The organism is Bradyrhizobium sp. UFLA05-108 (assembly GCF_059803455.1).
This window is the reverse complement of sequence record NZ_JBANAZ010000011.1, coordinates 1-57671: the sequence shown is the minus strand read 5'-3', so window position 1 is coordinate 57671 and position 57671 is coordinate 1. Positions and strand designations below refer to the sequence as shown.

The window sequence follows — 57671 nt, the reverse complement described above, 5'->3', positions numbered from 1 at the left end:
GCTGCTGCGCGCAGGCCATGCCGGCCGGACCCGAGCCGATCACGGCGACCTTCTTGCCGGTCTTCTCGGTGTTGATCTCGGGCCTCAGCCAGCCGTTCTCCCAGGCGCGGTCGACGATCGCGCATTCGATGGTCTTGATGGTGACCGGGTTGTCGTCGATGTTGAGCGTGCAGGAGGCTTCACACGGCGCAGGACAGATGCGGCCCGTGAACTCCGGGAAGTTGTTGGTCGAGTGCAGGTTGCGCGAAGCCTCTTCCCAATTGCCCTGATAGACGAGGTCATTGAAATCGGGAATCTGGTTGTTGACCGGGCAGCCGGGCGTGCCCGGCGCGACCGAGCCGGTGCCGTGGCAGTAGGGAATGCCGCAATTCATGCAGCGCGCGGCCTGGTCGCGCGTTTCCTTCTCCGAGAGCGGAACGACGAATTCGTTGAAATGCTTCAAGCGCTCGGCGACCGGGGTGTACTTGCGATCATACCGTTCGATTTCGAGAAAGCCCGTGATCTTGCCCATAAAACCCGAAGTCCCTGCCGCTTAATTCGTTTGTTTCTTCCTCATCGTCATTGCGAGGAGCGAAGCGACGAAGCAATCCAGGCTGTTTCCCGAGGAGAGATCTGGATTGCTTCGCTTCGCTCGCAATGACGAGCGTTGATACTTACGCCCCGATCGCGATTTTCGGCTCGGCGTCCGCGTTGGCCTGCATTTCGCGCAGTGCGCGCCGGTACTCGACCGGCATCACCTTGCGGAATTTGGGCAGCCATTCCTTCCAATTCGCGAGGATCTCGATCGCGCGCCTGGAGCCGGTCGCCTTTTCATGGCGCGAGATCAGGACGTGCAAGCGCTCGACGTCGGAATCGAGCAGGTTCTTGAACACGTCGACCCGGCCATGCGCCTCGAGATCACCGGAGTGGTTGTAGGTGCCGGCGTTGATCAGCTCTTCCGACAGCACCGGCTCGAGCTCGACCATGCTGAGGTTGCAGAGCTTGTCGAAGTCGCCAGCCTCGTCGAGTACATAGGCGATGCCGCCGGACATGCCGGCCGCAAAGTTGCGCCCAGTCTTGCCGAGCACGACCACGATGCCGCCGGTCATGTATTCGCAGCAATGATCGCCCGCGCCTTCGACGACCGCCACAGCACCGGAATTGCGCACCGCAAAACGTTCGCCGGCGATACCGCGGAAGTAGCACTCGCCCTCGATCGCGCCGTACATCACGGTGTTGCCGACGATGATGCTCTCTTCCGGCACGATGCCGCCGTTGCGCGGCGGCTTGACGATGATCTTGCCGCCCGACAGGCCCTTGCCGACGTAGTCGTTGCCTTCACCCTCGAGCTCGAAGGTGACGCCGTGGGCGAGCCACGCGCCAAAGGCCTGGCCGGCGGTGCCCTTGAGGCTGACATGGATCGTGTCATGCGGCAGCCCCGCGTGGCCGTAGATCTTGGCCACCGCGCCCGACAGCATCGCGCCGGCGGAACGATCGGTGTTGTTGATCTCGGCCTCGATCTTCACCGGCGCGCCGCGGTCGAGAGCTGGCGTCGCGTTCTCGATCAGCTTGCGGTCGAGGACGGCCTCCAGATGATGGTTCTGGCGCTCCGAGTGATAGATCTTCTGGCCCTTCTCTTCCTTCTGCTTGACGAACAGCTTCGAGAAATCGAGGCCCTTGGCCTTCCAGTGCGCGACCAGACGGGTCTGGTCGAGCATCTGGGTCTGGCCGACCATCTCGTTGAAGCTGCGGAAGCCGAGGTTCGCCATGATCTCGCGAACCTCTTCGGCGACGAAGAAGAAGTAGTTGATCACGTGCTCGGGCTGGCCGGTGAAGCGCTTGCGCAGGACGGGGTCCTGCGTGGCGACGCCGACCGGGCAGGTGTTGAGATGGCATTTGCGCATCATGATGCAGCCAGCCGCGATCAGCGGTGCAGTCGCAAAACCGAACTCGTCGGCCCCGAGCAGTGCACCGATCACGACGTCGCGCCCGGTGCGGAAGCCGCCGTCGACCTGGACCGCGATGCGGCTGCGCAGCCGTTCGCGCACCAGCGTCTGATGGGTTTCAGCGAGGCCGATCTCCCAGGGCGAGCCGGCGTGCTTGATCGAGGTCAGCGGCGATGCACCAGTGCCGCCCTCGAAGCCGGCGATGGTGACATGGTCGGCGCGCGCCTTGGCAACGCCGGCGGCCACCGTGCCGACGCCGATTTCGGAGACGAGCTTGACCGAGACGTCGCCCGTCGGATTGACGTTCTTGAGGTCGTAGATGAGCTGCGCCAAATCCTCGATCGAGTAGATGTCATGGTGCGGCGGCGGCGAGATCAGGCCGACGCCCGGCGTCGAATGCCGGACCTTGGCGATCGTCGCGTCGACCTTGTGGCCGGGCAACTGTCCGCCTTCGCCGGGCTTGGCGCCCTGCGCCATCTTGATCTGCATCATGTCGGAGTTGACGAGATATTCCGTCGTCACGCCGAAACGCCCCGAGGCGACCTGCTTGATCGCCGAGCGCATGCTGTCGCCGTTCGGCAGCGGCTTGAAGCGGTCGGCTTCCTCGCCGCCTTCGCCGGTGTTCGACTTGCCGCCGATCCGGTTCATGGCGATCGCGAGCGTCGTGTGCGCCTCACGTGAGATCGAGCCGAACGACATTGCACCGGTGGCGAAACGCCTGACGATGTCCTTGGCCGGCTCGACCTGGTCGAGCGGCACGGGCTTGCGCTTCTCTTCCTCCGCGCTCTTGATCCGGAACAGGCCGCGCAGCGTCAACAGACGCTCGGACTGCTCGTTGAGGATCTTCGCGAAGGCGCGATAGCGCTCCTGCGAATTGCCGCGAGCGGCGTGCTGGAGCAGCGACACCGACTCGGCCGTCCACGCATGGTCCTCGCCGCGGGTGCGATAGGCATATTCGCCGCCGACATCGAGCGCCGTCTTGTAGACCAGTGCTTCACCGAACGCGTCGGCGTGACGGCGCACGGCCTCTTCGGCGATCTCGGCGAGACCCACGCCCTCGATGCGCGTGTGGGTGCCGGCGAAGAACTTGGACACGAAGTCCGCCTTGAGGCCGACCGCATCGAAGATCTGCGCGCCGCAATAGGACTGGTAGGTCGAGATGCCCATCTTGGACATCACCTTGAGAAGGCCCTTGCCGATCGACTTGATGTAGCGCTTGACGATCTCGTAGTCGTCGAGCGAGCCGGGGAGGCGCTCCTTCATCGCGATGATCGTCTCGAACGCGAGGTAGGGATTGATCGCTTCCGCGCCGTAGCCGGCAAGGCAGGCGAAGTGATGCACTTCGCGCGGCTCGCCCGACTCGACGACGAGGCCCACCGAGGTACGCAGACCGGTGCGGATCAGATGATGATGCACGGCGGCGCAGGCCAGCAGCGAGGGGATCGGTACGCGATCGGTGCCGACCATGCGGTCGGACAGGATGATGATGTTGACGCCTTCGCGCACCGCGGCTTCCGCACGCGCGCAGAGTTCGTCGAGCACCTGGTCCATGCCGGCCGCGCCGAGGCCGGCGTGGAAGGTGGTGTCGAGCGTGCGCGACCTGAAGTGGGAATCGCCGAGATCGGCGATGGAGCGGATCTTTTCGAGATCCGCATCGGTCAGGATCGGTTGGCGCACTTCGAGGCGCTTGGTGGTGGCGAGGCCTTGCAGGTCGAACAGGTTCGGCCGCGGTCCGATGATCGAGACCAGGCTCATCACCAGCTCCTCGCGAATCGGGTCGATCGGCGGGTTGGTGACCTGCGCAAAATTCTGCTTGAAGTAGGTGAACAGCGGCTTGGGCTTGGCCGACAACGCCGAGACCGGCGTATCGTTGCCCATCGAGCCCGTGGCTTCCTCGCCGGTCGAGGCCATCGGCGTCATCAGGATGCTGATGTCTTCCTGGCTGTAGCCGAACGCCTGCTGCCGATCGAGCAGCGACAGGTTCGAGCGCACGCCGGTGGTCGGTGCCTTCGGCAGTTCCTCCAGCACGATCTGTGTGCGGTCGAGCCACTCCTTGTAGGGATGGCTCTTGGCAAGCTCGGCCTTGATCTCGTCGTCGGGAATGAGGCGGCCCTGCTCGAGGTCGACGAGCAGCATCTTGCCCGGCTGGAGGCGCCACTTGGTGACGATCTGGTCCTCCGGAATCTTGAGCACGCCCATTTCGGACGCCATCACGATGCGGTCGTCCTTGGTCACGAGATAGCGCGCGGGCCGCAGGCCGTTGCGGTCGAGCGTGGCGCCGATCTGGCGGCCGTCGGTGAAGGCGATCGCGGCCGGACCGTCCCACGGCTCCATCAGGGCGGCGTGATATTCGTAGAACGCGCGGCGCTTCTCATCCATCAGGGGATTGCCGGCCCATGCCTCCGGAATCATCATCATGACCGCGTGCGGCAGCGAGTAGCCGCCCTGCACCAGGAATTCGAGCGCGTTGTCGAAGCAGGCGGTGTCGCTCTGCCCTTCATAGGAGATCGGCCAGAGTCGGCTGATGTCCTTGCCGTAGAGCTCGGAACTCACGGACGCCTGACGCGCCGCCATCCAGTTGACGTTGCCGCGCAGCGTGTTGATCTCGCCGTTATGCGCGATCATCCGGTAGGGATGCGCCAGCGACCAGGTCGGGAAGGTGTTGGTCGAGAAGCGCTGATGCACGAGCGCGAGCGCGCTCTCGAAGTCCTTCTCGTGCAGGTCGGGATAGTACTTGCCGAGCTGGTCGGCGAGGAACATGCCCTTGTAGATCACGGTGCGGCAGGACATCGAGCAGGGGTAATAGCCTGCTAGTCCCCGCTCACGGCGCTGGTAGATCGCCTGCGAGATCGACTTGCGCAGGATGTAGAGCTTCCGCTCGAACTCCTCGTCGGTCTTGGCGGCGCCGTTGCGGCCGATGAACACCTGCATGTGGTTCGGCTCGGTCGGCTTCACGGTGACGCCGAGTGAGGAGTTGTCGGTCGGCACGTCGCGCCAGCCGAGCAGCTTGAGGCCTTCGGCCTTGATCTGATCGGCGATGATGCTCTTGATGACGTTGCGCCAGGCGGTGTCGCGCGGCATGAACAGGGCGCCGATGGCGTACTCGCCGGGCTTGGGCAGCGAGAAGCCGAGCTCCTTGGTCTTGCGTGCGAAGAAGGCGTGCGGGATCTGCACCAGGATGCCGGCGCCGTCACCGGCGCGCGGGTCGGCGCCGACCGCGCCGCGATGTTCGAGGTTGCAGAGGATGTTGAGCGCGTCCGAAACGATCTCGTGCGACTTCTTGCCCTTGATGTTGGCGATAAAGCCGACGCCGCAGGAATCCTTTTCCATGCCGAGATCGTACAGACCTTCGGCGGGCGGGCGGAACGTGTGCTCGCGATCGGCGGTTTTCGAGGCGACCGTCGCCGACAGTTCTTCTGCCACGATGTTTGCGCGCTCGAATTGCGACCCGTTCATTGTTCCTGTCCTCTCCATGCGGCAAGCTGCCTCACCGCCATCTTCGGCGCACCTTGGGCGTTCCGCGGCACCCGCTCTTTGGGCCACCGCTCGTCCGTTGCGAGCCGCATTTTCTTAAATTCAGGCCTGGGCGTTCCACGTCCCCGAGAACGGCTTTAGCCTGCAGCTTCCTGGCGCTCGAGAGCGCCGTTTTTCGTTGCAATCCCTGTGCCGGGATTACAAGAAAATTGAGACAGGTTTCCTGTCCTAACCATCACCTTGCCAAAATTTTGTCTAGCACACAAGCACGCAAAAGTCCCGATTCCCAAGGTGTCAATCACGCGCTTTCCCGCATCGGGTCCGCCCCGGATTTGAGGCAAACGCGCCGCGATCCGGCCCTGAGTCGGTCGGAATCCCGGGGGAAGCTTCGGATCAGCCCTTCGAAAGGCGCGCCATGGCCTACAGCCGAAAGAGCGCATGCCGTCCGGGGGGCCCGACAGGAGCGTATCGACCATGAAGTTGTTCACAGGATGGGTGGCTGCCGCCGCATGTGTGCTGGCGGTATCTGCTGCCGACGCGCAGGGGCTGGCGAATGGAGGGCTGCGCGGGCCCACCACGGCGGTCTCGGATTTCGACGGCCCCTATGGTCCGCCGGAGGCACCGCCGCCGCGTCCCTATGGATACGGCTACGAGTATGAGCGCGCGCCTGCGCCTGCGCTGCTGCCCGCAACCGAGGTCTATGCCGTGCTGCGCGAAAACGGCTTTTCGCCGCTCGGCATCCCGCGTCTGCGTGGGGTCGTCTACACCATCGCGGTGGTCGACCGCCGCGGCGACGACGGCCGGCTCGTGATCGACGCCCGTGACGGGCGGATTTTGCGCTTCGTGCCGGCCTTCGGTCCTGGCTTCGGCATGGGGCCGGCCTATGAGGAAGGTGCGGTAATCCCTTACGGCCCACATGGCGCTCTGCCGCCGCCGACCGTGATCCGCAGCGCCGCGCCGAGGCCGCCGGCTCCGATCCCGCATGTCGCAAGCCGCACCGTCCCGATTCCAAAGTCGGCCCCGTCGCGCGGCGAGGCGCCCGTGGCCGCCGCCAGGCCGGCAGCATCCGAGGCCGCGCCACAGCAGGCTCGGGCCGAAGCCTCGCAGCAGGCTGCAGCCGCGCAGGCCAAGCCCAGCGAGGCCGCGCCGCAAGCAAGCGCGCCGACCGTCGGCCAGACCAAGCCCGCCCCGACCATCCTGCCGACGCAGGGCATGCCGGCCGCGCAGGGGCTCGAATAACGGCGTGAGGCGCGTTGGTAGCGACGGCGCGCATCCCACCAACGGTGTCGTCCTGGCGAAAGCCAGAACCCATACCGCGAGGTCTATCGATTGCGCGCGCCGGACGACGAGTATTCGCCGAACTCCCCCTGGGGAAACCGCGACGAGCGCAAGCGCTCGCGCGGGGGGTTGGCGTTCGCCACGACGACTGCAGGAGAGGCGGTGCGAAACAAAAACGCTCCGGTTGTCCGGAGCATTTTTCGCGTTGAAGTCAGGCAGCCTCAACTCGGTCCATAGCCTGCCGCCTGCAGGATCAGCTTCGCCACGTCCTTCGGATGCGACACCAGTGACAAGTGGCCCGCATCGAGTTCGACCGTCGTTGCGTTCATCCGCTTGGCGAGGAAGCGCTCGAGGTCGGGATTGATGGTGTCGTCGTTGTTCGACACCGCATACCAGCTCGGCTTCGCATGCCAGGCCGCCTCCGTCGTGCGGCCGGCGAAGATCGAGGCCGCGGTCGGCCACTGCACGGCGTAGAGCTCCTTGGCCTTCTCCGGCGCGACGCCGTTGGCGAAATACTTCAAGAATGCGTCCTCTGAGAGCTTCGTGAAGCCGTCGCGCTCGACGATGCCGGCGCGCACCGGGCCGGTCGGGAATTGCTTTGACAGCGCCACGAAATCCTCGTTCGCATCTGGCGCTCGCGCGGCGATGTAGACGAGACCGGTAACCTTCGGATCGGTGCCGACCTGGCTGATGACGGTGCCGCCCCAGGAATGCGCAACCAGCACGGTCGGGCCGTCCTGTTCGGCCAGCGCGCGCTTGGTGGCCTCGACGGATTCGGAGAGCGACGTAAGCGGGTTTTGCACGGCCGTGACATGCAATCCTGCCGCCTGCAGGATCGGGATGACCTCGGACCAGCTCGAACCATCAGCCCAGGCGCCATGCACCAGCACGACATTCTTCGCCTTCACCGGGGCCGTCGATTGCGCGTGGGCAAGGGTGATGGGCGCGGCCAGCAGGCTCGCTGCGACGAACAGGGTGCGCCAGACTTTCATGTCCATTCTCCGTCTGTCTTGGTCCGATGCCGGGAAGGACGGATCGCGCTGCAGCCTCGTTACGTCTCTTCACCGCTCTGTGATGCAGTGCAGAAAAGACAAACAAAAACGCCCCGGGGCACCGGGGCGTTTTCGCAACTTGAAAGTCGAATGTGATGAACGCCTCAGGCGGCGGCCTTCTCGCCCTCGATCACCTGCGTGGCCTGCGCATTGGTGTTGATGGCGATCTGGCGCGGCTTCTTGGCCTCGGGGATTTCGCGCACGAGGTCGACATGGAGCAGGCCGTTCTCGAGCGAGGCGTTCTTCACCTGCACGAAATCGGCAAGCTGGAATGCGCGCTCGAAGGCGCGTGCGGCAATGCCGCGATAGAGCACTTCGGACTTGCTGTTCTCATTGGCGACTTTCTCGCCCTTGATCGTCAGCGTGTTTTCCTTCGCGACGATGGAAAGTTCGTCCTTGGAGAAGCCGGAGACCGCAACGGTGATGCGGTAGGCGTTCTCGCCGGTGCGCTCGATGTTGTAGGGGGGATAGCCGGGGCTGCCGTCCGAGGTCGTCTGGTCGAGCAGGTTGAAGAGACGGTCGAAACCGACGGTGGAACGGTAAAAGGGAGTAAGGTCGTAGGTACGCATGGTTAGTCCTCCATTGAGCGACTGATCTGGTAACCCGCCCGCCAATCGGGCCGGGCTTTAGTCTGTGTGCAGCCTGATGCTCGGGTTCCCGAAGCACTGGTAGCGGCCTGCACGAAAATGATATGGGTGGGATGAAACAGCGTTCAAGAGGGCGATAGCAACGCCTTTTCGGCGCTGCCGTCCCTTGAATTTCAGCATTTCCTGTCCATGACGCTGGTCTCGATTCCCGCCAATCCCGTTCCCGAAAACGTCGTCAGCGGCACCCTCAAGACGCCCGACGGTGCCGAGCTGCGCTTTGCGCGCTGGGCGCCGCCGGCAGGCCGCAAGGGCACGGTCTGCGTCTTCACGGGCCGCAGCGAATCCATCGAGAAATACTTTGAGACGGTGCGCGACCTGCGGGACCGCGGCTTTGCGGTGGCGATGATCGATTGGCGCGGGCAGGGTCATTCCGCGCGCCGGCTGCGCGATCCGCGCAAGGGCCACGTGCGCGCTTTTTCCGACTACGAGATCGACGTCGAGACGTTCGTGCAGCAGGTCGTGCTGCCGGATTGCCCGCCGCCTTTCTTCGCGCTCGCCCATTCCATGGGCGGCGCGGTGATGTTGCGGATCGCGCATGCCGGCAAACGCTGGTTCGATCGCATGGTGCTGTCGGCGCCGATGATCGATTTGCCGGGCCGCTCCACGTCATTTCCGGCGCGCGCGCTGCTCATGACGTCGCGGCTGTTGGGCCAGGGTGGCCGCTACGTTCCCGGCGGAAGCGATCGTCTCACCGGCATGGATCCCTTCATCAACAATCCGCTGACCAGCGATCCCGTGCGCTATGCGCGCAATGTCGCCATCCTCGAGGAGGATCCGACGCTCGGCCTCGCCTCGCCGACGGTCGCGTGGGCCGACACCGCGTTCCGCGCCATGCACACCTTCAAGGGCATGTCCTATCCGTCCGAAATCCGCCAGCCGATCCTGATGCTGGCGGCCTCCAACGACACCATCGTCTCGACCGCTGCAATCGAGGAGTTCGCGTATCACTTGCGTGCCGGCTCACACCTCGTGATCGCCGGCGCCAAGCACGAGATCCTCCAGGAGCAGGACCGCTACCGCGCCCAGTTCTGGGCAGCTTTTGATGCCTTTGTGCCCGGCACGCCGTTGTTTGGGTGACCAGCGGGCACTTCTGACATTATTGTGTCATCCCTCGAGACGCCCCTTCCGGCGGGCTCCTCAAGGTAAGGGCGGAACGCCTGTGAGAGAGCGAACTACAGCGTCTTCAGATATTCGATCAAATCGAAGCGCTCTTCGTCGTTCTTGAATATACGGCCGATCACGCCGGGGCGCTTCGGTTCGCCTTCCTTGAGCTCGAAGGAATGGCCGAGCACGCTGTTGCCCTGGATAGGATCCTTCTCCGACCCCGCCGAGAATTGCGTTTCGCCCGTCTCGCAGCGCTCGTCGGCGGTGACCGCAAAACCGACGGTCACGGGATCATAGTCGCGGCGGCCCATGCAGAACTTCGTCGGGCGCTCGCCTTGCGGCTTCAGCAGCCAATACAGCGAAGGCACCGAACCGTTATGCAGATAAGGCGCCGTCGCCCAGATGCCGTTGAGCGGCCGCGCGCGATAGCGTGGCCCGGGCGCCGGATTGAGACAATTCTTGCGCGCGAGATTCCACAATTTCGCCCGCTCGGCTTCCGGGGTCTTGTCGTCGTCCATCCACTTGCGGGCGACGAGGTCGACCACCGTCATGAGGCCGAGCGCATACACCATCTCGGTCGGCGAGCTCGCGGTCGGGATGTCGCATTGCCACCACGTCTTGAGGTCGGCCGTATTGACCTTCAGGAAGCCGGGCACATCGACAATCCTGTTGGTGAGCACGAGGGACTGTTCGGGATCCGTCTTGATTTCGTCGAGGGGAATCGTCACCGCGTTCAGCACCTTGCTGTCGCCGCTTGCCTCCCAATGCCCCGAGGACCAGAAGGCCGGGGTGTCGGCGGCTGGCAGGTGGCATCCGGAGCACATCTCGGCGTAGATCTTGCGGCCATTGTCGATCTTCTTCTGATCGAGCCGCCATGCATCGCCGAGAATCTGCGAGGGCCATTTCGGTGCCAGAAGGCCTCCGAATCTCGGGCCGCCAGAGGGATCGGATGGCTTGAATGGATCGGGGCCCCTGAGCAGGTCCTCGATCCAGCCGAGGGTCTTGATGTGAGCCGAGGACCGCCAAAGCGTGTCCTCCGGATAGGCATCGGATAGATTGAGCAGCGCCGTCACGCCGAGGGCTTCGCCGGCATTGCGGATCAGCGGCTGCTCGATCGAGGCGTCGTATTGGGCGAATTTGAACCACGGTACGGTCCAGATCGCGGGATAGCTGACGGGCGCGTCCTGGGCGTGCAGATTCTTCTCGAAGCCGCTGACCCCGCTCAACGCGAGATCCTGCGAGAAAACCTGGTTGCCGATGCGATTGAGCGCGTCGAGACGGCCGAACCCTTCCTCGGTGTCCTGCTGCTTCTTCTTGTCCCAGGTCAGCTTGTGCTCGATCGTGTCGTTGTACTTGTTCTGCCAATCGATCAGAAACTTGCCGATTGCGCTGAGCTTCTGCTTGAGCGCGTCGCGCTCCGCCTTGCTGGCTTCGGGCCCGAGCACGCGATCGGCAAAGCGCTGGAAGCGGAACGGGACGTACAGGGTGTAGGCGATCGACAGGCCGGTGGAGAGCTCGAGCTTCTTCAAATCGGTCATGGCCGGGCCGCCATCGAAGCGCACGTCCACGCCTTTGTAGTGGATCTGGCCTGTATGGCAGGCCGCGCAGGTCAGCCCGATCTTGTCCTCTTCGCGACGGCCCGTCGCAGGATCGACGACACCGGTCATCCGTGCAAAGCCGACCGGCAGGCCGTCGACGTTCTCCGCCGGCGTCCATCTGGTCGACCAGTCCGCCACCTGCGTCGTCTCATACACATTGGCGTAACCGAAGCGGCGCAGCGTTGTCACGTCGGTCTGGATCGACTGCGGACTGGGGATGAAGCCGAAGCGCTCGAGATAGGCGCTGTCCTTCATCATGCCCGGCCGCGAGAACAGATGGAGTCGCGGCTGCTCGAGTGCCATGAACCAGGTATAAGGCACCGGAAACGTCGCGGTGCCCTGGCTGGCGTGGTGGAACCAGTGCCGGTCCTTCAGCGACCAGTTTTGCTCGAGCCAATAGGCTGCCGTCGTCTCCGGGAGCGTGGGCAAGGGCGGCGGCAGAAGCTGCGCGAGTACTCCCTTCTGCGGCAGCATGGCGCGGACCTGGTTGGGGAATTCGGCGACCGCGACGAAGCCGGCGAGGCCGAGCGCAGCGATGAGCGCTCCGAGCGCGAACGCCCAGCGAAACCTGAGCTGGCAGGCCGACAGCAGCGGCTGCGTCAGGATGCGCTGGTTGATCCGGTTCGGAAATTTGCGCTCGTTGAACAGCGTGCGCACGTCGTCCACGCTGAGATAGCGGTCCTCGCCCTTGCCCTTACCCATGATCTTCAGGAGGATGGGCCATTCGAACTTCATCAACAGGGGGTAGTACCAGCGTGCGGCGCTGCCGGCGCGCTTGAGGTTGTCGCGCATGAAGGTTTTGATTTCCGACGCGTTGAGACCTCGCTCGGTATTGCCGCCGTCGGGATCGGTGTAGGTACGGCCGAAGCTCTCAAGCCGTGTGATCTCATCCTCGTTGACCTTGCCGTCGACGCTGAGGATGCGCGAGCCGGCGCCGAGCTTGTCCAGCGGGCTACCACGCAGCGCGTCGAGCTGCGCGCCCGACCAGATGCTCTTCAGGATGTGGCGGAAGCCGTTGGCCATGAGTGCCACCCCGCGGACCTGGATGCGGGCCGAGACCTTCTTCAGCCCCGTTTCGCCGCTCGCATTCGCAACGGTCTGCGACAGCGGGATGAGCGGCACAGTCCCGCCGTCGACGAAGCCTTCGCCGACGAGGCCGCGCAGGAACGGACAGGGATTGTTCGGCGAGACCTGGATCGAGGGGTCGAAGGGGGGCTTCGAAGCGGAGTCATCCATGGCCCAAATCCTGAAAACAACGAATCGTGAAAAGCAACGCGCCGATAGAGCGCGCAAAGTCCTAACAAACCGACAGCACGCTATACTACTTCAGCGTGTGACGAAGTGTGTCTGAATTCACTGTCGTGTCAACAAGAGCAGGCGGGAGGTCGAAGAACTGCAGAGGGAGGGTGGCCTGCCCTTCAGGAATCTGCGGCGCGTTTGACGTCGCTCTGGACGAGGCTGAGCTTGACGAGCGGGACGCCCGCTTTCAGGAGCCCTTCGCGGTAATGGGCGAGGTCCGGAGCCTGCTTCCAGTGAAAATTCCTCAGATGCCGTTCGACTGTCAGGCTCGGGTAGTTGCTCATCAGCACCTCGGCAGCCTCAGTGGCTTCCTCGGTCCGTCCGAGCTGCGCCAGTGCCGCGGCTCGGATCGCGAGCGCCTGCATGTGGTTCGGATTGATGTAGAGCTGCTCCCGGGCCCACGACAACGTCGCGTCATATTGGCCCAGCATGTAATGGCTGAATGCGTTCAGCGCCGCCCATTGATAGCGCGGATCGCTGTTGCCGCGCTGCGCCGCCATCGAGAACAGCTCGATCGCCTGGCGATGCTCGCCGATGACGAAGTGGCAGATGCCGAGCACGCCGCGTGCACCCATGTCGTAGGGATTGAGCGTGACCGCGCGCTTGGCAGCGTCCATCGCAGCCTCATAATGCCCGTCCTGTGCATGGACCCAGGACAGGATCGAGAATGCGAAGGAGGAGCGCGGGTCGAGCCGGACGCTGGTCTCAGCCAGATACATCGCCGCGACCCACATCTCGCGCGAGCCCTTGACCCAGCCGAACTGGATGCTCTGGAGCTGGATCGTCGCGAGATAGGCGTGCGCGATCGACAGCTTGGGATCGAGCGAGATCGCCTCCTTGAACAGCGCGATGGCCGTGTCGAAGTCCTCCTTGGTCTGCCGGTAGTAATGTGACAGCCCCTTCAGGAAGCGGTCCCAGGCGGTCACGTCGTTGGTCTGGCGCGCCGGGGCGGAGGCTTCCGCGCGGAAGATCTCGGTCGCGATCGCAGCCGACAGGCTGGTCGTGATCTCGTCCTGCATGGCGAAGAGGTCGCCGATGTCGCGGTCGTAGCGGCCGGTCCAGAGCTGCTCGCCGGTCTCCGGCGCGATCAGCTCGGCCGTGACGCGGATCTTGCTGCCGCCGCGCCGCACCGAACCCTGAATCAAGTAGGTCGCGTCGATCTCCCGCGCGATCAGGCGCGTCGAGATGTTCTTGCCTTTGAACGCGAAGGTCGAATTGCGGCTGAGGACGCGATAGAAGGATTGCAGGGCAAGCGCGTGGATCAGATCCTCGGTGAGGCCGTCGGAGAAATATTCGTCGCCGGCGTCGCTCAAATTGGCAAAGGGCAGCACGCCCACGATCGCGGTGCGATATTGCTGCGGCAGTGCGGAGACCTCTTTGGTCTGCATCGCCTGCGCGGACGTCCCGTCCGGCGTCCAGGTGAAGACGCCGACCGGCTCCTTGATGTTCTTGAAGCGGTGCGTGCCGGCATTGGCCAGTGGCACGTTGAGGTGCCGGCCTGCTTCGCCATAGGCCTTGGCCGAGATCGCGAAGCCCCCTGGGCTTGCCACGGATTCGAGGCGGACGGCGATGTTGACGTCGTCGCCAAACACCTCGTCCTCGTCTGCGATCACGTCGCCCATGTGGATCCCGAGCCGGAACTGCATGGCGCGGTCGGCGGGCAGGTGGTCGTTGCGCTCCGCCATCAGCATCTGCATCGCGATCGCGGCCTCAGTGGCGCCGACGATGCTGGGGAATTCGAGCAGGAAGCCGTCGCCGGTGTTCTTCACGACGCGGCCGCCATGATTGAGGATGATGGGATGGATCGCGCTGCGGTGGGCCTTGAAGGCGGCATGGGTGCCGGCCTCGTCGGTGCCCATCATGCGCGAATAGCCAGCGACGTCGGCGCAGACGATGGCGGCCAGGCGTCTTTCCATATCGTCGCGGGCTCCAAGGGATCGGGCACCAGCCACCGGCGTGGCCGTCTTCCGCGAATCCGTGCATTTCCAGAACCTAACCCTTATAGAGCACGCGCAGGCAAGCGGAAGTGTGATCCGCATTGCAATTTCGTCGCAAATCCTACGCAAATCCGGTGGTGGACGCAGCTCGGCGAACCAACTAAGCCAGCCGCTTGGGGTGGCGGTGAGGGACGCGAGACATGCTCGGCATTCACGAACTCTTGCTCTTCGTTCTCTCCGGCGTGCTGCTCAACATCACGCCGGGACCGGATACCGTCTACGTCATCGGGCGCAGCATGCAATTGGGCTGGCGCGCCGGTGCGTTGGCTACGCTCGGCATCAGTTGCGGCTGCTTATTCCACGTCACGGGCGCGGCAATCGGTCTCTCGGCGCTCTTGATGGCTTCGTCCACCGCATTCTCGATTGTAAAGCTGGTTGGTGCGGCCTATCTCGTGCTGACCGGCTTGCAGATGCTGTGGTCGCGGCCGGTGCTCGCGGGGTCCCTGACGCGCGAAGATGGGCGGACGCCGCTCCGGCGGGTTTTCCTCCAGGGCGTCTTCACCAACGCGCTCAATCCCAAGGTCGCGCTGTTCTTCCTGGCCTTCCTGCCGCAATTCGTCGCAGCCGATGCCCCGCAAAAGCCACTCGCCTTCCTGACACTTGGCCTGATCTTCATCTGCACGGGCACGCTGTGGTGCCTGTTCGTGGCGGCGTTCGCAGCGCGAGCGGCGCACCGGCTGCGGCAGTCCGAAGGCGTCATCGCATGGATCAACCGGTCGCTCGGTGGGCTCTTCGTCTATCTCGGCTTCCGCGTCGCGATGCTGGAAGCCCGTTAGAGCATCATCCGAAACCAGCGGCTTTCCCTCGCGACAAACGCGGTACGCGTTTGCGCGGAGATGCTCTACTGAGAATCAGGCAAACTCCTTCGCAAGCGCGCTACCGATGAGGTAGAGGCCGAGCAGGATCATCGCGATCAAGAACCAGCGGCGAAATGTCTCGGCCGGCATCTTCGAGCGCAGCGACTGGCCGATGAACATGCCGGCAAAGGCGCAGGCCATGGCGACGATGCCTGGCACGGCGTTGGCCGACGTCAGCAGCCCGCCCGCGGTGAGGTTGAAGGCGAGCGCGAGCGTTGCCACCGTGAAGAACACGCCGAGCGCCTGCACCAGCTCGTCCTTCTCCATCCCGATCGCCTGCATGAACGGCATCGATGGAATCACCTGCACGCCAGTCGAGGCCGAGATCACGCCGGTGACGACGCCCACCGCTCCGCCGACCCATTTCTCGTTCCTCGGCGCGACACGAAACTGGAACTTGTTCAGCCCGATGATCGCATAGATCACGAGGAGCAGGCCGAGCACCACCGTGCCGTAGCGCGAATAGGGGCCGGTCAGCGCGCCGGCATTGAGCCAGCTTCCGATTACGGTGCCGAGCATCAGCGGCCACAGCCGTCTGAGGATGTCGAGCAAATAAGGGCCGACGAAGGTCTGCCAGATGTTGGTGATGATTGCCGGCACGATGACAATGGCAATTGCCCGGCCGGGCGCCATGGTCACCGCGAGCAGGCCCATCGACACGGTCGGCAGGCCGAGCCCGATCACGCCCTTGACGAATCCAGCGAGCAGGAAGACGGCGGCAATCAGAACGATAAGCGGGTCGATCATGCCGGCAGATTGACCAATCGGCCGGGAAGACACAATCTGGAGGTTACGGAGTTAGCCTTCGTTCAACGCGAAGGCTGAAGGAGATGCCCGTGCGATTCGACCTTGTCGACCTCCAGCTCTTCATCGCGGTGGCGGATCAGCGCAGCATCACCCGCGGCGCCGAGCGCTCGCACCTGGCGCTGGCCTCGGCCAGCGCCAGGATCAAGGGCCTCGAGGACGCGTTCGGCGTCGCACTCTTGAAGCGTGGCCGGCGCGGCGTTGAGTTGACCGCCGCGGGTGAAAGCCTGCTCGATCATGCGCGCCTCGTCATCCACAATGTCGAGGCACTCCAGGGCGATCTCGCCGCCTATGCCAGTGGCGTGCGTGCGAGCGTGCTGTTGCTCGCCAACACATCGGGGCTGTCCGAGCACCTGCCGCGGGCGCTCGCGGCCTTCCTGCGCGAGCATCCCGACATCAATGTCGACGTCGAAGAGCGCGAGAGCGCCGATATCGCGACCGCGATCGCGAGCGGCGCTGCCGATCTCGGCTTCGCGGCCGAGCACGCTTTGCCCGACAGCATCGAGCGATTTCTGTTCAGCGAGGACCGGTTGACCCTGGTGGCCGCCCGGCGCAGCGAGCTCGGTAGTCGCCGTCAGATCGATTTCCAGGAGGTGACGGATCGCGATTTCGTCGGGCTCACGGCCTCGACCGCATTGCAGGTTCATATTTCCCGGCATGCGGCGAAGCTCGGCGCGCGTCTGCGTGTCCGGGCCCGCTTGCGCGATTTCGACGCGATCTGCCAGATGGTTGCCGCCGATGTCGGGGTCGCCGTCGTTCCGGAGACTGCGGCGAAGCGCTGCGCGCGGTCGATGCCGATCGTGCCGATCCGAATCCGCGATGGCTGGGCCAATCGGAGGTTGACGATCTGCGCCCGAAGCTTCAAGGCATTGCCGCGCCCCGCCAAGCAACTGGTGGAGTACTTGCGCGCCGCAGTTCGGAGCGGAGATTAGATGTTGAAGGTGTGGGGACGACGCAGCTCGTTCAATGTGCAGAAGGTGATGTGGCTAATCGGCGAACTCGGTCTCGCCCACGAGCACATCGATGCCGGGGGCTCGTTTGGCGGCCTCGATGCGCCGGAGTTTCTGGCGATGAATCCCCACGGCCGGGTTCCGGTCATCGATGATGGCGGGACTATCGTCTGGGAATCGCATGCGATCCTTCGCTATCTCGCGGCACGCCACGGAGCGGAGCGCTTTTGGTCGGAGGATCACGCTGTGCGGGCGCGCGTCGACGGCTGGATGGACTGGTCGCAGACGGCGCTCCAGCCTGATTTCCTGACCGGCGTATTCTGGGGGTTCTTCCGCACGCCCGAAGATCAGCGCAATTGGCCCGCGATCCGCACGGCCCTTGCCCGCTGCGCGGAGCATTTTGCCAAGCTGGACCGGCTCCTCGAACAGCGGCCGTTCCTGCTCGGTGCGGAGCTATCGCTTGCCGACATCACGGCCGGTACGTCGCTCTACCGCTATTTCGAGCTCGAGATCGAGCGGCCCGCATTGCCGGCGGTCGAGCGCTGGTACCGCACGCTGCGGGGGCGCGAGGCGTTTCGCACCCATGTGATGATCCCGTTCGGCGAATTGCGCGGCCGGCTTGCTTATTAGAGTCACTTCGCCGTCTCGACGCCGGCGTCCTTGATCACCTTGGCCCATTTCGCAGTCTCGTCTGCGATGAACTGTCGAAAATGCTCGGGGCTATCGCCGATCAGCGTCGCGCCTTGCGCGGCGAGCTTCTCCTTCACAGTCGCATCGGTCATCGCTTGCGTCGCGAGGCGGTGCAGCTTGTCGACGATCTCTTTCGGCGTACCCTTCGGCGCCACCATGCCGTACCAGTTCTCGATGCGTAGGGCCGGGAAGCCTGCTTCCGCGGTGGTCGGCACATCGGGCGCGGTCGGCGCGCGGTCGGGCGAGCCGACGGCGATCGGCCGGAGGCTGCCTGCTTTGATCTGCGGCAGCAGCACGGGAAGATCGAGGAAGGTCATTTGCACCTGCTGGCCCAGGAGATCGTTCACCGCGGGCGCAGCTCCGCGATAGGGCACGTGCACGATGTCGATCTTTGCGGTCAGCTTGAACAATTCGCCGGCAAGATGTGGCAGGCTGCCGGGTCCTGAGGACGCGAAGTTGAGCTTGCCCGCTTGAGCCTTCGCGAGCGCGACCAGCTCGCTCATGTCTTTCGCCGGCACGTTGGTTGCGACGACCAGCATCTCCGGCACGGTTGCGATCAGCGTGACCGGCGTCAGATCGGCGAGCGTATCATAGGCCACCTTCTCCATGCTCGGGCTGATCGCGAGCGCCCCGGCGCTGGAGATCGCGATCGTATAACCGTCGGGAGCGGCCTTTGCGACCGCATCGGTGCCGAGCACGCCGCCCTGGCCGCCGCGATTGTCGATCAAGACCGGCTGGCCCGCTATCTCGGACATGCGCTGGCCGATCACGCGCGCGATGATGTCGTTGGGGCCGCCGGCCGGGAACGGCACGATCAGCTTGATCGGCTTGGCGGGGAAATCGCCGGCCATCGCCAGCGACGGCAGGAGCAGCAGCAAACCCAGTAGCAATTCAAGGAGAAGCCTGCGTGAGACGGTCATGCAAGCCCTCCGCTCGCTTGTTATTGGTTGAGGAGTTTCAGCGCTTCTTCGTGCACGCGGGGATCACCGGCGGCGATGATGCGGCCGCCGCCTTGAGCCGGCTTGCCTTCCCAGGTCGTGACGATGCCGCCGGCACCGGTGACGATCGGAATCAGCGCAGCAATGTCGTAAGGCTTCAACTCGGTCTCGACCACGAGGTCGACGTGGCCGGCCGCCAGCATGCAATAGGAGTAGCAGTCGCCGCCATAGCGCGACAGCCGCGCGCCCTTCTCGATGCGGCCGAAGATGGCGCGGTCGCGCTCGTTCATCAGAAGCGGGCTCGTGGTGTAGGTCGTCGCTTCGGCAAGCGAGGCGCAGCGGCGGACCTGCAGACGACGCTCGCCGGAGGGGCCTTTATAATTGGCCGAGCCGTTGTCGCCGGAAAACCGCTCGCCGATGAAGGGCTGGTGCATCATGCCGAACACCGGCGCGCCCCGGTACAAGAGCGCGATCAGCGTGCCCCAGATCGGGAAGCCGCCGATGAAGGACTTTGTGCCGTCGATCGGATCCAGCACCCACACATAATCGGCGTCCTCCCGCTCATTGCCGAACTCCTCTCCGACAATGCCGTGCTGGGGGAAGTTAGCCTTGATCAGCCGCCGCATCACCGCCTCCGCGGCGCGGTCGGCCTCGGTGACGGGGTCGAAATCCTTGGTCTTGCTCTTGTCGTCGATGGACAGCGAGGTGCGGAAGAACGGCAAAATGGTTTCGCCGGACGCGGTGGCAAGCCGTCCAATGAAGGCTGAGAAATCGATCACCGTCACAGGGCCTGTCCCTTGAACCCGAAAGCCAAACGAATGCTGGCTATTGCCTAGCTCAAATCGAGACGCTCGGGCAGCGCTCTCTTGAATTGCACCCTGGTATTTTGGATCCAGTCCCCCGGCGCCTCCTGTCGAGCCATCCGCTGACCAAATATCGATCATGAGTTTGAGAGTTTAGTTCCGGGCATGCCTCGTTGGTATGCAAACGATAATCAACCCATTGAAATTCCTTATTAAAGAAACTGAATCCGGGTTTCTGCGGGGGCATTGGAGCTCTGTGTTTTTTGCATGGGAAATGGCTCAAAAGCCCTTGCACTTTGTGCAGCGCAGTCGCATATTATTGCGGTGCGGTAGCGCCTCGCGTTACCGCTGCCCTCCTTGGGCGTTTCCTCCCTAGACTTGGGCCGCTTGCTCATAACAAGCGGCCCTTTTTTCTTGCCCGCGTGCAGTGTCGATGGTTTTCATTTCGATGCGCGCATCGACGCGAAGCGAAAATCGGATCGCGTGTCGATGCGGCCGCCGTCGCGACCTGCGACAGGTACGAGAAAGACTGCCGCTTATTCGGCCGCGGCCTGGAACGGGCCGAGATCGCCGAACCGGATGGTCGTGGCGAGCACGTCCGACAGTATCGCGAAATCCGCTGCAACCTGGTCGAAGCGCGGGCCGCGCTCGCGCCGCCGCTCGTCCATATAGATCGCGCGGTTGAGCTCGAGCTGCACCGCGTGCAGGCCGCTCGCCGGGTTGCCGTAGTGCTCGGTGATGAAGCCGCCGGCATAGGGCTTGTTGCGCCCGACCGAATAGCCGAGCCCGCTCAGGGTCTCCTCGACCCGGTCGGGAAGCAGCGGCGTGCAGCTCGTGCCGTAGCGGTCGCCGATTACGACGTCGGGCCGGCGCGGCTCATCGCGGGAAACGCCGACCGAGGGCATGGAGTGGCAGTCGACTACCACCACGGTGCCGAACATCTGGTGCACCTTGTTGATCAGCCGCCTCAGCGCGCGGTGATACGGCTTGTAGAGCGTCTCGATTCGCGCCAGCGCGTCGTCGACCGCGATGCGCTCGCGATAGATCTCCTGGCCGTCGCCGACGACGCGCGGGATGGTGCCGAGCCCGCCCGCAACCCGCATCGAGCGGGTATTGGCAAAGCTCGGCAGCCGGCCCGAGAACATCCGCGGGTCGAGCTCATAGGGCTCTCTGTTCACGTCGACATAGGAGCGCGGGAAATTGACGCGCACGACCGGAAAGCCGCGGGCGCTCAAATGCCCGATCAGCTCGTCCATGAAGGAATCTTCCGAGCGGCGGAGCGTCGGCAGGTCGATGCGCGAGGCCGCCAAAAAATCGTCCGGATAGACCGAGCCGGAATGGGGCGAGTTGAAGATGATCGGCGCCCGCCACTCAGTGGGCTCGATAATCTCGAACGGTGGCGACAAGTCGCCGTCAAACCGGGTCATCTTGGTCAGTTTCGTCCCTCTGTATCCGCGACAATCCGGATTGGACTCGAACAGGCCGGCAAAGCGAGGCTCTTATGTGCGGTCATTGTCAGGAATCGCAACCATTCTGCCAAGTGAAAAGTACGGGTGCGGCGTTGGAACGTGTCTTAACCGTGCAGGCATGGCGGATGAGGGGCTCGATTGATTCGTGCCCCATTCCGGTTCACAAAGGGCGCACTGTGTGCGGCCGAGGGGCGCATTTTTCACCCGAAATTTACCCTCTGTCAGGCTTACTGAACTCTAGTAGTGTGTATCCGGGGATTCGACGTTTCCTGCCATGCCAAAAATCCTGCTCGCCGAAGATGACAACGACATGCGCCGCTTCCTGGTCAAGGCGCTGGAAAACGCCGGCTTTCAGGTCTCCTCCCACGACAATGGCATGTCGGCCTATCAGCGGCTGCGGGAAGAGCCGTTCGAGATGCTGCTGACCGACATCGTGATGCCGGAGATGGACGGCATCGAGCTCGCCCGCCGGGCATCGGAACTCGACCCCGACATCAAGATCATGTTCATCACCGGCTTCGCTGCCGTGGCGCTGAACTCGGATTCGGAGGCCCCCAAGAACGCCAAGGTCCTGTCCAAACCGGTCCATTTGCGGGAATTGGTGAGCGAAGTGAACAAGATGCTGGCGGCCTAAATCGGCCGCCTTCCGTCCTTGCGCGCGCTCCCCTGAGCCGTTATAGGGACCCCACCCGACTTTGGACATCTAGGGCACGTAGCTCAGCGGGAGAGCACTACCTTGACATGGTAGGGGTCACAGGTTCGATCCCTGTCGTGCCCACCATCCTTCGCTCGCGAAGCGAGAGAAGGATGCCGCGCCGAAGCCCATCGGGCGGAGGCGGGCTTTTGTCGCGAGCTACGGCTCGGCAAGCCACGATGTTACCTTGGGGTAAGCCAATTCCATCAGTGCGAAGTGTGTCCGGCGCAGCTTGAGCGAAGCGAAAGCGCAGACGGACTGGGGCCGCTGGAACAGGCCGACGGCAACCGGCATTGGTTCACCATGCCGAAAACCTTCAAGACGGGCGATCACGTGAGCTGGAATTCCGAGGCCGGCCGGGTGCGCGGCCACATCCTGCGGGTGCACCGAAAGGATGTGACCTGCAAGGGCTACGTCCATCACGCGAGCCCGGACGATCCGCAATACGAGATCAGGAGCGACAAGACTGATCACGTCGCCCTCCACAAGGGCCGCGCGCTGCGATTGTTGCGCAGCTGATGGCGCGTTCCTGCGCGCAGCCCGGATAGGTTTCGTAGCCCGGATTACGCTGCGCTCCATCTGGGCTACGCTCGCTTCTCCTTCATCTCGGACGCGAGGCCGCCATGAGCGTTTCCGTCATTGAGCAGGCAAAAATCCAGGCCCAGGTCCTGATCCCCCTCGTGAAGGCGCTCCAGCTGGAATTGGGCGAAGCACGAGCGAACGCGCTGGTGCGCAACACGCTCGGCGATCTCTATCGCCGCTACGGCGAGGAGTTCTGGCGGGCGAAGAACGAGCCGGATCTCGGCAAGGCCGTGTCGTCCGCGTTCAGGAGCTACGCCCGCGACGACGCGCTCGAGCTCGAAATCATCGAGCGGTCACACGATGCGTTCGCCTTCGACGTGACGCGATGCGCTTATGCGGAGTTCTACAAGGCGCTTGGCGAGCCCGAGCTCGGCTTCCTCCTCGTGTGCACTGCCGACTTTGCGACCGCGGAAGGGTTCGGCCCCGACATCAGCCTCACGCGCACGCAGACCATCATGCAGGGCGCCGGTCATTGCGACTTCCGTTATCGGCGAATGCGCCGGTAGCGGACTAGTTGGCCGACGTCACCTCGTCCGTCCGGTGCCTGATGGAAATGTTCTGCTCCACGGCCTTTGCGAGTACCGTTCCCGTCGTGCGACCCAGCTCCTTTGCAATCATCGTCACGGGCATTGTGCCTGCGAGCGTCTTAAGTTTCTTGATGTCTTCCTCGTTCCAGGACTTTTTCCAGCTCGGCATCGTCCCCAATCCCGCTCATGACTGCTCCCCCGACTCACCCGTACACATTATGGTAGAAGCCGATAGGGAATGCATCTGATGTGGCTGCCGCGGGGTGTTCGTCCGATGATACGGGGTGTTCCGTCAGTGCGCGACGGTCTGGCACAAACTGCACTTGTCATCTCCACGACGCGCGTCGGCGAACGATCAACGAAGGCGATATGCCTTGCGATGGCGATGCTGGTGCTGATCGCGTCGGGCGCCGAGGCGCGAATCATCGACTGGCAGGCCGAGCTCGAACGCTGCCGCGCGCTGCGCGAGAACATGGCGCCGCTGCTGCTGGCCGGCGAGGGGACGTCGGGCGTTGCGCGTTCAGGCCGAGCCGCCCGCCGCTGCATGTGGATCGAGCACAGGGCGGCGCGCAAGGGGATCACGGGGGTGGATACGCGGTAGCGCCGGCTGCGATGCCTGCTCTGGCGCGATGCCGGTACATCCCGTCATGGACCGATCATCGCCCATGTTCGTCTACGTTCCCCTGTACTAAAGACCGATGGCACAAGGTACACTTGTCGCACGTAGGGGTTGCGTTTTGAAATCAGAGCTCACACCGGCAGGGTTGAGTGATGGCTGAGGAAACACAGGAATTGCCTCCCGAGATCACCGAGTTGTTCGTGGCGGCGGAAAAGCTGCCGTTGGGCAAGAAGCGCGATGAATTGCTTTGGAAGGCGCTGGAATTGGAAGCCAAGTTTAAAATGGAGCGCTGGGTCAATTCATCAGGGTTGCGCCCGCCGCGCAATGTCGGAAGTGGGGACTGATTGACTGCATTGTCCCAGCGCTCCCAAACGCCGCGCTAAGCGCCTCATTCACGTAGACCGGCTGCGTGCAACGCACTGAGTGGGGTAGACCCGTTCAACATCGATAAGATCGTGCGCGCGAGATCAGATGTCCGTTCCACCAACCGGTCGGCGCCGGCCGCTTCAAGTTCGTCCCGGCTGCCATATCCCCAAAGCACGCCAAGACAGCGCATATTGACCGCGCGCGCCCCGACGATGTCATGCCTGCGATCGCCGACCATCAGGCCGTGCGAAGCGACGACATCCTGGTCAGATAGGATATGGGCGAGGAGCTCAGGCTTATGATCCAGCCTGCCGCCGGGCACCGAGCCGTAGATGCCGTCGAAGTACGTTGCCAGTTTCAGATTGTCCAGGATGCGCCGGGCAAAGACTTCACGCTTCGATGTAGCGAGGTAGAGCCGCAATCCGGCTCGCCGCATGTCCTGGAGTGCGCAGCAGATTCCGGGATAAGGCTCGCTTCCGAGCAGGCCGCTTTCGCCGTAATGCTGCCGATAGGCCACCACGGCTTGATCGACCCGGTCGTCGCCGCGCGCCCTTAACAAAGCTTGTAGCATCTCTTCGAGCGGAGGTCCGATGGCGCGCTTGATGTCGAGCGCTGCGCCGGGATCGTGTCCGAGCGCGCGCAGTGTGGCTACGCAGCTTGCGAAAATGCCCGGCTGCGAATCAACCAGCGTTCCGTCGAGATCCAGGAGTACGTAGCGGGCTGGAGTCATACTTCGAAATCCTGCTCTCGGCGCGATGGGCCAGCCTTCAGCTGAGATCGTGGAGATCCTTGCCGAGCGGCGGTGTCAGCTGGAAAGTCGAGAAAGCGACCTTCAATCCGGACCGCTCGGGCGTGCAGGCCATCGGTCCCACCAGGTAGGAGTTCGCCCTGGGAAACGGCGCCAGACGCATCAGTGGCCAAAGCTTGCCATCGGCCGAAACCTGGAGGCGAACGACCCCGTTCTCGACGGTCGCGCGCAGGCGGAAGTCACGGGCATCCTGCTCATAGGGCGCGGTCGCCCAATCGGATCGCCCGTCGGTCAGCACGCTCGCAAGCATGGCGCGGCCGTCTGAAAACTCGATCCCGGCCTTGACCCAATGCTCCGCGTCGATGCGGACCATCATGCCCGCCTGGTCGTAGAGGGCCTGGAAGTCGCCCTGCACACGCAGCTCGGCAGTGAACGCCGCGCCGGTCGGAAAGCCCAGGAAATGCCCGCTGTCGCGGTTGAAGCCGTAGTGGGTTTCCCGCCAGAAATCGGTGGCGTTATCGGTGACGATCTGCAGGCCGTCGCCGTGCGCAGTCCATCGTTCCGGCTCATTGAGCCAGATACCGTCGCTTCTGCGAAAGATTGGATCGCTCATGTTGGACCTCGATTGGCAGCGCTGGCCAGTCTTGCGCGATCCCGATGCCGGCATCGCATGATGTGATCAGTCTGACCATGGGTCAGAATCGGATTCGCATGTAAACGCAGAAGGCCATTCAATCACCGCGCAGGCACTACCGAGCAATGCCTTCAATGGCGCGGCGGGTCAACTTCTGCGCAAGGCGTCAGCGGTGTTTGACGCCAAAGACAGGCCGGATGATTTCATTAATCTCGGCGACGCAATCTCCTGGATAAACTCTCTTAGTGCCTCGGTATCGAACGGCTTACGCAGTATTCTTAGATTTGGGGGAACTGCTTTTGCCGCGTCGCTGTATCCGGTCGTAAGGGCTACAGGTAAGTTCGGATAACGCGACCGAATTTCTCTCGCGAGTCCGACGCCATCGATGGTGCCCGGCATGACGATATCGCTGAAGACGAGATCGATCTTTGTGCCGGCTTCGAGCAGTTCTAATGCCGTTTCGGCCGAATCTCGGTAGATGGTCTCATAGCCCAGATGCTCGAACAGTGAGGATGTCACATCCGCCACATCAGCGCTGTCGTCGACGACGAGAACAGTCGGACGCTGCGAATGACGTGATCTTGCTTTGGCAGCGGAGAGCTCCTTGTCGGCGATTTGCTCGTCTGCACGCGACGGCAAATAGACTGTAATCGTCGTTCCTCGTCCGACCTTGCTGTCTGCCGCCACCGTGCCGCCGGCTTGGTGTGCAAAACCATAAACTTGGGACAAGCCGAGTCCGGTTCCTTTGCCGACCTCCTTGGTTGTGAAAAATGGATCAAACATCTTGGACAGAAGATTGGGCGGAATACCAGTACCCGTATCGCTAAAGGCTATCGCGTAGAAGGTCTCTCCCGGTCGACTGTCGCCAATCTCCTGATCCACGGTCACGCTGTTCAAGGACAATGTGAACGTGCCGCCGTTTGGCATTGCGTCGCGAGCGTTAACGGCGATGTTCACAATCGCAAGTTCCAATTCGGCGAGGTCCACCTTAACCGGCGAAACGCCCTCGCCAATGCTTTCCTTGTACACAATGTTCCCGCGCAATGAGCTCTCAATCATCGTGCGCATGTTCTTTATGGAAGCATTTAGATCAACGACCGTCGGGCTAAGATGCTGATGACGAGAGAAAGTCAACAATTGGCGCGTGAGACTCTCTCCGCGCTTGGCTGCGCTCTGTATCGCTTCGATTGCTTTTGGTAATTTCGGATCAAGCAGGCGAGCAAAGATCTGAGCACTGCCTCCAATGATCATCAATAGATTGTTGAAGTCGTGTGCAATCCCGCCGGTCAGTTTGCCGATTGCCTCCATTTTCTGCGACATCGCGAGCTGTTCGCGCGCCTGAAACAGTTTTTCCTCCGCGTCGCGTCGCTCGGTTGCATCCCGGAGTATGTTGATAAATCCGATCAGATTTCCTGCGTCGTCAACACTTGCTGACACCGAGCCGGTAATGAAGAACGGCGTGCCGTTTTTCCTGATCCGCCAACCCTCAACGTCGTGCTTGCCTTCTTGGAAAGCCGACTCCAATGCGCGGGCTGGCGCGCCGGCGCGGCGTTCATCCGGTCGGTAAAATATCCCAAAATGCTTGCCGATAATTTCTTCCGGGGCGTAGCCGATGATCTTTTGTGCGGTGCTGTTCCAACTTGTGACGTGCCCCTCTCTATCAAGGGCAAAAATGGCGTAGTCGACAACGCCTTCGATAAGAATTTGGAAGTGGCGTCTAACGCTGTCGAGTGCCAAACTTTTCCGCTCAATCTGACGGCTCAGTTGATGCTGAAGGGAAAGCAAATGGGCTTCAGTGTCTTGGCGTTTCGCTATTGCTGCGGCCAAAGCAAGGGGCGGCACTGATACGCTGATCGAAAGCACGAATAGCGCTAATAGCGATCCCTCCGGATCCGTCTTCGGAAACGGATCGTTACCCGCCGAGAAGCCCCACACGGCCATGCCGAGGAAAATGAGCGCAGCGGTCGCCACGCCGCATCGATTGCCGCGCAAACCAGCCCACATCAGGGGCAGCAAAACCAGAAAGCCTAGAAAGCTCCGATACGGCAGCGGCACATTGAGGGCGCTGCTGATGAGGTCGCTACCGACGAGCGGGCTGTAAGCAATGATCCCGATGATGCTCACGAGAGCAGATACGGCGATCGATTCCAACAGATTCCACTTCGAAGAACTACGCAGGCGCTCCATCGCCCAAAGCACGACGACCGGCGCAATTACTAAGGTCCCCACCGCGTCTGCAAGCCACCAGGTTAACCAGGTGACGACGGAATCGGAAGGATTCAATGTGTTGGCGAGAATGAAACCTGCCACGACGATGGCTGAACTCATCACCGTGGTCGGCACAAAGGAAATGATTGTAAATCTTGCGATACCGGAAGAGGAGCTGAACGTCTGGCGACCATTCGACCAGCGGCGAATCAGCCATGTCCCGACAAACGCAGCGAGGAGAGGGCCGATCCCGACGGAGCCAGACTCCAAGAGCGAGCGGCCGGTCATGAGATAAGGAGAAACGGACCCCACCAAAATCGCCGGCCAAATCCGGTAGCCGCGCAGCAGGACCAGTGCGAGCGCAAACCCGGTCGGTGGCCACAACGGTGTGGCGGTGGGGTTTATCGTGGGTAGTAGCAGCGCGGACTCGGCAAGGCCAAGATAAATCGCGGCGACCAGTAATAGCTCGACCAAATAAGATGCAGCACTCCGAGTGCTACCGGCTCTGCCGAACGTTGCCCTTTCCATCACAAGCCTTTTGCGGTGGGCGCCTCAAAGTGCGGTGACGGGACCTGGCCCGCGGTCCAATGTCACCCGAAACAGGGCGGTCGCAGTTCCTCGGCTTCGGCGACCTGCCAAGCACTCAATGCAGTTTTGACCAAAGCATGGCCGCACGATGGTGAGTAGAGGATCGCTTGGCAACTTTCGGAACTCGGGTCCCTGGGGCAGCACCATTGACCTAATAGCGGAGAGGCAGACTAAGCGGACAATCAAACCAAAACGTATTTCTTCACGGCCGCTTCGTCCCACGCGATGCCGTTGCCGGGGTCCTCGCTCGGCAAGGCAAAGCCGTCCTTGATGGTCAGCCGCGTCGCCAGCACGGCGTCGGCCCAGTCGACATATTCCAGCCAGTGCGCCGTCGGCGTGACGCAGAGCAGATGCGCGCTTACCTCCGAGAACAGGTGCGTCGACGTCTCGATGCCGGCGGCATGCGCAAGCGAGGCGGCGCGCAACCAGCCGGTGACGCCGCCGATGCGCTGCACGTCAGGCATCACGAAGTCGCAGGCCTCCGCGGAAAGCGCGGATTGCATCGAAAAGGCACCGTCGAAATTCTCGCCGATCTGGATCGGGGTGCGGAGCGCGTCCGCGACGCGCGCGCAGCCGGCATAGTCGTCATGCCGGATCGGCTCCTCGATCCAGAGCAGGCCCTCGTCGTCGAGCATTTCGCCGCGGCGAATGGCTTCCGCCACGGTGAGTGCCTGGTTGAAGTCGCACATCAGCGTCACCTGGTCGCCAACCGCCTTGCGTACCGCGCGCACGACGTTGAGGTCTTCCCGCGCATCAGGACGGCCGACGCGGATCTTTGCGGCATGAAAGCCTTCGGCGAGCAGTTTTTGCGCCTCGTCCACGGCGGCACCGGCGGGCATGATGCCGAGCCCCTTCGAGTTGTAGGCGCGGACCGGCTTCGGTGCGCCGCCGAGCTGGCGCGCTAGCGGCAGGCCATGTGTGCGGGCGAGCGCGTCCCAAGCCGCCATGTCGATGCCGGATTGCGCCAGGCATTGCAGGCCGGCGAGCCCAAGCAGCGTGAAACGCTGGGTCAGCTTGCGCTCGATCTCGAACGGCAAGAGCTCGTCGCCGGTGATCATCTCGGCCATCTCGCGGACCATCGCGGTCAATGGCCCCAAGGCGGCCGGCGTGATCGAGAACAGATAGGCGTGGCCCCGTACGCCCTGGTCGGTCTCGCAGTCGATCAGCACGAGCGGCGCTTTCGCGACCGCGCCGGTCGAGGTCTGAAGCGGCAGGTTCATTGGCACGATCACGGGGCGCGCGACAAAGCGCTTGATACGGATGGTTTCGGTCATGGGCACTGGCTCCGGATCAATCAATGCAGGCTGATGCCGATCTTAAGCATTCGTCATGAAACGAAAAGGTGCCTGCCGCGACCACCACAAAATGGGGTTGCGCTGGCCTGCGTTTACGGGCTCTGTGCCGCCGCATGTTGCGTCGCGGACGCCGATATCGCGACAAGAACGCACACAACGGAGCCACAGAGTGAAACAGGCGATCTCCGAAGAGCAGCGCAAGAACGGCATTTTGACCGGCGTGGTGATCGCCTTCCTCTTGCTCGCCCTGCCGCTTGCGGTGTGGCTCGACCTGACCGAGCTCAGCAAGGCCGCGCTGCGCCGGCAGGCCGCCGACCTCAATTCGGTGATCACGAGCGTGCGCAGCTACTACGCCACCAATGTGGTCGGGCGGATCCTGGCCAATCCCAACGGCACCACCAAAGTCGTGCACAATTACGAAGCCGTGCCGGGTGCGATCCCGATCCCGGCGACGTTGTCGCTTGAGCTCGGGCGCGTGATCGGCGCCCAGCAGGAGAACATCACTTACCGCTTCGTCTCGGACTTTCCGTTCCAGAACCGGGCGCCGCACCAGCTCGACAAGTTCGAGAGGGATGCGCTGGAAGCCTTGCGCACGGACCCCGAGAAGAAAATCGTCGAGACGGAAACTTCACTCTTCAACGACAAGGTCCGGCTGGTGGCTCCCGTGACGATGGGTCCGGCCTGCGTGAGCTGCCACAACAGCCATCCCGAAAGCCCGAAAAAGGATTGGAAGGTCGGCGACGTCAGAGGCATCCAGGAGGTGATCATCGCACAGCCGATCGCGGCCAACATCTTCTCGTTCAAATTCCTGCTCGCATACCTCTTCATCGCGGCCGGCAGCGGGCTCTCCTTCCTCTCCATGCAGCGCCGCCAGGCCAACCGCATCAAGTCGATGAACAAGGAGCTCGAATCCGCCAACGACTTCCTCGCCTCGCTCTCGATGAAGATCTCGCGCTACATCCCGCCGCAAGTCTACAAGAGCATCTTCAGCGGGCAGAAGGACGTCACCATCCACACCGAGCGCAAGAAGCTCACCATCTTCTTCTCCGACATCCAGAATTTCACCGCGACCGCCGAGCGGCTCCAGCCGGAGCTTCTGACCCAGCTCCTCAACGAATATTTCACCGAGATGTCGGCGATCGCGCATGAATATGGCGGAACCATCGACAAGTTCATCGGGGACGCCATGCTGATTTTCTTCGGCGATCCCGAGACCAAGGGCGACCGCGCCGATGCGCAGGCTTGCCTGCGGATGGCCTGGCGCATGCAGCAGCGGCTGGCCGAGCTCAATGCCAAATGGCGCGCCTCCGGCATCGAGCAGCCGTTCAAGTCGCGCATGGGCATCAATTCCGGCTATTGCAATGTCGGCAATTTCGGCAGCAGCGATCGCATGGACTACACGATCATCGGCGCCGAGGCGAACCTCGCCGCGCGCCTGCAATCGATCGCCGAGCCCGGCGGCATCGTGCTCAGCTACGAGACCTTCGCGCTGGTCAGCGACGTCGTCACGGCGCACGCGCTGCCGGCCATCACCATGAAGGGCATCAGCCGCGAGGTCATTCCCTATTCGGTCGATGCGCTCAGCGATGGGGGCGCCGCAAAAGGCGGCGTCATCACCGAGCGGGTTCCGGGCCTGGAGCTCTATCTCGACCCCTCGGTCCTGAAATCGAGCGATGCGGCGCGGGTGCGCTCACTCCTGGAAAACGCGCTGGCCTCGCTCAAACCGGCGTGAGATGCGCGATCAGCGCTTCAGCCCTTCCGTGAACGCGGTCTCGATCACGTCGCCGAACGACTGCCAGGAGCGGCCGTCGAACTGTTCGAGCCGCATCTGCTTGATCGGCAGGTAGTTGTCCGGTGAGGTGTTCATCTTGATGCCGGGCAACGCGACCGAAGGCTGAAAATCCCGAAGCGATGCTGCCTGCCGCATGACGTTGTCGCGGGAGAGGTCGTCGCCGCATTGCTTCAGCACCTGCGCCAAGGCTTCCGCCGCCGCATAACCGTACAGCGCGGCGCTGTTGTTGCGGCTTTCGGGATGGTTGTACTTGTCCATGAAGGCGAGCCAGTCCTTCATGCCGGGATCGTCGATCCAGGCCGGATCGCTCGGGTCCTTGAGGAAGGCCGCCGAGATCACGCCAGCCGAATTCTCCGTTCCTGCCGGCGTCAGCGCATTGGCGATCGAGGCGGCGGCATCGTTCAGGATGATGACCGGATGCCAGTTGAAGCCGGCCGCCAGCTTGATGACGCGGGCGGCGGTGCTTGGCACGCCGGCGAAGACGAACACCTCCGCGCCGGACTGTTTCAGGACCGAGACATGCGTGTCGAGATGCTCGTCGGCGATGTCGAAGGCGATATCGACGACCACGAAGCGGTTGAGGTCACCCAGTCCTTCCTCAATACCCTTGAACAGGTCGCGCCCGAACTGGTCATTCTGCCAGAGCACAACGATCTTGCGTCGGGGATAATAGGCCTGGATGTAGTTGGCATAGATGCGCCCCTCCGCCTTGAAGGAGGGCTGCCAGCCCATCGTCCAGGGAAACGCCCGGGGCCGGCTCAGCTCCTCGTCGCCGGACGCGACGAAGAGCTGGGGGATCTTCCGCTCATTGAGATACCAGCGCGTGGCGAGATTGCCGGGGGTACCGAACGAGCCGAACATCAACAGCACGTCGTCCTTCTCGACCAGTCCGCGCGTCAGCTCCATGGTAGTCGCGGGATCGGAATTGTCGTCGCGCGTGATGAAGCGGACCTTGCGGCCGTTGATTCCGCCGCGCTCGTTGACCATGTCGAAATAGGCGGCCTCCGCCTTGCCGATCGCCCCGAATTCCGAAAGCGGGCCCGAATAGGGCATGACGTTGCCGATGCGAATCTCGGAGACGGTCGCCGAGTCCTCTCGCTGCTGCGACATGGCGCCCAGCGAGGCGACAGCGACCACCAACGCGAACAGCATCTTGCCGGTCACACGCATGTTCGACACCTTGATCTTGGACCCCTTCGTGGAGGTCGGCGCAATCGGCATCAGGAGCGCTTGATCTAGGTCAAGGGTTTGTCATTCCTGTGTCCCGAGCGCTGTCGATCCAAGCGGCAGCCGTGCTGACACGTCGAAAACCGGCCGGCTATGGCAAGCCGCGCGCCTCGAGCTGGCGGACGAGCAGCAGCGTCGGCTCGGCGAGGCTGTCGGCGGAGCCATCGAGCCCGAACACGGAGGCGATGCCGTCGCGGGTGTGCAGGACGGTCGTGCGCGGGCAATGGCCGGCGCCGCAAAGCGCCTGCTTCAGTGCTTCGCCCTGCGTCACCAGGCCTGCAGGATCGGCCGCGGCCCAGGCCAGCACGATCGGTTCCTCGACTTTCAGGATGCCCGGAAAGGCGGAGCGCTCGTCATATTGGGCGGCGTCAGAGCCGAAATAGGCCATCTCGCTGTCGCTCGCGTCGTTGCCCGGGCGATAAATGCCTGAGATCAGCACGACGCCGGCGACATCGGTGTCGGTGCCCTGCAACTCCTGATGCGCGAGCAGGCTCGCGACGTGGAAGGCGCCGGCGGCATAGCCGACCGCGACAATCTCGCGGGAATCGCCGTTGAAGAGATCGACGTTCTGGTGGATCCAGGACAGGGCGGCCGCGACGTCGCGTGCGCCGGAAGGCCAAGGGGCCGCCGGTGCAAGGCGGTAGTTCACGCGCACGCCGACCATGCCGTTGCGCGCGGCAAAGCATATTGCCTCGTCCTGGAGCTCGCGCGCCGTGTCGGGTGCGGCGCTATCGCCAGTGAAGCTGTCGCCGGCCACGAACAGCAGGATCGGCTGCGGCGTTGCCGCCTTGGTCTCGCTGGTCGCGACGTCAAGGACGTTCTGCTCGCTATCGCCATACCGCAGGCGCCGCGAGAACGAGACCTGATCGCACAGCCGGGCCGTGCCTCCGGCAGCCGTGTCAGTGTCGGTGAGGCCTGTGCGCGCCAAATCGGACGGAGGTTGCGGCCGGACTGGAAATGGCCCGTGCGCGGAGGCGGTCGTGATCGTCAGCAAGAGGAAAAATGCGAGATAGTTTTTCATTGTTATGTGCCGTGCTGAGTGCTCAAGCGCCGGCTCGCGTTCCGGCTTGGCCCGTCAATTAGCCTTATTGGTTGCCGTTGGGGCGATTTGACGGCGCCCCCAAAGCACGCGTTTTAGGTTGTTGTTTGAGCATGATCTCCGCGCAAACGCGTTCCGCGTTTGTGGCGAGGGAACACTTTTCCGGATCATGCCCTAATTCCCCGGCTGGAACTTGCAGCTCGCGCCGCTGCCGTCCTTCTGGCGGATGGCGTTTGGATCGATCGTGCAGCTCAGCTTCGACAGACTCTCGAAGTTCGATCCCGCCGCGCCGTCCGCCGCCACGCCGGCGAGCGCCTCGGTGGCATAGATCTCGTTGGCCGTGGAGCCGTTCACGGTCTTGACCTTTTTATCAAATGTCACCTCGCAGCTGCGCACGGTGATGTCGACATTGCCGGTGCGGCAGACGATGCGGTCGGCGGTCACGACGATCGGTTTCTTGTAGGGAACGTCGCTGTTGGCGGCGAACAGCATCGCGATCGCCTTTTTCTCGGCCGATGCCAGGATCGGCGACAGCGGCGCGATGACGCCGGCGAGCGCCAGCGCCGTCGAGCCGGAGATCGTCGAGTTGGTGTCGGCAGCCCGCACGGCTGACCCGCCGCCCAACGCGAGCGACGCCGCAAGGATCAGCTTCCCGAGCTTCATCTCAGGCCGCCTTCCTGCGCTTGGACGCCTTCTTCGCGGCTCTTCTTTTCTTGACCGCCTTCTTCTTCGTGGCTTTCTGGCCAACGAGATAGGCCTCGACCTTCGTCGAAGAATGGCCGGCGGCGGCCACGGCGGCCTTCAGCCTGGCCGGGGAGATCTTGAATTTCTTCGACCAGTAGCGGACCTCGTAGGGCTCGTTGAGCGCGATCCGCATCCTGTCGCCAGCGCGGTGCTTCTGGACCTTGATGTAGGCCTCGACCTTCTTGGCGGAGTGGCCGACCTTCTTGACGGCGTATTTCAGCTTGGCCGGCGTGATCTTGAACTTTTTCGACCAGTAGGCGACCTCGTAGCGTTCGCCGAGCGCGATCAGGGCACGATCGGCCCCGCCCCGTTTGGACTTGCTGTCGGCCATGCGTCCCTCCTGCCGCGGAAATGCGCTCGCGCAGTCTAGCATGCCACCGGCGGTAGGAAAGCAGTCCTGCTACGCGCCGCGCGGGCGCGTACGATCCCTCGCATTTCCGTGATGGAACCAAATTGCCCCTCGCGCGACTTAATAAGACAAGCACAGAAACGTGCGAGGCTGTCATGGCAGAGCATTGGAAGCACACCGCCGATCCGAACGAGATCATGCGGGCGACCGGCCATCCCGAGCTGGAATATGCCGCGGGCTGGACCATCGCAGGCTTGGTCACGCTCGGCACCATCGTCGCCGCCTGGGTGTTCGCGATCTGAGGTCATCTTAGGTCGCCGGAAACTGCAGCTCGAAGGCCGCGCCTTCGTCGGTCGGCTTCAGCTCGATCGAGCCGCCATGGCTCGCCATTACCGCGCGCGCAATCGCAAGCCCCATTCCGGTACCGCCCGACTCCCGCCGGGTGGTCAAAAACGCATCAAAGATTCTGTCGCGGTTCGGCGCTGAGATCGGCTCACCGTCGTTGCTCACGGTCAGCCGAACCGCCGTGCGCTCGTCGACCGCTTCCAGCCTGATGTGTCTGGCGCGATGCCGCATCGCATTGTCGGCGAGGTGCGACTGCACGATCAGCGCCTTCTCGCTGGACATGCCGCTTGGCCGGTCGAGGCTGCCCGTGGCGGAGATAGTGCCTGCCGGAAAACGGCTTTTGAGGTCGTCGATGACGGGCGCCAGCTCGGTGCGCTCGTTCTGCGGCAGGCTTTCGGCCCGTGCCAGCTCACGCAGCCGCTGCGCCATCGCTTCCAGCCGCTCGGCATCGGACAGGATGTTGGCGACGAACGTCTTCTGCTCGGCCGGTGGAAGCGTCCGACTGGCGCTCCCCCGCGCAGTTTCATCGGGTTTTTGACTGCGCGCCGGAGGGATCGCGACGGGGCGGGGTCGACGTTGCCGCGCTCCGCGCAAGTGAAGTGCGCCTCGGGCGTGCTCGCCTGACGACTGAACCTTAAGGCAGCGCTACGGCGTCACCGCCCCGCGCTCCACGCCGCGCGGTGCGGTCAGCTCCTTCCAGGTCGAATTGGCGACATGCACCGGCGAGAACGCCGGACGTTCGACATAGCGGCCGTCGCCGGCTTCGGCACGCAGGTTGCCATCCTTCCAGACGATCCGGCCACGCGAGACCGTCACCGCAGGTCCACCGGTGCAGGAAAACCCTTCGAAGACGTTGTAGTCGATGCGGCTCATCTGGCGTTTGGCAGTGATCGTCTTGTGCGCTTTGGGATCCCACACGACGAGGTCGGCATCCGAACCGACGGCGACCGCGCCCTTGCGTGGGTAGATGTTGAGGATGCGGGCGATGTTGGCCGAGGTCACCGCGACGAACTCTTCCTTCGTCAATCGCCCCGTGGAGACGCCTGCCGTCCACAGCAGGGCCAAGCGGTCTTCGAGCCCGCCGGTGCCGTTGGGGATCTTGCGGAAGTCGTCGCGGCCGAACCGTTTCTGCTCGGTCGTGAAGGCGCAGTGGTCGGTCGCGACCACTTGGAGCGAGCCGGATTGCAGGCCGGCCCACAGGCTGTCCTGGTGCGACTTGTCGCGGAACGGCGGCGACATCACGCGCTGCGCGGAATGGTCCCAGTCCTTGCTCGCATATTCGCCGGCATCCAGCAGCAGATGCTGGATCAGCGGCTCGCCATAGACGCGCTTTCCCGCCGCGCGCGCCCGCGCGATCGCCTCGTGCGCCTCGCGGCAACTCGTGTGCACGATATAGACCGGCGTTCCCGTCATGTCGGCGATCATGATGGCGCGGTTGGTGGCCTCGCCCTCCACCTCCGGCGGCCGCGAATAGGCGTGGCCTTCGGGGCCGGTGATGCCGCGCGCAATCAACGCCTCCTGCATCAGCGCCACGACGTCGCCGTTCTCGGCGTGCACCACCGGCATGGCGCCGAGATGGGCGCAGCGCGCGAACGAGTTGTACAGCTCGTCGTCGTTCACCATCAGCGCGCCCTTGTAGGCCATGAAATGCTTGAAGGTGTTGATGCCGTAGGTTTTGACCACGGTCTCCATCTCGTCGAAGATCTGCTTCGACCATGACGTCACCGCCATGTGGAAGCCGTAGTCGCTTGCCGCCTTCTCGGATTTGTGCCGCCACTCCTGATAGGCCGCGAGCATCGACTGACCGGGATCGGGCAGGCAGAAATCCACCACCATGGTGGTGCCGCCGGTCAGCGCCGCCTTGGTGCCGGATTCGAAATCATCGGCCGTGACCGTGCCCATGAATGGCATTTCGAGATGAGTGTGCGGATCGATGCCGCCCGGGATCACGAAGCAGCCGCCGGCGTCGATCATTTCGGTGCCCGCCGGCGCATCGATCGATGCGCCAACCGCGACGACGGTGTCTCCGTCGATCAGCACGTCCGCACGTCGCGAATGATCATGATTGACGACAGTGCCGCCGCGGATGAGGAGGGACATGGGAACTCCGGGGAAGGGAGGGGGCGGATGCTACGTGAAGGCTAAGCTCATGGGGCGCCATGCGACAGGCGAAATTTTAGCCATTGGCTGGAGCGTTGTTGAGCGTGCAGATGTACTCGGGGACGTGTTGCAGGTGCGAACACGCATCGGAGGCATGTCTAACGCTCCGGCCACGTGCCTTGCGATTCCTGCCTCGGCGGAGCAGTCTGAGGACGCGGTGTGAACAACGCCGCCAATAAAGATTGCCCGAGGAAGCTTTCCATGGCGGCGACGCGCATCGATTGCGATGTCCACCCGGCGGTCGGGGGCACCCGCACCACGCTGCTCCCCTATCTCAGCGATCATTGGAAAGAGCAGGTGGTGAGCCGCGCGATCGACGGGCTCGATCTCACCAGCTATCCGCCGAGCATGCCGCTCTCCGGCCGCGCCGACTGGCGCCCCTCGAGCGGCGCAAGGCCGGGCTCTGACCTTGCGATGGTGCAGAAGGGCACGTTCGATCAACTCGGCGCCAGCCACGCCATCCTCAACGTGCTCTATGGCGCGCAGGCCGTCTACGATCCCTACATGGCTGCGGACTTCTGCAAGGCGATCAATGACTGGATCGCTGCCGAATGGCTGTCGCGCGATCCGCGCCTGCGGGCGTCCATCGTCGTGCCGATGCAGGCGCCGGATCTCGCCATGGAGGAGATCGAGCGGCGTGCCGGCGACAACCGCTTTGTGTCCATCCTTGTGCTGGCGCAGGGCGAGACGCTGCTCGGCCGCCGCCACTTCTGGCCAGTCTATCGGCTTGCCGAGAAGTACAGCCTGCCGCTCGCGATCCACGCCGGCACGCAATATCGCTACGCGCCGAGTTCGGCCGGTTGGCCGTCGCATCGCTACGAATATTACTTCGTCGAGGCGCAGGCCTTTCAGGCCCAGCTCCTCAGCCTGATCTATGAAGGCGTGTTCGGCAAATTCCCAGATCTCAAGGTCGTGCTGATGGAATCGGGCGTGAGCTGGCTGCCCGCCTTCATGTGGCGCGCCAACAAGACCTGGCGTGGCGTGCGTGTCGAGGTGCCCTGGGTCGAGCGCGAGCCGGCAGCGATCATTCGCGACAACGTCCGCGTCACCATGCAGCCGTTTGATGCGCCGGCGGATGCCAGAAGCGTCGAGGAGATCATCGATCAGATCGGCTCCGAGAAGATGTTCCTGTTCGCGTCGGACTATCCGCATTGGCAGTTTGACGGCGACGATCCGATCCCGCCGAACCTGCCAAAGAGCATCATCGCGAAAATGTGCGTTGACAATCCGCTGGAGACATTTCGGCGGTTGCAACTGAACTAGCATGATCCGGAAAAATGGGAGCCGGTTTTCCGATAGGATCATGCGCAAAATAATATCCGGAGGATCGCATGAGCGACGTCATCGACCGCCCGCAGCTGGAGGGAGACAAGTCCGCCGCGACGCGGCTGAAGATCATCGATTGCGACGTTCATCCAAGCCTTCGCTCGGCTGACGATCTCAACGAGTTTCTGCCGAAACGCTGGCAGCAGCATCTCCGGGAATATGGCAGTCATCTGCGTACGCCCTATCTCTTCACGACGCCCTATCCACGTTCCTCACCCCTGATCGCGCGGCGTGATGCCTGGCCGCCGACCGGCGGGCCGCCGGGCTCCGATCTCGCCTTCATGCGCAAGCAGCATCTCGATCCGCTCGACGTCGAGTTCGGGATCCTGCAGGTGCTCGATCTCTTCATCTTCTCGCAGCAGAATCTCGAATTCGGCGCCGCGATCCAGCGTGCCATCAACGACTGGCAGCTTGCCTTCTGGTCGCATCGCGATCCCCGATTGAAGGCATCGATCCTGGTCGGGCAGGACGGCACCGACCTTGCGGTCGCTGAAATCGATCGCTGCGCTAAGGTCGGCGAATACATCCAGATCAACGTCTCTCCGCGTGCCAACGAGCCGCTCGGGCGCCGTCGCTACTGGCCGATCTACGAACGTGCACAGGAGCTCGACCTGCCGCTCGGCATCCATGTCGGCGGCTATGGCGGGCACGCGCCGACGGGTGGCGGCTGGCCCTCTTATTACGTCGAGGAGCACCAGTCGAATGCGCACACCGTCGCGGCACAGCTTGCAAGCCTCGTCATCGAGGGCGTGCCCGAACGATTTCCCAAGCTGAAGATCGTCTTCATCGAAGGCGGCTTTGGCTGGATCCCGTCGGCGGTGTGGCGCATGGACCAGCACTTCGAGCGCTTCCGCCGCGAGGTGCCGCATCTGAGGCGCAAGCCGTCGGAATATGTGCGCGAGCATTTCTGGTTCACGACGCAGCCGATCGACGAGCCCGACGAGGCGCGGCATTTGCGATCGCTGATCGAATGGGTCGGCATCGATCGCTTGCTGTTCTCGTCGGACTATCCGCACTGGGACTTCGACGATCCGCGCTTCGCCTTCAAGGCGCCGCTCTCCGAGGCCGAGCGGCGGAAGATCTTCAACGCCAACGCTCGCGCGGTCTACAAATTCTGAGACCAGCATGGCCCGTCACATCGTCGCCCGCACCTCGGAGATCCCACCCGGCGGCAACAAGGTCGTCGATATCGCGGGCCGCGACATCGTCGTGTTCCACGTCAATGGCGAGTTCTTCGCGCTGTTGAACCGCTGCCCTCATGAAGGCGCGCCGCTCGACAAGGCGGCTTGCGTCGCGCGTCTCACCTCCCCGGAGCCAGGCGTCTACCAGCGCTCACGCGTCGGCGAGCTCCTGCGCTGCCCCTGGCACGGCTGGGAATTCGACATGCGCAATGGCCAGTCCTGGTTCGACCCGACGCGGGTAAAGGTGCGGTCTTATCCGGTCGCGGTGGAGCGCGGCGAGGAGTTGCAGAAGGGCCCGTATGTCGCTGAGACCTTTCCGGTACATATTGAAGACAGCTATGTGATCGTCGAGGTGTGAGGCCGCTTTGCCGATTGTGATTTCGACGCAACTGCGATAAGGCTCGCCCGTATTCATGGCGGAGATGAGCTTTGTCGAAACAATCCTTGCGCGAGGAGGCCGAACGCCTGATCCGCGAGACGATGGAAAAGAAGAACATCGTCGTCAAGCAGGGCACGACCCGCATCGAGACGCTCTGCGGCAAGTGCGGCGCACCGAACCGGGTGCAGGCCCCCAAGGGCCAGACCCGCGTCAAGTTCGCCTGCAAGCAATGCGGGCAGCAGCAAGAGACGCTGTAGTCGACCCCGCGCGATCAATGCTCGGCCCCTCATCCTAGGAGCTCGCGAGAAGCGGGCGTCTCGAAGGATGTTGGCCACGGTCGGGCCTCATGGTTCGCCCGGCGATGCGTCCGGAGACGCGTTTCGCGCTCCTCACCATGAGGGTCTTATGGTGAGGCGAGGCCTAGTTGCCTTTCACGAACTTTGCAAACGCCTCCGCATAGTCCGGATGCCAGCGCGAGAGCGCCGGGCGGTTCTCGACGATGTCGCCGGCGGCCCACAGCATGCGCTTCTCGTCGAGTTCGCGCGGCACGTCATTGTCCGGGCAGAGAATGTAGAAGTCGCCGGCTTCGAGCCGAGCAATCATGAAATCGACTGTCTGCTCCGGCGTCCAGGCGCCCGCCGGTTTTTCGGTGCGGCCGCGCGCGGTGAGCCCGGTGAAGGCGAAGCCGGGGATCAGGAGATGTGACGTGATGCGGCAATCGCTGGTGTTTCGCAGTTCGTGTTGGAGCGCCTCGGTGAACGCCTTCACGCCGGCCTTCGAGACGTTGTAGGCGGGATCGCCTGGCGGCGTGGTGATGCCTTGCTTCGATCCGGTGTTGATGATGAGGCCGGCCTTGCCGCGTGCGGCCATGCTGGGCGCAAAGATGCGCGCACTGTTGATGATGCCCCACATGTTGACGTCGACGACGCGCTGCCAGGTGTCGGGCTCGCCGAACATCGTGCTGCCCGGCTGGATGCCGGCATTGTTCATCAGCACGTCCGTTCCGCCGAAGCGTTTCTGCACAGCGGCTTCCAGTTCCGTCAGGCTCTCCGGCCGGCTGACATCAACCACGGCAGCCATCACGTGATCGGCGCCGCCGGGCGCGATCGATGACAGCTTTGTTTCGGCCTGCGTCAGCCGTACCGAGTCGACGTCGGCGATGCAGATTCATGCCGCGCCTTGCAAATTGTTCCGCGGCGGCGAGACCGATGCCGGACGCACCACCCGTTATCACGGCAACGTTATTGGCTGACAGGGCAGGGTGCGGCATGGGAATACTCCGGATCACGGCGCGCAGATGAGAGGACGAGCGACCTATAGCACGGCAATCCTGCGACCATGCACAAGTCGGCATGGGAGGTCTTCGTTCCGCGCCGGCTTTACGCCCATTCGGCACCGCTGTATTTTGGCCGATCTAACGATCCCGCCCAGATCGAACCCAATCAAGTCAGTCAGAGGGAGTGCAGCCATGGCTGTGTCGCAGGCTATTCCGATCACGCGCCATCCGTTCGCCAACGGGTCGTACAAGCAGATGCTGATCGACGGAAAATGGGTCGATGCGGCCTCGGGCAAGCGCTTCGAGACCCGCAACCCCGCGACCGGCGAGCTGCTCGCAACCGTCGCCGAGGGCGACAAGGAAGACATCGACCGTGCGGTTGCGGCCGCGCGCCGAGCCTTCGAGGGACAGTGGGGCAAGGTCAAGCCGTTCGAGCGGCAGAACCTGCTGCTCAAGCTCGCCGACCTCATCGAGAAGAATTTCGACGAATTGGCGCAGCTCGATACGCTCGACATGGGCGCGCCCGTTAGCCGCACCCGCTCCTACAAGCTGCGCGTGCTCGGCATGCTCCGCTACTATGCGGGGCAGACGACCGCGATCCATGGCGAGACCATCGAGAACTCGCTGCCCGGCGCGATATTCTCCTACACGCTGAAGGAACCGGTCGGCGTCGTCGGCGCCATCATTCCCTGGAACGGCCCATTCACCGCGACGATCTGGAAGATCGGGCCGGCGATTGCGACCGGCTGCACCGTGGTGCTGAAGCCAGCCGAGGAAGCGCCGCTGACCTCGCTGCGCATCGCCGAGCTCGCGCTCGAAGCCGGCGTGCCGCCCGGCGTCATCAATGTCGTGCCGGGCTATGGCGAGACCGCCGGCGCGGCGCTTGCCTCGCACCACGATGTCGACAAGGTCGCCTTCACCGGCTCGCACATCACGGGCCAATCGATCATCCGCGCCTCGGCCGGCAACCTCAAGCGCGTCTCGCTCGAGCTGGGCGGCAAGTCGCCGGACATCGTGTTTGCGGACGCCGATCTCGACGCGGCCGTGCCGGGCGCGGCGATGGCGGTGTTCGCCAATTCCGGGCAGATCTGCAGCGCCGGCACGCGGCTGTTCGTCGAGCAGGCGATCTACGACGAGTTCGTCGGCCGCGTCGCCGAGTTCGGCAAGAAGCTGCAGGTCGGCAACGGTCTCGATCCCAACACCCAGATCGGCCCGCTGGTCTCCGAGCAGCAGCTCGAGCGCGTCACCGGCTATCTCGATGTCGGCCAGAAGGAAGGCGCCAAGGCGCTTGCCGGCGGCGGCCGCGTCACCGAAGGCGCGCTCGCCAAGGGCTACTTCGTCTCGCCGACGGTATTCGCAGGTGTCCAGGACAACATGCGCATCGCGCAGGAGGAGATCTTTGGCCCCGTGATCTCTGCGATCGCCTTCAAGGACATGGATGAGCTCGTCAAGCGCGCCAATGCGACGATGTTCGGCCTCGGCTCGGGTCTGTGGACGCGTGACGTCAGCAAGGCGCATCACGTTGCAAAGTCGCTGCGCGCCGGCTCGGTGTGGGTGAATTGCTATCAGGCGATGGATCCGGCCGTTCCGTTCGGTGGGTACAAGATGAGCGGCTATGGCCGGGAGTCCGGCAAGCAGCACGTCGAGGAATATCTCAACGTGAAGGCCGTCTGGATCAAGACGGCGTAATGCCCGTTTCCGTCCCACATCTCGTGGGACGGAAAATTCCGTTTGCAGGGGCGGCACCTTTTCTGGTGGCCGCCCCTCGCTATATGATCCCTATCCTTCCATAGCCATTCGGGGCCAGCATGAAATTCCCGGCGTTGTTTCAACCGTTGCAAGTCGGTCCATGCAAGCTTGCGCATCGTGTCGCGATGGCGCCGTTGACACGCATGCGGGCCGAGCGCGAGAGCTTTGCGCCGCGCAACCTCAATGCCGAATATTATGGCCAGCGCGCCACGCCGGGCGGCCTTATCATCGCCGAAGCCTCGCCCGTGCTCTCGCGCGGCCGCGGCAACCCCGCCACGCCGGGCATCTATTCAGATGCGCAGATCGCGGGCTGGCGCAAGGTCGTCGACGCCGTGCACGCCAAGGGCGGCATCATCTTCCTCCAGCTCTGGCACGTTGGCCGCGTCTCGCATTCCTCCTTCCACGGCGGGGAGCTGCCTGTTGCGCCATCTGCGCTTCCGATCAAGGCCGAGGGCATGAAGGCGATGACCGCCGACGGCAAGATCGCCGACTATGAGACGCCGCGCGCGCTCGAAACCGAGGAGGTCAAGGGCATCGTTGAGGCATTCCGGCAGGCTGCGAAGAACGCGCTCGCTGCCGGATTCGACGGCGTCGAGATCCATGGCGCCAACGGCTATCTGCTCGAGCAGTTTTTGCAGTCGCGCAGCAACCAGCGCACCGATGAATATGGCGGCTCGATCGAAAATCGCGCGCGCCTGCTGCTCGAGGTCACGCAGGCCGCGATCGACGTCTGGGGTGCGAACCGCGTCGGCGTACGGCTCTCGCCGTACGGCATCGCCAATGATTCCGGCGAGCCGGACCCGATGCCGCTCTACACGCTTGTCGTGAAAGCGCTGGACAAGCTCGGCCTTGCCTACCTGCATGTCATCGAGCCGCGTTCCAGCGGCGCGGGCCGCGCCGACGTCAATTGGCAGAATGTGCCATCGGCGATGGTGCTGTTGCGGCCGCTCTATAACGGCCTCCTGATCGCTGCCGGAGGCTTCACCGGCGAAACGGCGAATGCCGCGATCGCCGACGGCCACGCCGACATCGTCGCGTTCGGTCGCATCTTCATCTCCAACCCGGATCTGCCGCGCCGCCTCCAGCACGACTATCCGATCACACCCTACAATCGCGCGACGTTCTACGGCGGCGAGGAGAAGGGGTACACGGATTATCCGGTGTATGACGAGCTGACGCCGGCTTGACGCTGACATGCCCGGATTGCGCTTCGCTCCTCCGGGGTAACGGGTCTACATTGATTGCTCCCACGGAAAACCCAATCTCCGTCATTGCGAGCGTAGCGAAGCAATCCAGAGTCTTTCCGCGGATGCGTTTCTGGATTGCTTCGCTGCCCTCGCAATGACGATGAGGGACGCACCATGGCCAAAGCCGCAGTCGCCGCAGGAACCGCCACCGGACAATGCCTGTGCGGCAAGGTCACCTTCGAGATCGACATCCCTGCGCGCTGGGCCTGGCACGATCACTCCGCAGCCAGCCGCCGCGCCCATGGCGCGGCCTATGCGACCTACGTCGGAAGCTGGAAGAAGCGCTTTCGCATCACCTCCGGAAAAGCCGCGATCACACGCTATGAGGACAAGGCGACCAGGACTGCGCGCAGCTTCTGTTCGCATTGCGGCACGCCGATCGCTTATGAGCGCCCGCGCGGCCCGCACATGGTCAACATTCCCCGCGCACTGTTCAACGAGCGCACCGGCCGCCAGCCGCTCTATCACATCGCGATCGACGAGCTCCAGGAATGGGCCTATACCGGCGAGCCGCTGGTGCCGCTGAAGGGCTTTCCCGGCGTGGTCTGGCAGCGCTCGAAAAAGAAGAAGCGCGCTAGCGGCGAGGACCCGTTCGAACTCGGGCGCGAGGAGATGTAGCCCCGCTTTCGTGCCCTGGACGCAGTGCGGCGCGAAGTGCCGCACTGCCGAGCCGGGGCCTATGCAACAGCGGTGCGCGAGGGGGCCCGGCTCAGCGTCGCATCACCATAGCGTCGAAGATGCGCGTAAACGCGCTCATGATGCTGCGCCGCGTCCGGGACACGCGAGCGAAAGTTTGCCGCTTCCATGCAACGCAGCCATGACCGCGCTTCCTTGCGCGCGTGCTTCGACTTCGGCCATCATGTCCCGCCCTCCGGCAACGTCCGTGAGATCAGGAGGAAACATGAAGAACCGTATCACCGGCCGCTCTGCTTTTCTCGCGCTGCTCAAGGACGAAGGCATCACGCATCTGTTCGGGAATCCCGGCACCACCGAATTGCCGATCATGCATGCGCTGAAGGACCATCTCGATCTCACCTATGTGATGGCGATGCAGGAAAGCCTGGTGGTTGCGATCGCCGACGGCTTCAGCCGCGCCTCCGGACAACTTGTCGCCTGCAACGTCCATGTCGCGCCCGGCCTCGGCAATGCCATGGGCTCGCTCTACAACGCGCAGTTCACGGGCACGCCGATGATTTTGACCGCAGGCCAGCAGGAGCAGGGGCATGGCCTGATGGAGCCGGTGCTTTATGGGCCTTTGGTGCGGATGGCCGAACCGTTGGTGAAATGGGCGGTCGAGGTGACGCGCCTGGAGGACCTGCCGCGCATCGTGCGCCGCGCCGCCAAGGTCGCGACCACGCCGCCGACCGGCCCCGTGTTTATCTCGTTGCCCGGCGACATCCTCAATAGCGAAGCGGGCATTGATCTTAGCCGTTCCACCCGCATCGATGCGCACACAAGGCCGTCTGATGAGGCGTTGAAGGCATTCGCCGCACGACTCCTGAAGGCCGAGCGTCCCGTCATCGTCACGATGGACGAGGTGGTCAAGAGCGACGCGCTGAAGGAAGCCGCCTCACTCGCGGAGCTCTTGGGGGCAGCCGCCTATCAATCGTCCACGGCCTATGGCGCGCATTTTCTCTCCGAGAGCCCGAGTTTCGTCGGTACGCTTGCGCGCCTCCAGAAGGTGGCGCGCGATACGCTTGCGTCTTACGATCTGCTCATCGCGCTGGGCGGCGATCCGTTGCGGATGTCGGTCTACAGCGAGGTCGACCCGCTGCCGGATGGACTATCCATCGTGCAGGTTGGTCTCGCCGATTGGGAGATCGCCAAGAATTTTGGCGCGGAGATCGCGCTCAAGGCTGACGTGAGGGAAACGCTGCGCGCGTTGATGCCGGTGCTCAAGGAAATGGGTGGCGCGGCGCTGGAGCGGCGCGCGAAAGAACGTCTCGCCGAACTTGCGCCGAAGAACTGGACCGCACGCCGCGCCGCGCTGGTCGAGCAGATCACGAAGGCGAGGGACCGCTCGCCTATCGACCCCGACTGGCTGACGTTGCAAATGGTCGAGGCGATGCCCGACAACGCCATCCTCGTGGATGAGGGCCTCACCTCCGGCCGCCAGATCGCGAGCCTGCGCCCGCATCGCGACCGCTACGGCTATCACGGCCTTGCCTCCGGCGGCATCGGCTGGGGCCTGCCGGCCTCCGTCGGCATCAGCCTGGCCAACCCAATGCGGCCTGTGGTCTGCTTCTCCGGCGATGGAAGCGCGATGTATTCGATCCAGTCGCTCTGGACCGCCGCCCACCACAAGCTGCCGTTGACGATCGTGATCGCCAACAATGGTGGCTACCGCATCATCAAGCAACGCCTGCTCGCCTTCCACGGCGATGACAATTACGTCGGCATGGATTTCGTCGACCCGCCGGTGGATTTTGCCGGGATCGCGCGGTCACTGGGATGCGAGGCGATCAGGGTGAACGATCCTGCCGAGTTGAAGTCCACGCTGTCGTCCGCCTTCAACCGCCCCGGCACCAAGCTGATCGAGGTGATGGTGGACGGGAAGGTGTAGGGTACGAGGCTTCCCCAATGTCGTCCTGGCGAAAGCCAGGACCCGCAATCGAGACAAAAATCTGAAAAACAACCCCATGCAAAGTAGCCAGCCTACCCTTTCCTCCCCACCCGATAACCCGCGGCCGGGTGCGGCGCGGTGAGCCGGGCGCGGCCTCCTCCGAACAGTTTTTCCCGCAGCGTGCCCTTCGCGTACTCCGCCTTGTAGCGGCCGCGCCGGGTCAGCTCCGGCACCAGCATGTCGGCGATATCCTCGAAATCGCCGGGCGAGATCGCAAACGCTACGTTCAGCCCGTCGACGTCGGTGGCCTCGAACCATTCCTCGATCCTGTCGGCGACCATCTCCGGCGTTCCCACCACGACCGGGCCGGCACCGCCGATGCCGACATGCTCGATGACGTTGCGCACGGTCCAGACGCGATCGGGATCGGCGCGGGTGACGTTGTCCATCGCGCTGCGGCCGGCATCGTTCTGCACGTGACGGACCTGCTGATCGAGCTCGTAGCCGGAAAAATCGACGCCGGTCCAACCGGACATCAGGGCCAGTGCGCCTTCGGGGCTGATGTGGCGGCGGTAGTCGGCGTATTTCTCCTTCGCCTCAGTCTCGGTCCGCCCGAGGATCAGCGTCATCATCGAGAACATCAGGATCTCGGCCGGGTTGCGCCCGAGCTCGGCCGCCGTCTGACGGATGGCAGCAACGCGCGGTGCGATCACCTTCGCGGATGGTCCGGACATGAACACGCATTCGGCATGCTGGGCCGCGAACTGCCGGCCGCGCGGCGAGGTGCCGGCCTGGTAGAGCACGGGCGTGCGTTGCGGCGACGGCTCGCTCAGATGAATCGTGTTGTTGAGCCGGAAATTCCTGCCCTCATGCGCGACGCGATGCACCTTTGCCGGATCGGTGAAGATGCCGCGCGCGCGGTCGCGCAGCACCGCATCATCCTCCCAGCTTCCTTCCCAGAGCTTGTAGACGACCTCCATATATTCGTCGGCAATGTCGTAGCGATCATCATGCGCGGTCTGCTTGTCCTTGCCGGCGGCGCGCGCCGCGCTGTCGAGATAGCCGGTGACGACGTTCCAGCCGATCCGCCCCTCGGTCAGATGGTCGAGCGTCGACATCCGCCGCGCGAAGGGATAGGGCGGCTCGAAGGAGAGGTTGGAGGTAACGCCAAAACCGAGATTCTGCGTCACCGCGGCCATCGCCGAGAGCAGCAGCAGCGGCTCGTTCGACGGCGTTTGCGCTGCGTTGCGTAGTGCGGCATCGGGGCTGTTGCCATAGACGTCATAGACGCCGAGCACGTCGGCCAGGAACAAGCCGTCGAAGCGGCCGCGCTCCAGCGTCTTCGCCAGATCGATCCAGTAGGGCAGGCGATTGTATTCGGCGGTGCGGTCGCGCGGATGGGTCCACAGGCCCGGCGATTGATGCGCGACGCAATTCATCGCAAAGGCGTTGAGCCGAATTTCTTTTGCCATGCTTGTCCCTCGGCGCCACTATACCTGGACTTGCCTCGATGCTATCGGTGCCGGGCAGTTGGCCAAGTTCTTGCATCCGGCTTGCTCTCGGCAAGGGCCAAATTCAAGAAGCTCCGGCCATTAGCAAGAGTCAATTGCCAACCCCCGCCACTTCCGAAAGACGGCGTATCCCGCTACGCTTGTTCCAAATCCAGGCTTGACAAAGAACGAAATGACCAGAGCCGACGCCATCGCCCGCGCCCGTGAGGATTTCTCATCCGGGGCGTTCCTCGCAGAGCTCGACCGCCGCGTCGCCTATCGCACCGAGAGCCAGAGCGCCTCGCGCGGCGCCGAGCTGCGTGCCTATCTGGAACAGGAGATGCAGCCTGCCTTTGCCGCGCTCGACTTCGCGAGCCGGCTGGTGGAATCGCCGAGCGGCAAGGCGCCGTTCCTGATTGCCGAGCATATCGAGAGCGCGTCCGCGCCGACCGTTCTGATCTATGGCCATGGCGACGTCGTCGACGGCATGGAGGGCGAGTGGCGCGACAATCGCGATCCCTGGCGCACGACGACATCAGGTATTCGCGTCTATGGACGCGGCACCGCCGACAACAAGGGCCAGCACAGCATCAACATGGCCGCACTTCGCGCGGTGCGCGCGGCACGCGGCGGCAAGCTCGGCTTCAACGCCAAATTCGTCGTCGAGATGGGCGAGGAGATCGGCTCGCCCGATCTCGGCAAGGTCTGCGATCTCAACCGCGAGGCGCTGAAGGCCGATCTCTTCATGGCCTCCGACGGGCCGCGCCTGTCGGCGGATCGCCCGACGCTGTTCCTCGGCTGCCGCGGCGGCATCCGCATCCACCTCGACGTCAACCTGCGCGATGGCGGAAATCACTCAGGCAATTGGGGTGGCGTGCTCGCCAACCCGGCGACGATCCTGGTGAACGCGATTTCCACGCTGGTCGACGGCCATGGCCGCCTCCAGCTCGAGGCCCTGAAGCCGCCGCGCCTCACGAACCAGATCCGCACCATCCTTGCTGACGTTAAAGTCGAGCCGACGGAAGACGAGCCTACGCTCGCCGAAAACTGGGGCGAGGACGGATTGTCGGCAGCGGAGCGGCTCTATGCCTGGAACACACTCGAAGTGCTGGCGATGTCGTCGGGCAACATCGAGAAGCCGGCAAATGCGATTCCCGGCCACGCCAACGCCGTGCTGCAACTGCGCTTCGTGGTCGGCACGAAGATCGACGGTATGATCGACGCGATCCGCGCCCATCTCGCCGCAAAGGGATTTCCGATGGTCGAGGTGCGGGCGGCGCAGAGCTTTGCCGCCTCGCGCACCGATTTCGACAGCCCCTGGATCAAATGGGCCGCGGACTCCGTGCAAGCGACGACCGGCAAAGCGCCGGCGATCCTGCCGAATTTCGGCGGCTCATTGCCGAACGACGTGTTCTCCGAGATTTTGGGCCTGCCGACGATCTGGGTGCCGCATTCCTATCCCGGCTGCTCCCAGCATGCGCCAAACGAGCACATCCTGATGCCATTGACAGAGGAGGCGCTGACCGTCATGGCCGGTCTGTTCTGGGACCTCGGGGAGCTACCCCGTCCGCTCGGCTAGGTGAAGGGCTCCGAAAGTCACATTCTAATCCGGCCCGATTTATGCAAGCATCCGGCCGCCATTCCGTAAGGGGAGAAAAAAGTGAAACATTTCCGTAACTTCGGCCTCGCGCTCGCCGCCACTATGGTCGTGAGCCAGGCCAGTGCCGAGGAGCTGACCGGCACGCTCAAGAACATCAAGGATACCGGGGCCATCACGCTTGGCTTCCGCGATTCCTCGATCCCGTTCTCCTATCTCGACGACAACCAGAAGCCCGTCGGGTTTGCGATGGACATCTGCTACAAGATCGTCGACGCCGTGAAGAAGGAGCTCAAGCTCGACAAGCTCGAGGTCAAGCTCAACCCGGTGACCTCGGCCACCCGCATTCCGCTGATGGCCAATGGCACCATCGACCTCGAATGCGGCTCGACCACCAACAATGCCGAGCGGCAGAAACAGGTCGCCTTCACCAACACCCACTTCCTGACCGCGAGCCGCTACGTCTACAAGAAGTCGAGCGGCCTCAAGTCGATCGACGATCTGAAGGGCAAGACGGTGGTCTCGACCGCCGGGACCACGAACATCAAGCAGCTCACCGAAGCCAACGTCGCGAAGGGCCTGGGCGCCAACATCATTCCGGCCAAGGACCACGCCGAAGCCTTCCTGATGGTGGAGACCGATCGCGCCGTCGCCTTCGTGATGGACGACATCCTGCTCGCAAGCCTCGTCGCCGGCTCGAAGAGCCCGGCCGATTATGAAGTCTCCAAGGACGCGTTCTCCAAGCCCGAGCCCTACGGCATCATGCTGCGCAAGGACGATGCTGCCTTCAAGAAGGTGGTGGATGCGGCGACCGCGGCGCTCTACACCAGCGGCGAGGGCCAGAAGATCTACGACAAGTGGTTCACCGCCAAAATCCCGCCGAAGGGCCTGAACCTCAACACGCCGATCTCGGCCGAATTGAAGAACGAGTTCGCCAAGCCGTCGGACTCGCCGAACCCGGACGACTATAAGTAAGCCTCGGTCCCAAGGGATCAGGAGCATTGTCCGGCCATTCTGGAGAGGGAATGGCCGGACATTTGCATAGACGCTAACAGTATCTGTGATTGTCGCGTTCGCGCGGGGGACTCGTGAACTACAACTGGAACTGGGGAATTTTCTTCCAGCCGAACCCGATGGGCACAGGCACCTATCTCGACATGCTGTTGTCGGGACTGGTGCTGACGCTCGAGACCGCGGTGCTGGCCTGGATCATCGCGCTGATCACCGGCTCGATCGTCGGCGTGATGCGCACGCTGCCGTCGAAGGCCGCCTACTGGTTCGGCTTTTGCTGGGTCGAGTTCTTCCGCAACATGCCGCTGCTGGTGCAGCTCTTCCTGTGGTTCTTCGTGCTGCCGGAAATGCTGCCGAAGGCCGCCGGTCTGTGGCTGAAGCAACTGCCGAACGCGCCGTTCTGGACGGCGGCGATCGGCGTCGGCCTGTTCATGTCGGCGCGCGTCGCCGTGCAATTGCAGGCCGGCATCGGCTCGCTGCCGCGCGGGCAGCGGATGGCGGCGACCGCGCTGGGCCTGACGACCGTGCAGGGCTATCGCTACGTGCTGCTGCCGATGGCGTTCCGCATCATCCTGCCGCCGCTGACCTCCGAGTTTCTCAACACCATCAAGAACACCGCGGTGGCCATCACCATCGGCCTGCTGGAATTGACCGGGCAGGCGCGCTCGATGCAGGAATTCTCGTTCCAGGTGTTCGAGGCCTTCACCGCCGCGACCATCCTCTATCTCCTCGTCAACGCCGTTGTCGTGACCGCAATGCGCTTCCTCGAGCGCTGGGTCGCGATCCCCGGCTACATCACGGGGAAATAGCGATGCTCGGCAATTTCGATTTCGACGTCATCCGCCGCGCGCTGCCCTATCTGTTCTACGAGGGCATGACGTTCACGCTGATGCTGACCGCGCTCGCCGCGCTCGGCGGCCTGGTCTTCGGCACGGCAATCGCATTGATGCGGCTGTCCGGCTACAAGCTGCTCGGCCGCATCGCCGGTCTCTATGTCGACTTCATGCGCTCGCTGCCGCTGGTGCTGGTCATCTTCTGGTTCTACTTCCTGGTGCCCTATATCGGGCAGTGGCTGACCGGCGCGCCGCGGCCGATCAAGGTCGGCGCGTTCGCCTCCTCGCTCATCACTTTCATCATGTTCGAGGCGGCGTATTTCTCCGAGATCATGCGCGCCGGCATTCAGTCGATCTCGCGCGGGCAGCCGGCCGCGGCGAACGCACTCGGCCTGACCTATGCGCAGACCATGCGCTACGTCGTGCTGCCGCAGGCGTTCCGCAACATGCTGCCCGTGCTGATCACGCAAACCATCGTGCTGTTCCAGGACACCTCGCTGGTCTACGTGCTCTCGATCACGGATTTCCTGGGCGCGGCGAGCAAGGTCGCGCAGCGCGACGGGCGTCTCGTCGAGATGTACCTGTTCGCCGCCGTCGTCTACTTCACCATCTCCTGCATTGCGTCCTTCGGCGTTCGTCGCCTGCAGTCGCGCATCGCCATCATCCGCTAGGTGGATTGTGAACCTGAGATTTCGAAATGCGGTGCCCCTCACCTCTCCCATAGGGAGAGGTCGGATCGCGTCAGCGATCCGGGTGAGGGGTTTCGCTCCATCGATAGACCTGAACCCTCACCCGACGCTGCGCGTCGACCTCTCCCTATGGGAGAGGTGATCCGCATTCGTTGATACGCTTGAGTCACACATGATCGAGATCAGTCACGTCGACAAATGGTACAGCACCTCGTTCCAGGTGCTGAAGGATTGCACCACCAATGTCGCCAAGGGCGAGGTGGTGGTCGTCTGCGGCCCTTCGGGCTCGGGCAAATCCACGCTGATCAAATGCGTCAATGCGCTGGAGCCCTTCCAGAAGGGCGATATCACGGTTGACGGCACCAAGGTCAATGATTCCAAGACCGATCTGCCAAAGCTCCGCTCGCGCGTCGGCATGGTGTTTCAGCACTTCGAGCTCTTCCCACACCTGAAGATCATCGACAATCTCTGCCTTGCGCAGGAGAAGGTGCTGGGGCGGGGTCACGACAAGTCGATGGCCAAGGGCATGCAGCTTCTGGAGCGCGTCGGCTTGAAGGAGCAGGCGCAGAAGTTTCCGGCGCAGCTCTCCGGCGGCCAGCAACAGCGTGTTGCCATCGCGCGCGCGCTCGCGATGGATCCCATCGCCATGCTGTTCGACGAGCCGACCTCCGCCCTCGATCCCGAGATGATCAGCGAGGTGCTGGACGTCATGGTCGACCTCGCCCGCGAAGGCATGACCATGATGGTCGTCACCCACGAAATGGGCTTTGCCCGCAAGGTCGCCAACCGCGTGATCTTCATGGACCGTGGCGAGATCGTCGAGGACGCCCCGAAGGACGACTTCTTCGGCAAGCCCAGAAGCGACCGCGCACAGAAGTTCTTGTCGAAGATTCTCTCTCACTAACTCCGTCTTCATCCCCATTGCGCAATGGGGATGGCCCGCACGGCCAGGCACGGAATCCATGACAGCGAGCGGTGGTTATGGATTCCGGGCTCATTTGCTTCGTCGCGCCCCGGAATGACAGTTGAGGGTTTATCGCCGCCCGCGAATTTCGTATAGGAGCAGGCAATTCCCGCATTCCCGACAGGAGACCTGCCTTGGACTCGATCGCCTACGTCAACGGCTCTTTCGTCCCGCTTTCGGAAGCCAAAATCTCCGTCCTCGATCGTGGCTTCCTGTTCGCCGACGGCATCTATGAGGTCGCTGCCGTGCTCGACGGCAAGCTGGTGGACAATGCCTCGCACCTGGCGCGCCTCGAACGCTCCGTCGGCGAGATCAAGCTCAAGCTGCCCGAGACGGTCGAGCGCATCACCGGGATCCAGAAGGAGCTCGTCGCACGCAACAAGCTTGCCAATGGCCTCGTCTATCTCGAAGTGACGCGCGGCGCCGACGCGGGGCGCGATTTCGCTTTCCCCAAGGGCGACGTCAAGCCGACGCTGGTCATGTTCGTGTCCGAGAAGGACATCGTCAATGCGGCCTCGGCCAAGACCGGCATCAACGTCATCACGGTGCCTGACATCCGCTGGGAACGGCGCGACATCAAGAGCGTGGCGCTGCTGGCGCAAGTCTTGGCAAAGCAGGCCGCCGCCGAAGCCGGCGCGGGTGAAGCCTGGATGCTCGAAGACGGCTTTGTCACCGAGGGCGGCTCGTCGTCGGCGTTCATCCTGACCCAGGACGACGTCATCGTGACGCGGCAGAATTCGAATTCCATCCTGCCCGGCTGCACCCGCAAGGCCGTGGTTGCACTCGCCGAAGAGCGCCAGCTCCGCGTCGAGGAGCGCGCCTTCACCGTCGCTGAAGCGCTCGCCGCCAAGGAAGCCTTCATCACCAGCGCCTCTCTCTTCGTGCAGCCGGTGGTCGCGATCGACGGCAAGCAGGTCGGCGGCGGCAAGCCTGGCCCGATGGCGACACGGCTGCGTGAGATCTACGTGGAGTTTGCGAAAGCGACGGGGGTTTAAGCCACATACTCAGCTATCGTAGGGTGGGCAAAGGCGCGCTTGCGCCGTGCCCACCATCTCTCCACGAGTGCGATAGAAGTGGTGGGCACGCTTCGCTTTGCCCACCCTACGAGAATTGCCCGTGAGGGGCGTCCCGCCCCTCACGCCACCGACGCCTTCACCTTCACGGGATGGATCGAACGGAACGAGATCGCGAGCCGGTTCCAGGCATTGATCGTCGCAATCAGCATGGTCAGGTTCACCGTCTCCTCCTCGGAGAACTGCGCGCGGACCTGCTCGTAGACGTCGTCGGGTGCGTGCGTCTCGGAGATCAGGGTCACCGACTCGGTCCAGGCCAGTGCCGCGCGCTCGCGATCGGTATAGAGCGGGGATTCGCGCCAGGCATTGAGCAGATAGATGCGCTGTTCGGTCTCGCCGCGCTTACGTGCGTCCTCGGTGTGCATGTTGATGCAAAAGGCGCAGCCGTTGATTTGCGAGGCGCGGATCTTGACGATCTCGATCAGCGATTTCTCGAGGCCCGTCGACTGGATCTGGGTCTCCAGCGCGTTCAGGGCCTTGATCGTGTCGGGGGCAGCCTGGAAGAAATTCATGCGCGGCTTCATGGTCGTTCTCCTTGGTTTGGTCAGTGGGCTCCGCCCGCCGAAACATGGCCGGGCTTCTTCAGGAAGAGGGAGGCGATCAGCGCGACGATCAGCGCCGCGCCGAGCAGGTAAAAGGTGTCGCTGAAGGCGAGGATGAAGGCCTGCTTCTGCACGACATGGCCGATCGCGACATAGGCGCGGTGCGCCGCATCGGTGCGATCGACGACGCCGTGATTGACGAAATACTGGGTCAGTTGTTCGAGCCGCGTCCGGGTCGCCTGCTCGAACATCGAGACCGACTGCATCAGCACGTTGGAGTGATACTGCTCGCGCTTGGTCAACACGGTCTGCAACAACGCGATGCCGACGGCGCCGCCGAGATTACGCATCATGTTGAACAGGCCGGAGGCCGAGCCCGCATTCTCCGGCTCGATGCCTGATGTCGCGACCGCCGACAGCGGCGTCAGGACCAGCGCCTGGCCGATCGCGCGGACAACATTGGGCCACAAGAGCTGATCGGCAGCGTAGTCGCTGGTCATGTAGATGTTCATGAAGTTGGAGGCCGCGAACAGAACGAAGCCGATTCCGATCACGATCCGCGCATCGAAGCGCTGCATCAGGCGCGGCACCAGCGGAATGAAGAGAAGCTGCGGCAGCCCGGTCCAGGCCAGCACCATGCCGATCTGCTCGGCATTGTAGCCCTGGATGCGTGACAAATATTGCGGCAGGATGAACACGGAACCGTAGAGCGCGATGCCGAGCAGGAAGTTCGCCAATATCGCGAAGCCGAAATTGCGGCGGACCAGGAGGCGCAAGTTCAGAAGCGGCTTGTCGACGCTCAGCTCGATGATGACGAACGCGGTCAGCGCAACCGCAGCGATGACGGACAGCTTGACGATGAAGGGCGAGCCGAACCAGTCGTCCTTGTTACCTTCCTCCAGTACGGTTTGAAGCGCGGAGAGGCCGATCGCCATGGTGATGATGCCGGCCCAGTCGCCGTCGCGCAGCAGCGCGAGCTTCATCGGCTGTGGTTCCAGCGCGTACCAGAGCATGCCGAGCATGATCGCACCGGGCACCAGGTTGACGTAGAAGATGTACTGCCAGCCCAGATTCTCGGTGAGATAGCCGCCGATGGTCGGGCCAATCGCCGGTGCAAAGGTCGCCGACAGCGCGAACAGCGCGAGCCCGACGGGCTGCTTGGCGCGCGGCAACAGCGTGATGATCAGCGTGAAGGCCATCGGGATCAGCACGCCGCCGGTGAAGCCCTGCACGGCGCGCAGCACGATCATCTGCGGCAGGTCCTGCGCCAGCGCGCAGGCGGCTGACAGGATCAGGAACAGCACCGCGTTGGTCAGCAGGTAGACGCGGATCGAAAACACCTGCGCGAGCCACCCGGAAAGCGGGATCACCACGATCTCGGCGATCAGATAGGAGGTCGAGATCCAGCCGCCATCGTCGATGCCGGCGCCGATCGCGCCCTGGATATCGGCGAGCGAGGCGTTGACGATCTGGATGTTCAGCACCGCCATGAAGGCGCCGAGGGTTGCGCCGATCACGGCGATCCAGGTTTTTGCAGAAACGGCCGGCGCGAGGGGCGCGGCTGGAACCGGAGTGGATGCAGTGGACGTAGCGGTGAGGGCGGGTTGGAGCGTGCTCATGGAAGCCTCGTCTCGTTTACTGAGACAGGATGCATTAGGCGGATGGTTTCGATAATCGCGGAAGTTTTGGAAGGATCGTCCGGCAGAGCTTGATAATCGGCGAAGAGGCGGCCTCAGCCGCCGTTCGCGCGCACGGTAGTGTCGGCGACGCGCTTGCCGATGTCACGCTCGGCCAGGACGGCCTGCTTGGTGTCGACGGTCGGAACCGCCGACATGCCCGGGCGTAACAGGCCGCTCAGGCTGTGGTCGTCGAGCACGATCTTCACCGGCACGCGCTGCACGATCTTGGTGAAGTTGCCGGTGGCGTTATCGGGTGGCAGCAGCGCGAATTCGAGGCCACTCGCCGGCGACAGGCTGTCGACATGGCCGCGCAGCGTCTGATTGCGGAAACTGTCGATTTGCAGTTCCACCGGCTGGCCTGCGCGCACGTGGGTGAGCTGCGTCTCCTTGAAGTTGGCGATGACATAGACCGCGTCGAGCGGCACCACCGCCATCAATTGCGTGCCGGCCTGCACGAGTTGGCCGACGCGCAGCGAGCGGGCACCGACCGTGCCGTCCACCGGCGCGGTGATCTCGGTGTAGGAGAGATTGAGCGAGGCCTGCTCCGCGACCGCGCGTGCGCGCTCGAGCTGCGCAACGGCCTTGGCGCGCTCGGTGGTGAGCACGTCGACCTTGCGCTGCGCCGCCAACAGTCCCGATTTGGCGTGCTGCAATTGCGCATCACTGGCGCGGAGCGCGGCATCGGTCTGCTGCGCGCGCTGGATCGTGCCGGACCCCGACTTCATCAGGTCGTCGTAGCGCGCACGCTCCTCCTGCGCGAATTTCAGGTTGGCCTCCGCCGCGGCGACATCGGCGGTGCTCTGTTCGATAATGGGCTGCTGCAGCGCGATCTGCGCATCGAGATTGCGCACCGAGGCCTCGCCGGCGGCGACGTCGGCGCGGGCTTGGTCGAGCGCAGCCCTGAAATCGCGATCGTCGATCCGGGCCAGCACCTGACCCGCTTTGACCTTCTCATTGTCGCCGACCAGCACCTGGGCGATGTAGCCGGAGACCTTCGGCGCGATGATCGTGGAGTCCGCCTTCACATAGGCGTCATCGGTGGATTCGAGATAGCGCCCGGTCGTCAGGTAGTCGTAGGCAAAATCGCCGGCCGCCGCGACGCCGAGCGCCAGAGCGAGCGCAATGGCTGCCCGCTTGATTGCCCGGCGCGAGGGACGAAGCCGGATTTTCGCAGTCGGTTCAGAAACATAAGCGGTGGTCGACATGGCACTCTCCGGATCTCCGGGCGTCCTCTCTGGGAAGCTCGCCCTCGTTGGCTGCCAATGTGCGC

50 protein-coding genes, 1 tRNA gene and 2 pseudogenes (1 of these 53 running past the window's edge) are annotated in these 57671 nt (G+C 63.4%); 27 read left to right on the top strand and 26 right to left on the bottom strand.

The window, feature by feature from the left end; all coding sequences use genetic code 11:
* Positions 1–511: the start of a glutamate synthase subunit beta gene (locus SO140_RS10835; protein ID WP_449377545.1), read on the bottom strand. It extends 941 nt beyond the left edge of the window; only the first 511 of its 1452 coding nucleotides appear in the window; the start codon lies at positions 509–511; its stop codon lies beyond the left edge, outside the window.
* Between the two features lie 142 nt (positions 512–653).
* Positions 654–5381 carry a glutamate synthase large subunit gene (gltB, locus tag SO140_RS10830; protein ID WP_449377544.1) on the bottom strand — a complete coding sequence of 1576 codons (4728 nt, stop codon included), beginning with the start codon at positions 5379–5381 and terminating at the stop codon, positions 654–656.
* A gap of 492 nt (positions 5382–5873) precedes the next feature.
* Between gltB and SO140_RS10825 the strand changes: the two genes are divergently transcribed.
* Positions 5874–6638, top strand: coding sequence for a hypothetical protein (locus SO140_RS10825; RefSeq protein ID WP_449377543.1), 765 nt, complete (start codon positions 5874–5876; stop codon positions 6636–6638).
* A gap of 260 nt (positions 6639–6898) precedes the next feature.
* On the opposite strand, the gene SO140_RS10820 is transcribed toward SO140_RS10825, so the two are convergent.
* Both SO140_RS10820 and SO140_RS10815 read right to left on the bottom strand, forming a co-directional pair.
* Positions 6899–7669 (bottom strand): alpha/beta fold hydrolase, encoded by a 771-nt coding sequence (locus SO140_RS10820; protein WP_449377542.1) that lies wholly within the window; start codon positions 7667–7669, stop codon positions 6899–6901.
* 164 nt (positions 7670–7833) lie between these two features.
* Complete coding sequence (locus SO140_RS10815) at positions 7834–8298, bottom strand: Hsp20 family protein (RefSeq protein WP_449377541.1); 465 nt, start codon at positions 8296–8298, stop codon at positions 7834–7836.
* Positions 8299–8505: 207 nt separating this feature from the next.
* Here SO140_RS10815 and SO140_RS10810 point away from each other — a divergent pair, with 207 nt between their 5' ends.
* Positions 8506–9453 (top strand): alpha/beta fold hydrolase, encoded by a 948-nt coding sequence (locus SO140_RS10810; protein ID WP_449377540.1) that lies wholly within the window; start codon positions 8506–8508, stop codon positions 9451–9453.
* Positions 9454–9548: 95 nt separating this feature from the next.
* Here SO140_RS10810 and SO140_RS10805 read toward each other — a convergent pair whose 3' ends face one another.
* The gene (locus SO140_RS10805) at positions 9549–12314 is read right to left on the bottom strand and encodes a di-heme-cytochrome C peroxidase (RefSeq protein ID WP_449377539.1); all 2766 of its coding nucleotides are present in this window, start codon (positions 12312–12314) and stop codon (positions 9549–9551) included.
* A gap of 182 nt (positions 12315–12496) precedes the next feature.
* Complete coding sequence (locus SO140_RS10800) at positions 12497–14293, bottom strand: adenylate/guanylate cyclase domain-containing protein (protein ID WP_449377538.1); 1797 nt, start codon at positions 14291–14293, stop codon at positions 12497–12499.
* Between the two features lie 221 nt (positions 14294–14514).
* On the opposite strand from SO140_RS10800, the gene SO140_RS10795 reads away from it, so the two are divergent.
* Positions 14515–15150: a LysE family translocator gene (locus SO140_RS10795; RefSeq protein WP_449377537.1), complete on the top strand. Its 636-nt coding sequence runs from the start codon at positions 14515–14517 to the stop codon at positions 15148–15150.
* A gap of 75 nt (positions 15151–15225) precedes the next feature.
* Here SO140_RS10795 and SO140_RS10790 read toward each other — a convergent pair whose 3' ends face one another.
* Complete coding sequence (locus SO140_RS10790; RefSeq protein ID WP_449377536.1) at positions 15226–15978, bottom strand: sulfite exporter TauE/SafE family protein; 753 nt, start codon at positions 15976–15978, stop codon at positions 15226–15228.
* A gap of 89 nt (positions 15979–16067) precedes the next feature.
* Between SO140_RS10790 and SO140_RS10785 the strand changes: the two genes are divergently transcribed.
* Together SO140_RS10785 and SO140_RS10780 are read left to right on the top strand one after the other, a co-directional pair.
* Positions 16068–16967, top strand: coding sequence for a LysR substrate-binding domain-containing protein (locus SO140_RS10785; protein ID WP_449377535.1), 900 nt, complete (start codon positions 16068–16070; stop codon positions 16965–16967).
* Positions 16968–17615 (top strand): glutathione S-transferase family protein, encoded by a 648-nt coding sequence (locus tag SO140_RS10780; protein WP_449377534.1) that lies wholly within the window; start codon positions 16968–16970, stop codon positions 17613–17615.
* A 2-nt stretch (positions 17616–17617) separates the two neighbouring features.
* Here the strand turns inward: SO140_RS10780 and SO140_RS10775 are convergent, their stop codons facing one another.
* The 3 genes from SO140_RS10775 to SO140_RS10765 form a co-directional block, all read right to left on the bottom strand.
* Positions 17618–18595: a Bug family tripartite tricarboxylate transporter substrate binding protein gene (locus SO140_RS10775; protein WP_449377533.1), complete on the bottom strand. Its 978-nt coding sequence runs from the start codon at positions 18593–18595 to the stop codon at positions 17618–17620.
* A 20-nt stretch (positions 18596–18615) separates the two neighbouring features.
* Positions 18616–19398 carry a histidinol-phosphatase gene (hisN, locus tag SO140_RS10770; RefSeq protein WP_449377532.1) on the bottom strand — a complete coding sequence of 261 codons (783 nt, stop codon included), beginning with the start codon at positions 19396–19398 and terminating at the stop codon, positions 18616–18618.
* A 554-nt stretch (positions 19399–19952) separates the two neighbouring features.
* Positions 19953–20843, bottom strand: coding sequence for an N-formylglutamate amidohydrolase (locus SO140_RS10765; RefSeq protein ID WP_449377531.1), 891 nt, complete (start codon positions 20841–20843; stop codon positions 19953–19955).
* A gap of 316 nt (positions 20844–21159) precedes the next feature.
* On the opposite strand from SO140_RS10765, the gene cpdR reads away from it, so the two are divergent.
* The 4 genes from cpdR (at position 21160) to SO140_RS10745 (ending at position 22667) form a co-directional block, all read left to right on the top strand.
* Positions 21160–21519: a cell cycle two-component system response regulator CpdR gene (gene cpdR / locus SO140_RS10760; protein ID WP_254105854.1), complete on the top strand. Its 360-nt coding sequence runs from the start codon at positions 21160–21162 to the stop codon at positions 21517–21519.
* 72 nt (positions 21520–21591) lie between these two features.
* A tRNA-Val gene (locus tag SO140_RS10755) sits at positions 21592–21666 on the top strand.
* Positions 21667–21882: 216 nt separating this feature from the next.
* Entirely contained in the window at positions 21883–22098 is a 216-nt protein-coding gene (locus SO140_RS10750) for a hypervirulence associated TUDOR domain-containing protein (RefSeq protein WP_449377530.1), read from the top strand.
* Between the two features lie 104 nt (positions 22099–22202).
* Positions 22203–22667: an L-2-amino-thiazoline-4-carboxylic acid hydrolase gene (locus SO140_RS10745; RefSeq protein ID WP_449377529.1), complete on the top strand. Its 465-nt coding sequence runs from the start codon at positions 22203–22205 to the stop codon at positions 22665–22667.
* A gap of 4 nt (positions 22668–22671) precedes the next feature.
* Here SO140_RS10745 and SO140_RS10740 read toward each other — a convergent pair whose 3' ends face one another.
* Complete coding sequence (locus tag SO140_RS10740; protein WP_449377528.1) at positions 22672–22857, bottom strand: SANT/Myb-like DNA-binding domain-containing protein; 186 nt, start codon at positions 22855–22857, stop codon at positions 22672–22674.
* Between the two features lie 105 nt (positions 22858–22962).
* Here SO140_RS10740 and SO140_RS10735 point away from each other — a divergent pair, with 105 nt between their 5' ends.
* Entirely contained in the window at positions 22963–23289 is a 327-nt protein-coding gene (locus SO140_RS10735; RefSeq protein WP_449377527.1) for a hypothetical protein, read from the top strand.
* A gap of 170 nt (positions 23290–23459) precedes the next feature.
* Positions 23460–23651: a hypothetical protein gene (locus SO140_RS10730; RefSeq protein ID WP_449377526.1), complete on the top strand. Its 192-nt coding sequence runs from the start codon at positions 23460–23462 to the stop codon at positions 23649–23651.
* A gap of 44 nt (positions 23652–23695) precedes the next feature.
* Here SO140_RS10730 and SO140_RS10725 read toward each other — a convergent pair whose 3' ends face one another.
* The 4 genes from SO140_RS10725 to SO140_RS10710 form a co-directional block, all read right to left on the bottom strand.
* Positions 23696–24403: an HAD hydrolase-like protein gene (locus tag SO140_RS10725; protein WP_449377525.1), complete on the bottom strand. Its 708-nt coding sequence runs from the start codon at positions 24401–24403 to the stop codon at positions 23696–23698.
* A 37-nt stretch (positions 24404–24440) separates the two neighbouring features.
* The gene (locus SO140_RS10720; protein ID WP_449377524.1) at positions 24441–25034 is read right to left on the bottom strand and encodes a DUF1349 domain-containing protein; all 594 of its coding nucleotides are present in this window, start codon (positions 25032–25034) and stop codon (positions 24441–24443) included.
* Positions 25035–25202: 168 nt separating this feature from the next.
* Positions 25203–27737 (bottom strand): MASE1 domain-containing protein, encoded by a 2535-nt coding sequence (locus SO140_RS10715; protein WP_449377523.1) that lies wholly within the window; start codon positions 27735–27737, stop codon positions 25203–25205.
* A 296-nt stretch (positions 27738–28033) separates the two neighbouring features.
* Positions 28034–29125, bottom strand: coding sequence for an enolase C-terminal domain-like protein (locus SO140_RS10710; RefSeq protein ID WP_449377522.1), 1092 nt, complete (start codon positions 29123–29125; stop codon positions 28034–28036).
* A 190-nt stretch (positions 29126–29315) separates the two neighbouring features.
* On the opposite strand from SO140_RS10710, the gene SO140_RS10705 reads away from it, so the two are divergent.
* Entirely contained in the window at positions 29316–30878 is a 1563-nt protein-coding gene (locus tag SO140_RS10705; protein WP_449377521.1) for an adenylate/guanylate cyclase domain-containing protein, read from the top strand.
* 9 nt (positions 30879–30887) lie between these two features.
* Here the strand turns inward: SO140_RS10705 and SO140_RS10700 are convergent, their stop codons facing one another.
* From SO140_RS10700 to SO140_RS10685, 4 genes are all read right to left on the bottom strand, one after another.
* Positions 30888–32108, bottom strand: a complete 1221-nt coding sequence (locus SO140_RS10700; RefSeq protein ID WP_449377583.1) for an ABC transporter substrate-binding protein — start codon at positions 32106–32108, stop codon at positions 30888–30890.
* A gap of 148 nt (positions 32109–32256) precedes the next feature.
* Positions 32257–33186, bottom strand: a complete 930-nt coding sequence (locus tag SO140_RS10695; protein WP_449377520.1) for an alpha/beta hydrolase — start codon at positions 33184–33186, stop codon at positions 32257–32259.
* A 192-nt stretch (positions 33187–33378) separates the two neighbouring features.
* A complete protein-coding gene (locus SO140_RS10690; protein ID WP_449377519.1) occupies positions 33379–33867 on the bottom strand; it encodes a hypothetical protein in 489 nt (162 codons plus the stop codon).
* Between the two features lies 1 nt (position 33868).
* Entirely contained in the window at positions 33869–34279 is a 411-nt protein-coding gene (locus tag SO140_RS10685) for a DUF3606 domain-containing protein (protein ID WP_474798427.1), read from the bottom strand.
* A gap of 173 nt (positions 34280–34452) precedes the next feature.
* On the opposite strand from SO140_RS10685, the gene SO140_RS10680 reads away from it, so the two are divergent.
* Entirely contained in the window at positions 34453–34599 is a 147-nt protein-coding gene (locus SO140_RS10680) for a hypothetical protein (RefSeq protein ID WP_254098688.1), read from the top strand.
* A 7-nt stretch (positions 34600–34606) separates the two neighbouring features.
* On the opposite strand, the pseudogene SO140_RS10675 reads toward SO140_RS10680, so the two are convergent.
* Both SO140_RS10675 and hydA read right to left on the bottom strand, forming a co-directional pair.
* Positions 34607–35137: pseudogene (locus tag SO140_RS10675) on the bottom strand (sensor histidine kinase); the annotation flags it as partial.
* 150 nt (positions 35138–35287) lie between these two features.
* Positions 35288–36742 carry a dihydropyrimidinase gene (hydA, locus tag SO140_RS10670; protein WP_474798429.1) on the bottom strand — a complete coding sequence of 485 codons (1455 nt, stop codon included), beginning with the start codon at positions 36740–36742 and terminating at the stop codon, positions 35288–35290.
* A 261-nt stretch (positions 36743–37003) separates the two neighbouring features.
* Between hydA and SO140_RS10665 the strand changes: the two genes are divergently transcribed.
* The 4 genes from SO140_RS10665 (at position 37004) to SO140_RS10650 (ending at position 39945) form a co-directional block, all read left to right on the top strand.
* Entirely contained in the window at positions 37004–38065 is a 1062-nt protein-coding gene (locus SO140_RS10665) for an amidohydrolase family protein (RefSeq protein ID WP_449377516.1), read from the top strand.
* Positions 38066–38133: 68 nt separating this feature from the next.
* Positions 38134–39246: an amidohydrolase family protein gene (locus tag SO140_RS10660; protein ID WP_449377515.1), complete on the top strand. Its 1113-nt coding sequence runs from the start codon at positions 38134–38136 to the stop codon at positions 39244–39246.
* Between the two features lie 7 nt (positions 39247–39253).
* Positions 39254–39667, top strand: coding sequence for a Rieske (2Fe-2S) protein (locus SO140_RS10655; protein WP_449377514.1), 414 nt, complete (start codon positions 39254–39256; stop codon positions 39665–39667).
* Between the two features lie 71 nt (positions 39668–39738).
* On the top strand, positions 39739–39945 hold the full coding sequence (locus SO140_RS10650; RefSeq protein WP_449377513.1) for a hypothetical protein: 207 nt from the start codon (positions 39739–39741) through the stop codon (positions 39943–39945).
* A 163-nt stretch (positions 39946–40108) separates the two neighbouring features.
* Here SO140_RS10650 and SO140_RS10645 read toward each other — a convergent pair.
* Positions 40109–40958 (bottom strand): annotated as a pseudogene (locus SO140_RS10645) (SDR family NAD(P)-dependent oxidoreductase).
* Positions 40959–41156: 198 nt separating this feature from the next.
* Here SO140_RS10645 and SO140_RS10640 point away from each other — a divergent pair.
* The 4 genes from SO140_RS10640 (at position 41157) to SO140_RS10625 (ending at position 46523) form a co-directional block, all read left to right on the top strand.
* A complete protein-coding gene (locus tag SO140_RS10640; protein ID WP_449377512.1) occupies positions 41157–42653 on the top strand; it encodes an aldehyde dehydrogenase family protein in 1497 nt (498 codons plus the stop codon).
* Positions 42654–42772: 119 nt separating this feature from the next.
* Positions 42773–43900 carry an alkene reductase gene (locus SO140_RS10635; RefSeq protein WP_449377511.1) on the top strand — a complete coding sequence of 376 codons (1128 nt, stop codon included), beginning with the start codon at positions 42773–42775 and terminating at the stop codon, positions 43898–43900.
* Positions 43901–44074: 174 nt separating this feature from the next.
* Positions 44075–44578, top strand: a complete 504-nt coding sequence (locus SO140_RS10630) for a GFA family protein (RefSeq protein ID WP_449377510.1) — start codon at positions 44075–44077, stop codon at positions 44576–44578.
* Positions 44579–44861: 283 nt separating this feature from the next.
* The gene (locus tag SO140_RS10625) at positions 44862–46523 is read left to right on the top strand and encodes a thiamine pyrophosphate-binding protein (RefSeq protein WP_449377509.1); all 1662 of its coding nucleotides are present in this window, start codon (positions 44862–44864) and stop codon (positions 46521–46523) included.
* Positions 46524–46615: 92 nt separating this feature from the next.
* Here the strand turns inward: SO140_RS10625 and SO140_RS10620 are convergent, their stop codons facing one another.
* Positions 46616–47995: an LLM class flavin-dependent oxidoreductase gene (locus SO140_RS10620; RefSeq protein WP_449377508.1), complete on the bottom strand. Its 1380-nt coding sequence runs from the start codon at positions 47993–47995 to the stop codon at positions 46616–46618.
* 211 nt (positions 47996–48206) lie between these two features.
* Between SO140_RS10620 and SO140_RS10615 the strand changes: the two genes are divergently transcribed.
* The 6 genes from SO140_RS10615 to SO140_RS10590 all read left to right on the top strand — a co-directional run bounded on the left by SO140_RS10615 (position 48207) and on the right by SO140_RS10590 (position 54102).
* Complete coding sequence (locus SO140_RS10615; protein ID WP_449377507.1) at positions 48207–49592, top strand: M20 family metallopeptidase; 1386 nt, start codon at positions 48207–48209, stop codon at positions 49590–49592.
* An 81-nt stretch (positions 49593–49673) separates the two neighbouring features.
* Positions 49674–50585, top strand: a complete 912-nt coding sequence (locus SO140_RS10610; RefSeq protein ID WP_449377506.1) for an amino acid ABC transporter substrate-binding protein — start codon at positions 49674–49676, stop codon at positions 50583–50585.
* A gap of 113 nt (positions 50586–50698) precedes the next feature.
* On the top strand, positions 50699–51430 hold the full coding sequence (locus SO140_RS10605; RefSeq protein WP_449377505.1) for an amino acid ABC transporter permease: 732 nt from the start codon (positions 50699–50701) through the stop codon (positions 51428–51430).
* A 2-nt stretch (positions 51431–51432) separates the two neighbouring features.
* Entirely contained in the window at positions 51433–52125 is a 693-nt protein-coding gene (locus tag SO140_RS10600) for an amino acid ABC transporter permease (protein WP_449377504.1), read from the top strand.
* 190 nt (positions 52126–52315) lie between these two features.
* Positions 52316–53047: an amino acid ABC transporter ATP-binding protein gene (locus SO140_RS10595; protein ID WP_449377503.1), complete on the top strand. Its 732-nt coding sequence runs from the start codon at positions 52316–52318 to the stop codon at positions 53045–53047.
* Between the two features lie 194 nt (positions 53048–53241).
* Positions 53242–54102 (top strand): D-amino-acid transaminase, encoded by an 861-nt coding sequence (locus SO140_RS10590; RefSeq protein ID WP_449377502.1) that lies wholly within the window; start codon positions 53242–53244, stop codon positions 54100–54102.
* A 140-nt stretch (positions 54103–54242) separates the two neighbouring features.
* On the opposite strand, the gene SO140_RS10585 is transcribed toward SO140_RS10590, so the two are convergent.
* From SO140_RS10585 to SO140_RS10575, 3 genes are all read right to left on the bottom strand, one after another.
* A complete protein-coding gene (locus SO140_RS10585; protein WP_449377501.1) occupies positions 54243–54704 on the bottom strand; it encodes a carboxymuconolactone decarboxylase family protein in 462 nt (153 codons plus the stop codon).
* A 20-nt stretch (positions 54705–54724) separates the two neighbouring features.
* Positions 54725–56341 carry an MDR family MFS transporter gene (locus tag SO140_RS10580; RefSeq protein ID WP_449377500.1) on the bottom strand — a complete coding sequence of 539 codons (1617 nt, stop codon included), beginning with the start codon at positions 56339–56341 and terminating at the stop codon, positions 54725–54727.
* A 113-nt stretch (positions 56342–56454) separates the two neighbouring features.
* The gene (locus SO140_RS10575) at positions 56455–57606 is read right to left on the bottom strand and encodes an HlyD family secretion protein (protein WP_449377499.1); all 1152 of its coding nucleotides are present in this window, start codon (positions 57604–57606) and stop codon (positions 56455–56457) included.
* Positions 57607–57671 lie beyond the last annotated feature (65 nt).

Coding starts and splice junctions, on each gene's coding strand:
- gltB (WP_449377544.1), bottom strand. CDS start 5,381: ATGAACGGGTCGCAATTCGAGCGCGCAAACATCGTGGCAGAAGAACTG.
- SO140_RS10825 (WP_449377543.1), top strand. CDS start 5,874: ATGAAGTTGTTCACAGGATGGGTGGCTGCCGCCGCATGTGTGCTGGCG.
- SO140_RS10820 (WP_449377542.1), bottom strand. CDS start 7,669: ATGAAAGTCTGGCGCACCCTGTTCGTCGCAGCGAGCCTGCTGGCCGCG.
- SO140_RS10815 (WP_449377541.1), bottom strand. CDS start 8,298: ATGCGTACCTACGACCTTACTCCCTTTTACCGTTCCACCGTCGGTTTC.
- SO140_RS10810 (WP_449377540.1), top strand. CDS start 8,506: ATGACGCTGGTCTCGATTCCCGCCAATCCCGTTCCCGAAAACGTCGTC.
- SO140_RS10805 (WP_449377539.1), bottom strand. CDS start 12,314: ATGGATGACTCCGCTTCGAAGCCCCCCTTCGACCCCTCGATCCAGGTC.
- SO140_RS10800 (WP_449377538.1), bottom strand. CDS start 14,293: ATGGAAAGACGCCTGGCCGCCATCGTCTGCGCCGACGTCGCTGGCTAT.
- SO140_RS10795 (WP_449377537.1), top strand. CDS start 14,515: ATGCTCGGCATTCACGAACTCTTGCTCTTCGTTCTCTCCGGCGTGCTG.
- SO140_RS10790 (WP_449377536.1), bottom strand. CDS start 15,978: ATGATCGACCCGCTTATCGTTCTGATTGCCGCCGTCTTCCTGCTCGCT.
- SO140_RS10780 (WP_449377534.1), top strand. CDS start 16,968: ATGTTGAAGGTGTGGGGACGACGCAGCTCGTTCAATGTGCAGAAGGTG.
- SO140_RS10775 (WP_449377533.1), bottom strand. CDS start 18,595: ATGACCGTCTCACGCAGGCTTCTCCTTGAATTGCTACTGGGTTTGCTG.
- SO140_RS10765 (WP_449377531.1), bottom strand. CDS start 20,843: ATGACCCGGTTTGACGGCGACTTGTCGCCACCGTTCGAGATTATCGAG.
- cpdR (WP_254105854.1), top strand. CDS start 21,160: ATGCCAAAAATCCTGCTCGCCGAAGATGACAACGACATGCGCCGCTTC.
- SO140_RS10750 (WP_449377530.1), top strand. CDS start 21,883: ATGCCGAAAACCTTCAAGACGGGCGATCACGTGAGCTGGAATTCCGAG.
- SO140_RS10745 (WP_449377529.1), top strand. CDS start 22,203: ATGAGCGTTTCCGTCATTGAGCAGGCAAAAATCCAGGCCCAGGTCCTG.
- SO140_RS10740 (WP_449377528.1), bottom strand. CDS start 22,857: ATGCCGAGCTGGAAAAAGTCCTGGAACGAGGAAGACATCAAGAAACTT.
- SO140_RS10735 (WP_449377527.1), top strand. CDS start 22,963: ATGATACGGGGTGTTCCGTCAGTGCGCGACGGTCTGGCACAAACTGCA.
- SO140_RS10730 (WP_449377526.1), top strand. CDS start 23,460: ATGGCTGAGGAAACACAGGAATTGCCTCCCGAGATCACCGAGTTGTTC.
- SO140_RS10725 (WP_449377525.1), bottom strand. CDS start 24,403: ATGACTCCAGCCCGCTACGTACTCCTGGATCTCGACGGAACGCTGGTT.
- SO140_RS10720 (WP_449377524.1), bottom strand. CDS start 25,034: ATGAGCGATCCAATCTTTCGCAGAAGCGACGGTATCTGGCTCAATGAG.
- SO140_RS10710 (WP_449377522.1), bottom strand. CDS start 29,125: ATGACCGAAACCATCCGTATCAAGCGCTTTGTCGCGCGCCCCGTGATC.
- SO140_RS10700 (WP_449377583.1), bottom strand. CDS start 32,108: ATGCGTGTGACCGGCAAGATGCTGTTCGCGTTGGTGGTCGCTGTCGCC.
- SO140_RS10695 (WP_449377520.1), bottom strand. CDS start 33,186: ATGAAAAACTATCTCGCATTTTTCCTCTTGCTGACGATCACGACCGCC.
- SO140_RS10690 (WP_449377519.1), bottom strand. CDS start 33,867: ATGAAGCTCGGGAAGCTGATCCTTGCGGCGTCGCTCGCGTTGGGCGGC.
- SO140_RS10685 (WP_474798427.1), bottom strand. CDS start 34,279: ATGGCCGACAGCAAGTCCAAACGGGGCGGGGCCGATCGTGCCCTGATC.
- SO140_RS10680 (WP_254098688.1), top strand. CDS start 34,453: ATGGCAGAGCATTGGAAGCACACCGCCGATCCGAACGAGATCATGCGG.
- hydA (WP_474798429.1), bottom strand. CDS start 36,742: ATGTCCCTCCTCATCCGCGGCGGCACTGTCGTCAATCATGATCATTCG.
- SO140_RS10665 (WP_449377516.1), top strand. CDS start 37,004: ATGGCGGCGACGCGCATCGATTGCGATGTCCACCCGGCGGTCGGGGGC.
- SO140_RS10660 (WP_449377515.1), top strand. CDS start 38,134: ATGAGCGACGTCATCGACCGCCCGCAGCTGGAGGGAGACAAGTCCGCC.
- SO140_RS10655 (WP_449377514.1), top strand. CDS start 39,254: ATGGCCCGTCACATCGTCGCCCGCACCTCGGAGATCCCACCCGGCGGC.
- SO140_RS10640 (WP_449377512.1), top strand. CDS start 41,157: ATGGCTGTGTCGCAGGCTATTCCGATCACGCGCCATCCGTTCGCCAAC.
- SO140_RS10635 (WP_449377511.1), top strand. CDS start 42,773: ATGAAATTCCCGGCGTTGTTTCAACCGTTGCAAGTCGGTCCATGCAAG.
- SO140_RS10630 (WP_449377510.1), top strand. CDS start 44,075: ATGGCCAAAGCCGCAGTCGCCGCAGGAACCGCCACCGGACAATGCCTG.
- SO140_RS10625 (WP_449377509.1), top strand. CDS start 44,862: ATGAAGAACCGTATCACCGGCCGCTCTGCTTTTCTCGCGCTGCTCAAG.
- SO140_RS10620 (WP_449377508.1), bottom strand. CDS start 47,995: ATGGCAAAAGAAATTCGGCTCAACGCCTTTGCGATGAATTGCGTCGCG.
- SO140_RS10615 (WP_449377507.1), top strand. CDS start 48,207: ATGACCAGAGCCGACGCCATCGCCCGCGCCCGTGAGGATTTCTCATCC.
- SO140_RS10600 (WP_449377504.1), top strand. CDS start 51,433: ATGCTCGGCAATTTCGATTTCGACGTCATCCGCCGCGCGCTGCCCTAT.
- SO140_RS10595 (WP_449377503.1), top strand. CDS start 52,316: ATGATCGAGATCAGTCACGTCGACAAATGGTACAGCACCTCGTTCCAG.
- SO140_RS10585 (WP_449377501.1), bottom strand. CDS start 54,704: ATGAAGCCGCGCATGAATTTCTTCCAGGCTGCCCCCGACACGATCAAG.
- SO140_RS10580 (WP_449377500.1), bottom strand. CDS start 56,341: ATGAGCACGCTCCAACCCGCCCTCACCGCTACGTCCACTGCATCCACT.
- SO140_RS10575 (WP_449377499.1), bottom strand. CDS start 57,606: ATGTCGACCACCGCTTATGTTTCTGAACCGACTGCGAAAATCCGGCTT.